The sequence below is a fragment of the Halogeometricum sp. CBA1124 genome (assembly GCF_009741955.1).
GTDB lineage: Archaea > Halobacteriota > Halobacteria > Halobacteriales > Haloferacaceae > Halogeometricum > Halogeometricum rufum.
On record NZ_WPCD01000005.1, the window covers coordinates 1 to 55206 of the forward strand.

59 protein-coding genes, 1 tRNA gene, 1 other RNA gene and 2 pseudogenes (1 of these 63 only partly in view) are annotated in these 55206 nt (G+C 57.8%); 25 read left to right on the plus strand and 38 right to left on the minus strand.

The window, feature by feature from the left end; genetic code table 11:
- The 5 genes and pseudogenes from GJ632_RS01260 to GJ632_RS01280 all read left to right on the plus strand — a co-directional run.
- Positions 1-1262, plus strand: a 1262-nt coding sequence (locus tag GJ632_RS01260; protein ID WP_191451782.1) for a type II/IV secretion system ATPase subunit, incomplete at its 5' end; no start/stop codon positions are given.
- A gap of 1 nt (position 1263) precedes the next feature.
- Positions 1264-3425, plus strand: a pseudogene (locus GJ632_RS01265) (type II secretion system F family protein).
- Between the two features lie 78 nt (positions 3426-3503).
- Positions 3504-4226, plus strand: a complete 723-nt coding sequence (locus tag GJ632_RS01270) for a class I SAM-dependent methyltransferase (protein WP_191451784.1) — start codon at positions 3504-3506, stop codon at positions 4224-4226.
- 103 nt (positions 4227-4329) lie between these two features.
- Positions 4330-5402: pseudogene (locus GJ632_RS01275) on the plus strand (NAD(P)/FAD-dependent oxidoreductase).
- A 207-nt stretch (positions 5403-5609) separates the two neighbouring features.
- Positions 5610-5680, plus strand: a tRNA-Gly gene (locus GJ632_RS01280).
- Between the two features lie 855 nt (positions 5681-6535).
- Here GJ632_RS01280 and GJ632_RS01285 read toward each other — a convergent pair.
- The 6 genes from GJ632_RS01285 to GJ632_RS01310 all read right to left on the minus strand — a co-directional run bounded on the left by GJ632_RS01285 (position 6536) and on the right by GJ632_RS01310 (position 9320).
- Positions 6536-6814, minus strand: a complete 279-nt coding sequence (locus GJ632_RS01285; RefSeq protein ID WP_191451788.1) for a hypothetical protein — start codon at positions 6812-6814, stop codon at positions 6536-6538.
- Positions 6815-6986: 172 nt separating this feature from the next.
- On the minus strand, positions 6987-7358 hold the full coding sequence (locus GJ632_RS01290) for a hypothetical protein (protein ID WP_191451789.1): 372 nt from the start codon (positions 7356-7358) through the stop codon (positions 6987-6989).
- Positions 7359-7499: 141 nt separating this feature from the next.
- Entirely contained in the window at positions 7500-7946 is a 447-nt protein-coding gene (locus tag GJ632_RS01295; RefSeq protein WP_191451791.1) for a hypothetical protein, read from the minus strand.
- A gap of 160 nt (positions 7947-8106) precedes the next feature.
- On the minus strand, positions 8107-8400 hold the full coding sequence (locus GJ632_RS01300; RefSeq protein ID WP_191451793.1) for a hypothetical protein: 294 nt from the start codon (positions 8398-8400) through the stop codon (positions 8107-8109).
- 169 nt (positions 8401-8569) lie between these two features.
- Positions 8570-8929 carry a hypothetical protein gene (locus tag GJ632_RS01305; protein ID WP_197427803.1) on the minus strand — a complete coding sequence of 120 codons (360 nt, stop codon included), beginning with the start codon at positions 8927-8929 and terminating at the stop codon, positions 8570-8572.
- A gap of 1 nt (position 8930) precedes the next feature.
- On the minus strand, positions 8931-9320 hold the full coding sequence (locus GJ632_RS01310) for a hypothetical protein (protein ID WP_191451797.1): 390 nt from the start codon (positions 9318-9320) through the stop codon (positions 8931-8933).
- Positions 9321-9506: 186 nt separating this feature from the next.
- On the opposite strand from GJ632_RS01310, the gene GJ632_RS01315 reads away from it, so the two are divergent.
- The 4 genes from GJ632_RS01315 (at position 9507) to GJ632_RS01330 (ending at position 13583) form a co-directional block, all read left to right on the plus strand.
- On the plus strand, positions 9507-9788 hold the full coding sequence (locus tag GJ632_RS01315) for a hypothetical protein (RefSeq protein ID WP_191451799.1): 282 nt from the start codon (positions 9507-9509) through the stop codon (positions 9786-9788).
- 131 nt (positions 9789-9919) lie between these two features.
- Complete coding sequence (locus GJ632_RS01320) at positions 9920-11536, plus strand: DNA methyltransferase (RefSeq protein WP_191451801.1); 1617 nt, start codon at positions 9920-9922, stop codon at positions 11534-11536.
- Between the two features lie 140 nt (positions 11537-11676).
- Positions 11677-12735 carry an Eco57I restriction-modification methylase domain-containing protein gene (locus GJ632_RS01325; protein ID WP_191451803.1) on the plus strand — a complete coding sequence of 353 codons (1059 nt, stop codon included), beginning with the start codon at positions 11677-11679 and terminating at the stop codon, positions 12733-12735.
- A 23-nt stretch (positions 12736-12758) separates the two neighbouring features.
- Positions 12759-13583, plus strand: a complete 825-nt coding sequence (locus tag GJ632_RS01330) for a TaqI-like C-terminal specificity domain-containing protein (RefSeq protein WP_197427804.1) — start codon at positions 12759-12761, stop codon at positions 13581-13583.
- Positions 13584-13774: 191 nt separating this feature from the next.
- Here the strand turns inward: GJ632_RS01330 and GJ632_RS01335 are convergent, their stop codons facing one another.
- Complete coding sequence (locus GJ632_RS01335) at positions 13775-17578, minus strand: helicase-related protein (protein ID WP_191451807.1); 3804 nt, start codon at positions 17576-17578, stop codon at positions 13775-13777.
- 193 nt (positions 17579-17771) lie between these two features.
- Between GJ632_RS01335 and GJ632_RS01340 the strand changes: the two genes are divergently transcribed.
- Positions 17772-18464: a hypothetical protein gene (locus GJ632_RS01340; RefSeq protein WP_191451810.1), complete on the plus strand. Its 693-nt coding sequence runs from the start codon at positions 17772-17774 to the stop codon at positions 18462-18464.
- Between the two features lie 242 nt (positions 18465-18706).
- Here the strand turns inward: GJ632_RS01340 and GJ632_RS01345 are convergent, their stop codons facing one another.
- Both GJ632_RS01345 and GJ632_RS01350 read right to left on the minus strand, forming a co-directional pair.
- On the minus strand, positions 18707-19396 hold the full coding sequence (locus GJ632_RS01345) for a ribonuclease H-like domain-containing protein (RefSeq protein ID WP_191451811.1): 690 nt from the start codon (positions 19394-19396) through the stop codon (positions 18707-18709).
- A 348-nt stretch (positions 19397-19744) separates the two neighbouring features.
- Positions 19745-20500 (minus strand): hypothetical protein, encoded by a 756-nt coding sequence (locus tag GJ632_RS01350; protein ID WP_191451813.1) that lies wholly within the window; start codon positions 20498-20500, stop codon positions 19745-19747.
- A 684-nt stretch (positions 20501-21184) separates the two neighbouring features.
- Here GJ632_RS01350 and GJ632_RS01355 point away from each other — a divergent pair.
- Positions 21185-22012, plus strand: coding sequence for a hypothetical protein (locus GJ632_RS01355; protein WP_191451815.1), 828 nt, complete (start codon positions 21185-21187; stop codon positions 22010-22012).
- Positions 22013-23208: 1196 nt separating this feature from the next.
- Here GJ632_RS01355 and GJ632_RS01360 read toward each other — a convergent pair.
- From GJ632_RS01360 to GJ632_RS01375, 4 genes are all read right to left on the minus strand, one after another.
- Positions 23209-23628, minus strand: coding sequence for a hypothetical protein (locus GJ632_RS01360; RefSeq protein WP_191451817.1), 420 nt, complete (start codon positions 23626-23628; stop codon positions 23209-23211).
- 415 nt (positions 23629-24043) lie between these two features.
- Positions 24044-24238, minus strand: coding sequence for a hypothetical protein (locus GJ632_RS01365; RefSeq protein WP_191451819.1), 195 nt, complete (start codon positions 24236-24238; stop codon positions 24044-24046).
- A gap of 192 nt (positions 24239-24430) precedes the next feature.
- Positions 24431-24709 carry a DUF433 domain-containing protein gene (locus GJ632_RS01370; RefSeq protein WP_191451821.1) on the minus strand — a complete coding sequence of 93 codons (279 nt, stop codon included), beginning with the start codon at positions 24707-24709 and terminating at the stop codon, positions 24431-24433.
- Positions 24710-25466: 757 nt separating this feature from the next.
- Complete coding sequence (locus tag GJ632_RS01375; RefSeq protein WP_191451823.1) at positions 25467-25649, minus strand: hypothetical protein; 183 nt, start codon at positions 25647-25649, stop codon at positions 25467-25469.
- A 440-nt stretch (positions 25650-26089) separates the two neighbouring features.
- Here GJ632_RS01375 and GJ632_RS01380 point away from each other — a divergent pair, with 440 nt between their 5' ends.
- Positions 26090-26635, plus strand: a complete 546-nt coding sequence (locus GJ632_RS01380) for a hypothetical protein (RefSeq protein ID WP_191451825.1) — start codon at positions 26090-26092, stop codon at positions 26633-26635.
- Between the two features lie 27 nt (positions 26636-26662).
- Here the strand turns inward: GJ632_RS01380 and GJ632_RS01385 are convergent, their stop codons facing one another.
- From GJ632_RS01385 to GJ632_RS01395, 4 genes are all read right to left on the minus strand, one after another.
- A complete protein-coding gene (locus GJ632_RS01385; protein WP_191451827.1) occupies positions 26663-26866 on the minus strand; it encodes a hypothetical protein in 204 nt (67 codons plus the stop codon).
- Between the two features lie 207 nt (positions 26867-27073).
- Positions 27074-27799 carry a recombinase family protein gene (locus GJ632_RS01390; protein WP_197427805.1) on the minus strand — a complete coding sequence of 242 codons (726 nt, stop codon included), beginning with the start codon at positions 27797-27799 and terminating at the stop codon, positions 27074-27076.
- Positions 27796-28071, minus strand: a complete 276-nt coding sequence (locus GJ632_RS21775) for a hypothetical protein (RefSeq protein ID WP_197427806.1) — start codon at positions 28069-28071, stop codon at positions 27796-27798. The genes GJ632_RS01390 and GJ632_RS21775 overlap by 4 nt, the downstream gene beginning before the upstream one ends.
- The gene (locus tag GJ632_RS01395; protein WP_191451831.1) at positions 28068-28265 is read right to left on the minus strand and encodes an AbrB/MazE/SpoVT family DNA-binding domain-containing protein; all 198 of its coding nucleotides are present in this window, start codon (positions 28263-28265) and stop codon (positions 28068-28070) included. Before GJ632_RS01395 ends, GJ632_RS21775 begins: the two co-directional genes overlap by 4 nt.
- A gap of 428 nt (positions 28266-28693) precedes the next feature.
- On the opposite strand from GJ632_RS01395, the gene GJ632_RS01400 reads away from it, so the two are divergent.
- The 4 genes from GJ632_RS01400 to GJ632_RS01415 all read left to right on the plus strand — a co-directional run bounded on the left by GJ632_RS01400 (position 28694) and on the right by GJ632_RS01415 (position 31106).
- The gene (locus GJ632_RS01400; RefSeq protein WP_191451833.1) at positions 28694-29092 is read left to right on the plus strand and encodes a hypothetical protein; all 399 of its coding nucleotides are present in this window, start codon (positions 28694-28696) and stop codon (positions 29090-29092) included.
- Between the two features lie 25 nt (positions 29093-29117).
- Positions 29118-29513: a hypothetical protein gene (locus tag GJ632_RS01405; RefSeq protein ID WP_191451835.1), complete on the plus strand. Its 396-nt coding sequence runs from the start codon at positions 29118-29120 to the stop codon at positions 29511-29513.
- Positions 29514-29740: 227 nt separating this feature from the next.
- The gene (locus tag GJ632_RS25700) at positions 29741-29899 is read left to right on the plus strand and encodes a DeoR family transcriptional regulator (protein ID WP_394351771.1); all 159 of its coding nucleotides are present in this window, start codon (positions 29741-29743) and stop codon (positions 29897-29899) included.
- A gap of 607 nt (positions 29900-30506) precedes the next feature.
- Entirely contained in the window at positions 30507-31106 is a 600-nt protein-coding gene (locus tag GJ632_RS01415) for a hypothetical protein (RefSeq protein ID WP_191451837.1), read from the plus strand.
- Here GJ632_RS01415 and GJ632_RS01420 read toward each other — a convergent pair.
- The 8 genes from GJ632_RS01420 to GJ632_RS01455 form a co-directional block, all read right to left on the minus strand.
- Positions 31103-31657, minus strand: coding sequence for an SLATT domain-containing protein (locus tag GJ632_RS01420; RefSeq protein ID WP_191451839.1), 555 nt, complete (start codon positions 31655-31657; stop codon positions 31103-31105). The two genes, GJ632_RS01415 and GJ632_RS01420, sit on opposite strands and share 4 nt — an antisense overlap.
- Before the next feature lie 232 nt (positions 31658-31889).
- The gene (locus GJ632_RS01425) at positions 31890-32447 is read right to left on the minus strand and encodes a hypothetical protein (protein WP_231751234.1); all 558 of its coding nucleotides are present in this window, start codon (positions 32445-32447) and stop codon (positions 31890-31892) included.
- A gap of 290 nt (positions 32448-32737) precedes the next feature.
- Positions 32738-33664, minus strand: a complete 927-nt coding sequence (locus GJ632_RS01430; protein WP_191451843.1) for a DUF433 domain-containing protein — start codon at positions 33662-33664, stop codon at positions 32738-32740.
- Positions 33665-34511: 847 nt separating this feature from the next.
- Positions 34512-35075, minus strand: coding sequence for a hypothetical protein (locus tag GJ632_RS01435; RefSeq protein ID WP_191451845.1), 564 nt, complete (start codon positions 35073-35075; stop codon positions 34512-34514).
- A 91-nt stretch (positions 35076-35166) separates the two neighbouring features.
- A complete protein-coding gene (locus GJ632_RS01440; RefSeq protein WP_191451847.1) occupies positions 35167-37032 on the minus strand; it encodes a DUF262 domain-containing protein in 1866 nt (621 codons plus the stop codon).
- Between the two features lie 416 nt (positions 37033-37448).
- Entirely contained in the window at positions 37449-38138 is a 690-nt protein-coding gene (locus GJ632_RS01445) for a GIY-YIG nuclease family protein (protein ID WP_191451848.1), read from the minus strand.
- A gap of 119 nt (positions 38139-38257) precedes the next feature.
- Positions 38258-38989 (minus strand): hypothetical protein, encoded by a 732-nt coding sequence (locus tag GJ632_RS01450; RefSeq protein ID WP_191451849.1) that lies wholly within the window; start codon positions 38987-38989, stop codon positions 38258-38260.
- The gene (locus tag GJ632_RS01455) at positions 38986-39417 is read right to left on the minus strand and encodes an HNH endonuclease (protein WP_191451850.1); all 432 of its coding nucleotides are present in this window, start codon (positions 39415-39417) and stop codon (positions 38986-38988) included. Before GJ632_RS01455 ends, GJ632_RS01450 begins: the two co-directional genes overlap by 4 nt.
- 407 nt (positions 39418-39824) lie before the next feature.
- Here GJ632_RS01455 and GJ632_RS01460 point away from each other — a divergent pair, with 407 nt between their 5' ends.
- Positions 39825-41006, plus strand: coding sequence for a hypothetical protein (locus GJ632_RS01460; RefSeq protein ID WP_197427807.1), 1182 nt, complete (start codon positions 39825-39827; stop codon positions 41004-41006).
- Positions 41007-41028: 22 nt separating this feature from the next.
- Here GJ632_RS01460 and GJ632_RS25705 read toward each other — a convergent pair whose 3' ends face one another.
- Together GJ632_RS25705 and GJ632_RS01470 are read right to left on the minus strand one after the other, a co-directional pair.
- Complete coding sequence (locus GJ632_RS25705; RefSeq protein ID WP_191451852.1) at positions 41029-41625, minus strand: restriction endonuclease; 597 nt, start codon at positions 41623-41625, stop codon at positions 41029-41031.
- A gap of 94 nt (positions 41626-41719) precedes the next feature.
- Positions 41720-42784: a site-specific integrase gene (locus GJ632_RS01470; RefSeq protein WP_231751235.1), complete on the minus strand. Its 1065-nt coding sequence runs from the start codon at positions 42782-42784 to the stop codon at positions 41720-41722.
- A gap of 494 nt (positions 42785-43278) precedes the next feature.
- On the opposite strand from GJ632_RS01470, the gene GJ632_RS01475 reads away from it, so the two are divergent.
- Together GJ632_RS01475 and GJ632_RS01480 are read left to right on the plus strand one after the other, a co-directional pair.
- Entirely contained in the window at positions 43279-43455 is a 177-nt protein-coding gene (locus GJ632_RS01475) for a XapX domain-containing protein (RefSeq protein WP_191451853.1), read from the plus strand.
- Between the two features lie 76 nt (positions 43456-43531).
- Positions 43532-44320 carry a winged helix-turn-helix domain-containing protein gene (locus GJ632_RS01480; protein ID WP_191451854.1) on the plus strand — a complete coding sequence of 263 codons (789 nt, stop codon included), beginning with the start codon at positions 43532-43534 and terminating at the stop codon, positions 44318-44320.
- A gap of 282 nt (positions 44321-44602) precedes the next feature.
- Here GJ632_RS01480 and gvpM read toward each other — a convergent pair whose 3' ends face one another.
- From gvpM to GJ632_RS01515, 7 genes are read right to left on the minus strand one after another with little or no spacing between them, the layout of a single operon-like run.
- Complete coding sequence (gene gvpM / locus GJ632_RS01485; RefSeq protein ID WP_191451855.1) at positions 44603-44851, minus strand: gas vesicle protein GvpM; 249 nt, start codon at positions 44849-44851, stop codon at positions 44603-44605.
- The gene (gene gvpL, locus GJ632_RS01490; protein ID WP_191451856.1) at positions 44841-45761 is read right to left on the minus strand and encodes a gas vesicle protein GvpL; all 921 of its coding nucleotides are present in this window, start codon (positions 45759-45761) and stop codon (positions 44841-44843) included. The genes gvpM and gvpL overlap by 11 nt, the downstream gene beginning before the upstream one ends.
- Positions 45758-46087: a gas vesicle protein GvpK gene (gvpK, locus tag GJ632_RS01495; RefSeq protein ID WP_191451857.1), complete on the minus strand. Its 330-nt coding sequence runs from the start codon at positions 46085-46087 to the stop codon at positions 45758-45760. Before gvpK ends, gvpL begins: the two co-directional genes overlap by 4 nt.
- Positions 46084-46581, minus strand: a complete 498-nt coding sequence (gene gvpJ / locus GJ632_RS25710) for a gas vesicle protein GvpJ (RefSeq protein ID WP_191451858.1) — start codon at positions 46579-46581, stop codon at positions 46084-46086. The genes gvpK and gvpJ overlap by 4 nt, the downstream gene beginning before the upstream one ends.
- A complete protein-coding gene (locus tag GJ632_RS01505) occupies positions 46574-47398 on the minus strand; it encodes a hypothetical protein (protein WP_191451859.1) in 825 nt (274 codons plus the stop codon). The genes gvpJ and GJ632_RS01505 overlap by 8 nt, the downstream gene beginning before the upstream one ends.
- Positions 47395-47646, minus strand: a complete 252-nt coding sequence (gvpG, locus tag GJ632_RS01510) for a gas vesicle protein GvpG (protein WP_089805788.1) — start codon at positions 47644-47646, stop codon at positions 47395-47397. Before gvpG ends, GJ632_RS01505 begins: the two co-directional genes overlap by 4 nt.
- Positions 47647-47648: 2 nt before the next feature.
- On the minus strand, positions 47649-48272 hold the full coding sequence (locus tag GJ632_RS01515; RefSeq protein ID WP_089805790.1) for a GvpL/GvpF family gas vesicle protein: 624 nt from the start codon (positions 48270-48272) through the stop codon (positions 47649-47651).
- 149 nt (positions 48273-48421) lie between these two features.
- Between GJ632_RS01515 and gvpA the strand changes: the two genes are divergently transcribed.
- The 3 genes from gvpA to GJ632_RS01530 all read left to right on the plus strand — a co-directional run bounded on the left by gvpA (position 48422) and on the right by GJ632_RS01530 (position 49657).
- On the plus strand, positions 48422-48700 hold the full coding sequence (gene gvpA / locus GJ632_RS01520; protein WP_089805792.1) for a gas vesicle protein GvpA: 279 nt from the start codon (positions 48422-48424) through the stop codon (positions 48698-48700).
- Between the two features lie 13 nt (positions 48701-48713).
- Entirely contained in the window at positions 48714-49298 is a 585-nt protein-coding gene (gvpO, locus tag GJ632_RS01525; protein WP_191451860.1) for a gas vesicle protein GvpO, halophile-type, read from the plus strand.
- Positions 49299-49390: 92 nt separating this feature from the next.
- Positions 49391-49657, plus strand: a complete 267-nt coding sequence (locus GJ632_RS01530) for a twin-arginine translocase TatA/TatE family subunit (protein WP_394351770.1) — start codon at positions 49391-49393, stop codon at positions 49655-49657.
- 78 nt (positions 49658-49735) lie between these two features.
- Here GJ632_RS01530 and GJ632_RS01535 read toward each other — a convergent pair whose 3' ends face one another.
- The 3 genes from GJ632_RS01535 to GJ632_RS01545 all read right to left on the minus strand — a co-directional run bounded on the left by GJ632_RS01535 (position 49736) and on the right by GJ632_RS01545 (position 52096).
- Positions 49736-51103 (minus strand): MFS transporter, encoded by a 1368-nt coding sequence (locus tag GJ632_RS01535; RefSeq protein WP_343160952.1) that lies wholly within the window; start codon positions 51101-51103, stop codon positions 49736-49738.
- Between the two features lie 146 nt (positions 51104-51249).
- Positions 51250-51560: signal recognition particle sRNA (gene ffs, locus GJ632_RS01540), an RNA gene on the minus strand.
- A gap of 119 nt (positions 51561-51679) precedes the next feature.
- A complete protein-coding gene (locus GJ632_RS01545; RefSeq protein ID WP_089805796.1) occupies positions 51680-52096 on the minus strand; it encodes a hypothetical protein in 417 nt (138 codons plus the stop codon).
- Between the two features lie 112 nt (positions 52097-52208).
- Between GJ632_RS01545 and GJ632_RS01550 the strand changes: the two genes are divergently transcribed.
- The 3 genes from GJ632_RS01550 (at position 52209) to GJ632_RS01560 (ending at position 55095) form a co-directional block, all read left to right on the plus strand.
- A complete protein-coding gene (locus tag GJ632_RS01550) occupies positions 52209-53363 on the plus strand; it encodes a 3-ketoacyl-CoA thiolase (protein ID WP_089805798.1) in 1155 nt (384 codons plus the stop codon).
- The gene (locus GJ632_RS01555; RefSeq protein ID WP_191451861.1) at positions 53360-53740 is read left to right on the plus strand and encodes an OB-fold domain-containing protein; all 381 of its coding nucleotides are present in this window, start codon (positions 53360-53362) and stop codon (positions 53738-53740) included. Before GJ632_RS01550 ends, GJ632_RS01555 begins: the two co-directional genes overlap by 4 nt.
- Before the next feature lie 107 nt (positions 53741-53847).
- Positions 53848-55095, plus strand: a complete 1248-nt coding sequence (locus GJ632_RS01560; protein WP_089805803.1) for a magnesium transporter — start codon at positions 53848-53850, stop codon at positions 55093-55095.
- A gap of 102 nt (positions 55096-55197) precedes the next feature.
- Here GJ632_RS01560 and GJ632_RS01565 read toward each other — a convergent pair whose 3' ends face one another.
- Positions 55198-55206, minus strand: the final stretch of a protein-coding gene (locus GJ632_RS01565; protein ID WP_191451862.1) for a hypothetical protein. 921 nt of this gene lie beyond the right edge of the window; only the last 9 of its 930 coding nucleotides appear in the window; its start codon lies beyond the right edge, outside the window; the stop codon is at positions 55198-55200.

Here is a 55206-nt window from a genome sequence, read left to right on the forward strand (position 1 = left end):
ACATCTCCTGCGACGGCTACGACCTCCCCATCTTCGCGTACCACGACGACTACACCGACATCGAGACGAACGTCTCCTTCGGCGAGGAGCAGTTGGACAACTTCGTCGTCCGACTGGCTCAACGGTCGGGCCGGCACATCAGCGTCGGCGACCCCGTCGTCGGGACGACGCTCCCGGACGGGTCGCGGGCCGAACTCGCCCTCGGCGAGGAGGTGACGCCCCACGGGTCGGCGTTCACCATCCGGATGTACGCCGACGACCCGTTCACGCCCGTGGACCTCGTGGAGTACGGGACGTTCTCCATCGAGCAGATGGCGTACCTGTGGCTCTGCATCGAACACAACAAGAGCCTCATCTTCGCGGGCGGGACGGCGTCGGGCAAGACCACCTCGATGAACGCGGTGTCGATGTTCGTGCCGCCGCGGTCGAAGGTGCTCACCATCGAAGACACCCGCGAACTCTCGCTGCACCACGACAACTGGCTCTCCTCGGTCACGCGGAGTCGGATGCACGAGGGGACGGACATCGACATGTACGACCTCCTGCGCTCCGCGCTCCGACACCGCCCCGAGTTCATCGTCGTCGGCGAGGTGCGCGGCGAGGAGGCCGTGACGCTGTTTCAGGCGATGAACACGGGTCACACGACGTTCTCGACGATGCACGCCGACAGCATCGAGACGGTCATCAACCGTCTGGAGAACGAACCCATCAACGTCCCCCGCGCGATGGTGCAGTCGCTGGACCTGCTCTGCGTCCAGACGCTCACTCGGTCGGGCGGCGAACGGGTCCGACGCTCCCGCTCCATCGGCGAAATCGGCGGCATCGACCAGCGGACCGGCGAACTCGACTACTCGCGGGCGTTCTCGTGGGACGCGGAGACGGACACGTTCGAACAGCGTAACTCGTCGCTGCTGGCGGAGATTCAGGGCGAACGCGGGTGGACGCGCGCGGAACTCAACCGGGAGGTGCGACGGCGCGAGCGGTTCCTCTGGTACCTGCTCGAACTCGACATCTCCGACTACCGGCAGTTCACCGCCCTCGTCAACGAGTACTACGCCGACCCGGACCGCGTGATGGACCGTCTCGCGGCCGACGCCGACGCGGCGGCACCGCCCGAACACGAGGAACGGGACGGCCTGACCGTCGGCGCGGGCCCCGGAGCGCAGGCCGCCGACCGCGCGGCGTCCGAGGCGTCGGCAGACGACCCCGCGGCGACGGACCTGCCGTCCGACGAGGGCACCGACGACGGGCCGGCGAGGTAACATGGTCGTCGGCTTCCTCCCCCTCGGACTCGCCCTCGCGCTCTGTCTCCCGGTGGTGCTGTCGCCGGTGAGTCGCCACGCTGACCTGCTCGTCACCCGCGTCTCGCTCCCGTTGTTCGGGCGGTACGTGACGACCGGGTCGCGGCGGCGGCGGCAGGAGTCCTCGCTCCGGGCGGCGTTCGTCGGCGTGAGTCACCGCGTGTACGCCTCGAAGACGCTCCTGATGGCCGCCGTGTTCGGCGTCGCGGGGAGCGTCTTCGGCGTCTACCTCGCCGCAGTCGTCGTCCAGACGTTCGCCATCTCGGCGGCGGCGCTCCGAGAACTGCTGCCGGGTCCGCTCGGGTTCGTCGCGAACGTCGCGGCGATGCCCGCCCTGACGGTGTTCGAACTGTTCGGGCTCCTCCTCGTCTCCGGGGCCACAGTCGGCGCGGCGTCGGCCGTCGGGACGTACCTCGTTCGCTGGAAGTACCTCGACCAACGGGCGCGCGCCCGTCGCATCCAGATAGACGCGACGCTCCCGCAGACCATCGCCTTCGTCTACGCGCTCTCCCGGTCGGGGATGCCGTTCCAGAAGGTGCTGGCGACGCTGACGGAGAACCAGCACGTGTACGGCGAGGCGGCCCGCGAGTTCGGCGTCGCCGTCCGCGACGTGCGAGGGTTCGGGACGGACCTGCCGACCGCGCTCCAGCGGATGGGCGAACGGACGCCGAGTCAGCGACTCGACGACTTCACCGAGAACCTCACGAGCGTCCTCGCCAGCGGGCAGAGCCTCTCGACGTTCCTCCGCGAGCAGTACGACCGGTTCCAGACCGAGTCCGAGGCCCAGCAGCGACAGTACCTCGAACTGCTGGCGACGTTCGCCGAGGTGTACGTCACCGTCCTCGTCGCCGGGCCGCTCTTTTTCATCACCATCCTCGTCGTCGTCGGGTTGGTCATCCAGGACACGCTTCCCCTCCTCCGACTCGTGACGTACGTCGCCATTCCGCTGGCGAGCGTCGGGTTCGTCGTCTACGTGGACAGCGTCACCGAGTCGCTCCGGGGGCCGGGGCGCTCCGGGTCCGCGGCCGACGCCACCGACGCGTCGGCGGCGGCCGACGCCGCGACGACGGCGGCGGACCTCGACGCCGACGCCGGGGTGGTCAGCGCGGACGGCGGCGTCGTCGCGGACGACCCCTGGCGGGCGAACCGGGAGCGACTGGCCGTCTACGACCGCGTCTCGTCGGCGACTCGGGTGCTCGCCCGACCGGGACGGAGCATGCTCGAGAACCCGCTCTACACGCTGGGCGTGACCGTTCCACTCGGTCTCGTCTGGCTCGTCGCGACGCTGGACGGCGGGGCGGCGGTCGAGGCGCTCCGCGCCGCTCTGCTCCCGGGCGCGAGGGTGACTGGACGGAGTTCGCCGCCGTCGTCGACGGCGCCGTGGTCGAACTGACGTTGCTCGTCGCGTTCGGCGTCACCGTCGCGTACGAGGTTCGGAAGCGCCGACTGAAGGCGATACAGCGCGAGATGCCCGACTTCCTCGACCGGATGGCGAGCGTCAACGAGGCGGGCGTCACCGTCGTACAGAGCCTCGAACGACTCGCGCGCAGCGACCTCGGACCCATCAGCGAGGAACTCCGGCGGACGTGGCGCGACGTGCAGTGGGGCGCCTCGCTCCGAGAGGCGCTCCACGGGTTCGAGCGACGGGCGCAGGCGCCGATGGTCTCCCGAGCGGTGACGCTCGTGACGAACGCCGTCGCCGCCAGCGGCGACATCTCGCCCGTCCTCCGCATCGCCGCGAACGAGGCCCAGGACAGCCGTCGGCTGGTCCGCGAGCGCAGACAGGAGATGCTGACGTACCTCGTCGTCATCTACATCTCCTTCGTCGTCTTCCTCGGCATCGTCGTCGCCCTGACGCTCGCGTTCATCCCGGCCGTCGAGGCGGCGAGTCAGTCCTCGGCCATCGGGAGCGGCGAGGTGCGCGGCGTCTCGACGGGCGTGTTCTCCGGGCTCAGCACCGTCGACACCGCCGCCTACGAACTGCTGTTCTTCCACACCGCCTCGATTCAGGCGGTCTGTTCGGGTCTCGTCGCCGGGCAACTCGGCGAGGGTCGGGTGTTCGACGGACTGAAACACGCCGTCGTCCTCCTCGCCGCCTCGTACGCGCTGTTCGCGTTTCTCTGAGCGCGCGCCCCGGTCGCTCGGCCCCGTCGCGCCGGCTCGATTCGTGGCGGCTTTGTAGGCGGCCCGTCTTCGTGGCGCATGGCCCGCGACGACCGGCCGCCACTCGACGACGCGGAGACGCCCCGCGCGACGTACGACCGCATCGCCGAACACTTCTCGTCGACGCGGGAGTATCCGTGGCCCGAAGTCGAGTCGTTCCTCGACGACTACGCCGCGGCGGCGAGCGAGGCGGCCAGTGCGGACGCGGGGGAACCGGCGCGGGGACTCGACGTCGGGTGTGGCAACGGCCGGCACGCCGAGGCGATGGCCGACCACGTCCCCCGCGTCGTCGGCCTCGACGCGAGTCGCGGACTCCTCGAACAGGCCCGCGAACGGTCTGCCGAACGCGGGTTCGACGCGGCGTTGGTGCAGGGGGACGCGTCGTCGCTCCCCCTGTGCGACGACAGCGTCGCCGTCGCCGTCTACGTGGCGACGCTACACCACCTCCGCCCTCGGACGGCGCGCGTGGCGAGCCTGTCCGAACTCGCGCGCGTCCTCGCGCCGGGCGGCCGCGCACTCGTCAGCGCGTGGTCCGTCGAACACGACCGGTTCGACGCCGACGAGGGGTTCGACACCACCGTCGACTGGACGCTCCCCGGCGGCGAACGCGTCCCGCGCTACTACCACATCTACGACACCGACGAGTTCGCCGCCGACCTCGAGGCGTCGGCGCTCTCCGTCGTCGAGTCGTTCGTCTCCAGCGGCAACTGCTACGCCGTCGTCGGCCCGGCCGACGAGACGGCGGCGGGCGACGCGTCGTAGCTCGCTGCCCGAACCGTGTTGCGTGTTACCACGAGACGGCTGGTCGGTTCCGCCGCACTCGGGCTTTGCGTTTATGAATGCGCGGCGGTAACAGACGGGCAAGATGACTGAGATCGGCGACGCGGAGGAGTACGAAGTCGTAGTCGTGGGCGGCGGTCCGGCCGGCCTGCAGACGGCGCTCTACACGGCCCGACTGGGTCACGACACGGCGGTCGTCGACCGCGGCGGCGGCCGCGCGGCGATGATGGTGGACACGCACAACGTCATCGGCGTCACCGAGGACGTCTCCGGCAACGAGTTCCTCCGGACCGCACAGGAGCAGGTGGAGGAGTACGGTGCGGACGTCCACCGTGACCTCGTGACGGAGGCGACCCGTCTGGACGACGGCCGGTTCCACCTCGTCGGCAACGACGGCGAGTTCGTCGCCGACCGGGTCGTGTTCGGCGTTGGCTTCAACGACGAACGGCCGAAGCCGCCGCTTCCGCGGACGGGCAAGGGCCTGCACTACTGCCTGCACTGCGACGCCTACATGTTCATCGACCGGCCGGTGTTCGTGATGGGTACCGGCGAGGCCGCCGCCCACGTGGCGATGATCATGCTCAACTTCACCGACGACGTGGACGTCCTCCTCCGCGGCGAGCAACGCGAGTGGAGCGACGAGACGGACGAGCGACTCCGCGCACACCCCGTCGACGTGGTCGAAGAGGAGATTACGGGCATGCGGAAGTCCGACGACGGGTGGCTGGAGGCGTTCGAGTTCGACGACGGCACCGTCCGCAACTACCGCGGCGGCTTCCCGATGTACGGGTCGAACTACAACACCAACCTCGCCGAGCAACTCGGCTGCGAAATCAACGACGACGGTACCGTCGCCGTCGCCGAGGACGGCGAGACGAGCGTCGAGGGCGTCTACGCCGTCGGCGACATCACGCCCGGTCACAACCAGATTCCCGTCGCCATGGGGAAGGGCGCGCAGGCGGGCATCGCCATCCACTACGAACTGCGCGAGTTCCCGCGGAGTCTGGAGGAGGTGCGCGAGAACGGCCCCGTCGGCGCGGACGAGGTGCCCGGACTGGCGCCCGCATCCGCGCCGCCGCCGAGGAGTTCGAGGAGGCGCGCGCGCCGCCCATCGAGTCGGCGTCGCCCGAAGCCGAACCGACGGCCGACGACGACTGACCTCGCGGGTCCAAAGAGTAACACCCTTATTCCGGCGTCGAAAAGAGAGGAGTGAACGTCGTTCGACTCCGTCTTCGGCGGGGTGAGCGCCGATGTCTCCATCGAACGAAGCGAGGTGGTGGCTCGGCGCGCGAGTGAACGACGTGAACGACGCGCGCCGGTGTCGAAGCGGACGGAATCCGCTGATGCTCGGTGCGAACGAAGTGAGCGCCGGTGGTCTAGTGGCAGGACCTGAGCCTTCCAAGCTCATGGCCCGGGTTCAAATCCCGGCCGGCGCATTCCCTTCTATGATGAACCGGAGTCACAACTTTTTGCCAGACGGCGGCGGTGTCGGGGCTCCGATTCGGGAACCGGCGGTGTGATTTCATCATAGGTTATGATGGGGGTTCGTCCTGTCGTGCGATCGGCGTAGATCTCTATTCACGGAAAGCGACAATAAGTGCTCTTCTCCGGTCGAATATCTCCCGGTGATTCGAGTGACTCACGAGCGAAAGCGACGATCTGCTGTATATCGGGCCGCAGTCTGGCGACCCAGATCCTACGACGCTCGTCGCGATCAGAAGTCGAGCATCTTATGATCGAAGTCCGCGCGCATTCGTAGCTCCTCGCCCATTAGATACAACTTCTCCTCATGGCGACAGAACTGTTCTAGCGCGTAGAATATCCCGCTTTGATAGTTATTTGCTCGTTCGATTTTTAATACGGTGAGTGCGCTTTGAAGTTCCTGATACTCAGAATTAGCCTCGCTAACTAACTCTCGGGTCGATTGTGTTTGGTACTTCTCTCGTAAGTTCCTCTCCTCAATTGGGGACAATACTCTCTCCATCACTTCTCACCTGATTCGAGGATTCCCGTGTAGCGAGGCGTACCAAACGGTTCTTGGATCAACCATCCAATACCATCGCAGGTCTCGCAACGATACTTCTCGTGGAGGACCTCTGATGGACTTTCTTGCATGAAGCCATCTTGGACAACTAGGAAACCGTAGTCTTTGCAACTCTTGCATCTCATATTGTATCTTCTATCGAAGTCGATTTTACGTGGGACTCACCACGCTCCGTTTCGATGTTGTCTCTGACATCCGGCGGAGGGCCGCTCGGCAGGGGGATCACTTTCCCACTACTGGGGGTTGATCAGTCGATGTAGTAGGCTGGAATCGCGACGACGACTTCACGGAGATTCACTCCGTTGTGGAGAACGCATCGATAGAAGCCGCCCTCTTTTCTGAGCAAGCCATCTGCAGGACTGAACTCGTACTCCCACCAGCTGTCGTGTTCGAGTTCGTAGGTGGTCGCGGTTGTAAGGTCGATATAGCCCGACCCCTGCGTCACCCAGAGTAGGTCGGCACCTCGTCCTTTGTCATGGTGGAACAAGTCCGAATGGTAGCTGACACAGTGGTCGTTGATGACCATCGATGACGAGTCGAAGGTGTCACTTCTCACTTCCACCACCTCGCTTCGAGTTCGTGTGTGGAGAACACACCTCGACAGCCATCCTTACAGACGTAGCTGTTAGGAGGGAGACTATCCGATGACTCATACACAGGTGTCTCACCGCAGTACGGGCAGTCGATTCCAGTGACATTCACTCTGAACCACCCGTGCTCTCTTCGAGAATCGTGTTCAGTCCTTCTTCTATTGACGTAGCTTCGAATCCGCCAGCTTCGGAGGCGTCGAACGCCTCCGCCACGTAGAGCGGCAGAGACCCGAGTGTACTCGGCCCGAACGGATCGAATTCATAATCGAACTGGAATCGTTCGTCGTCAATACGAACCGATCCGATTGAGCGATACTCTGCGTAGCGACTGGACTCTGATCCGAGAGCCGCTTCGCGACCGTGTGCGGTCACTAAGAGATAGCGACTCCTCAACATTTCCGCATTCACTCTGAGGAGCTGTGCTCCCTCTGCTATCATCTGTTCGGCAAGTTCACTGAGTTTTGGTATTTCTTCGTCCATTTGTGGAGGGTCGTTTGGTCAGCGGAGACCGGCCCGCTCCCCGTTTCGGCTCTGGCCAAAGAGCCCGTAGGCGGAGGATGCTCGTCAGGAGGCTTTACGTCCGTAGACGCAGGCTACCCCGACAGGGGGAGTGGTATTGGGCTATCCGACTATCTCACAGTACCCCCGGGCACACGCGACTGCTTCTTTGAGCGTGGTTTTAGCAATCGGAACCACACCTAATTTCAGCAGAGTTTTTTGAGCGGGCTCAGGTCTCCACTCTCGGATAGTCTCTTCCGTTATTCCATCCTCACGCACGTCCATAACCGCCATCTTGACATCGTGTCCCTGCAGAAGGAAGGGGACGACGTAGTGCGCAGAGGTGAGGGAGGGCGCAACCCCAACTACCGTCTTTCGAGCGGGTTCTGTCTCCTCCTCGGTCGTTACGACGGCAAGGAGTGAAGGATATTCCTTGAAGTCGATCACGGAGTACGTCCATCCGTCAAACTCGTGGGCGAGACTGGAGAGCTGTTCGTCGAGTTCCTCGACGTTGGCGTGTTTAATGCTGTCAGCGATTCCGTCCATCTCTTCGATTGCGGTGATTATCATGGTGGGCTGTCTTGTCAGCGGGGACCACCGCTGAGTCGTTTCGACGCTTGCCAGAGCGTCCAAGGCGCGTTTTCGCGCTCGTCAGGGGACTTTACACTTGTCGTGTTGGCTATCCCGACGACAGATGTTGTGCTGGGCGGAGGTACCAGCAGACTCACTCCTACAGGAGGTCGTAGTCGCTGTCTCTCTCTTTGCTTGTCTTGCTTAGCTTGTCGATGAGTTCGGCGACACGCGTCGGCTGGTTGTATTGGAGTCCATCCTTTCGGCGGCGCTGAATGGAAAGGATGACTTCCGCTAGGTCGTTCCGGCACTGGTGAAGCGCCGCCGCCTCATCGGGGTAGACAGTATCCACCTCATCACAGAGCATCCCTTTTGCAGTGCCAAGAGCGGCCACGCTGAGGGACACCAGATATTCGATGTCGTTCAGGTACTCTTCGAACTCTTCGTCGGTCATCGGCGAGTTGATGTCGTCTTTCATCGTTGGAGGGCCAATTTGTTCAGCGGGGACCTACCCGCTTCCCGTTTCGACGTGGGCCGATTCACGTCCGTAGGCGGAGAGCCGCTCATCAGGAGGTTTCGCGTCCAAAGACACAGGCTACCTCGACGGGGGAGGTTATCGTAGGTCAGAGGTAAACGGTGACCGTCTTGAGCGACCCCGTATGGATTTCCTCTACTACAGACTCAACCGTGAGCGCAGAGTGACGAGCGAGAACTCTCGTCCATTCCTCGACTGCGTATTCGTCGTCAGGATCCGTTGCAAACCGAATGTGGTCCTTCCCGAAGTCAAGACCTGCATGGGCCGTCAGATGACCTATTACGGCCTTGAGCAGATTTGCCCGGGCGTCTCTACTCTCCAACTTGGCGTACTCTTGCCTGAACTTCTTGGCGTATTCCTGACGCGAGGTGAGGGAATTCGGCCCTAATCTCAACTCGGGAGGGAGCGTTGAGCCTTCAGAGACTGGGACGTAGTTTTCGTAGCTCATCTTACTCATCCTCTGACCGAATCAGCGCGCTGTTGCAAACCATCCGAACGTAGTCGATAGCGGCGTCCAGTCCCGACAACGGCGGTTTATCGTACTCTCTGTTTTCGCACGACATCCACGCGATGTGATGGGTGGGTTTGTATTCTCCATCGACTCTCCTCCCGGAGAATCCGATGACCTCGTAACGGGAATCTGACTCGGCTCGGATGGTGATACGATGGACCAGCCCTGTATCTGGTCCTTCTCTCAACGATTCATCTGTCAGTCCGACGGCTGGAAGGCCGGTCACTTCCGACCATTCGGTCGGGAGCGCCTTCCAGTCGTCAAGGTCTCGAACGACCTTGGAAATCGCCTCCTGCATCTCGCGGTGGATTTTATCTGTTTCTGTCATGCCTGTTATCGAAGCCCGAGATATGGGTCACCATTTTATTGATTACTTTACCACATTTGCTGACTTCTGTATTTCTATCTGAAGGGGTTGGATGATATATAGGTTCCTATTTTCTCGCAGATAGGTCACCGTCACCACCGCTATCACACCAAAAGTGGTAAGCACATCAGCGATAACGACACAAGTATGAGTGATTCAAACCAGACACTTCGGGATCGCGTTTGGAATGATGTATTAATAACAGTTAGCAAGCAAGGGTCGTTCAAAATGGGTGATCTTGGGTTTTCCGAGAGTCAGCGGCATACCGTTCGAAGGGTGCTCAAAGCTATGGAGGAGCAAGACTGGCTTCATCGAGAGAACAATCGCATGAAGACGTGGCATCCGGGAGATACTGCAAAGGAGTACGTTAAATTCAGCGAGAGAGTGAGACTCGAAATGCAGTTGGAGGAAATGGAATCCGAGTCGTAGCCGAGAAGGAACTCACAGAGACCGCGACTATCTATAGTTAGATTTTTATCATTCCCAGAGTACGACACGTCTATGTATCTCTTCGATAGCCTGCAGAAGTGTGAGGGCCGCTACTTTCTGGATGATTGGCTATGACGACTCAGCAAATCATCGCCAAAGACATCGAAAAGTGGGATTCACTCGATGACATCGCTACCTCACTTGAGAAGCGCGGGCTCAAACGGCACCCGGATCTCGGCGACGATGGGCGCATCGTACTTGAACTCGCCGACGGGGAATTCATCGAACTGGTTGAGGCGGGCGCAGGCAAGATCGCGACCGACTACAAACCCGGGAGCGTAACCCGACACACCAATCTCGTATCAACAGACGATTACGAGACGTTCACGTTCATCACTCGGCAACGGGACTGGAACGCGCACGGACGTATCAAGTACCAGCAGTTCTCTTTCGACAAGGAACAGTTCCGAAGCGAAACGGGTGAGAAGAACACTGTCCTGCAGAAGCTCAACGAGATTGAGTACGGCAAGTCGGCGGCGGTGATGGACGACCTCTACGACACCCGACAAATCGTCAAGGAGTTTTACGAGCAGTTTGAGTCCCTACGGACCGACTTTGTGAAAGAAGTTAGCGGAATTCCTGATGACCGGAGTGACGCCAAAGAGCGGTACGTGCAGGTTCTGCTCGACCGGATGATATTCCTCTACTTCATTCAGGAGAAGAACCTGCTTGACTACGACGCCAAGTACCTCCACGACCACCACGAGCGCGTCGTTAACGAGGGTGGTGATGTGTACGATGATTTCTACGACCCGCTGTTCTTCGATATGCTAGCGAAGGGTAAGAATGACCCCGAGTTCGGTAAGCTTCCGTACCTGAACGGTGGTCTGTTTTCGAAGAACCCCATCGAAAAGGAGTTCGAGGAGGCGAAGCTGGGCGCAGACGCCGAGAAGACAAATGCACTGTTCGGACGGATTCTCGACTTCCTCTCAGACTGGAACTGGAACGTAGACGAACGCCTTGACATCGTTGACCCGAAAAACCTCTCTCCGGCGGTATTGGGTCACATCTTTGAACAAACGGTTAACCAGAAAGAGATGGGCGCGTACTACACGCCCGAAGAGGTGACGGGGTTCATGGCGCGGCGAGCAATCCACCCATATCTGTTGGATCAGCTGAACGACGCGGAGGGGACAAACTACGAATCTATCGACGAGATATTTTCTCTGGAGGCGGCTAGTTCAGTAGGTGGTGAAAGTGCGACAGTCGCTGATGGAGGGGAATTGGCACACGAGATTGATACCGGAGCCATCGAGCAGAGTCATGTAGAGACACTATACTTTGAGATTCTGAGACAGACACATGTTCTTGACCCAGCAGTCGGGAGTGGTGCTTTCCTGCTAGCGGCACAAGGAGTATTGCTTGACGTGTATCTACAGTGTATTGAATATTTCATCTCGAAGGAAAGAGATGAGCCATGGGAACTGACGAGTCGGATAAGAGATGAGATCGATACGATTCAAGATTCAAACGGGAGCGAGACACTCTATGCCAAACGCCAAACCATTCTAAACAACCTCTACGGCGTGGACATCGATGATGGCGCAGTAGAGATTTGTAAGCTACGACTATGGTTGTCGATGGTTGCTGACATCGAGGATGAGCCGCGAGAAGTCCAGCCTTACCGAATATTGATTTCAACATTCGGTCGGGGGATTCTCTTATTGGATTCGATAGCACAGAGGTAGTTGTAGATGGACAGCAACTTCTCATCGCTGAGCTTCTGAAAGAAGATCTGAAAGAATATAGGGACAATATTCGTAAGTACAAGTCCAACGAAACAGACGTATCAAAAGTTCGCGGCGATCTAAATACTCTTCATGATGAAATGCAAGCACGACTCGATGATTGGTTCGCCGGACTACCAGATGTGTCCGTCGAGGATGATATATCGGGACCGGCCGAGTTGGAATCTATCATTTCCTCATCACACGATAATATCAAACTCAAGCTAAAGTTTGCTGGCCCAATTGACGATGATCTCGATGAGCGACTTAATAATTTAGGCTTTCGCACGTGGAAGAAGTCTGCGAATTTAGAAATGGGCAACAACGATGTTTTAGCAAGGAGACACGAGCAGATTTTTGACGTCGTTCCTGAGCAAAAACTCACTCGCTCATTTGTAGAGAGAGGTCTTGTCAAGGAAGATATTGAACAACTTAACCCCTTCCACTGGGTGATGGAGTTCCCGAGCGCGTACGTTGACGTGGAAGATGATGGATCAATCACGCATCGGAGTGATCCCGGCTTTGATGTCGTGTTGGAGAACCCACCATACGTCCGAGTGCAAACGATGGGCTCTCTTAAGAAAGACATATACAAAGATCGACACGAAACGATTACTGGAAAGTGCGACCTGTATATTCCATTTATTGAGCGTTCCTTTGAGTTGCTTTCCGAGAGGGGACGTACCGGCATCATCACCTCTAATCTGTTTATGAAGACTGAGTATGGGGAATTGCTTCGTCAGCACTTACCGGAGAATTATGGACTGGAGCAAATATTTGACTTCACCGCATACTCCGTGTTTGATGATGTGACAATTTATAGTACAATACTCTTCGGAAGCCGAGATGTTGGCATTCCAATTGACTGCGTTTCGATTCGGTCTGAAGAGGCTGTGCAGGAGGTCAAGTCTACGGCATTTGATTGGGATCACTCTGAAGATATTATTGAGTTCACGCTTACGGCGGATTCTCTTGATTCCGAGAGATGGCTACTTCTTTCCGAAGAAGAGCGAACGGCGTGGGAGAAGATACAGAAGCAAGGTGATGTAACGTTGGGTAATGAAAACTTCTTTACTGTAGGTACGCCGTTAAAAAACGGCTCAAAAAGTCGCTATTGCAAGCAGATATACTGGGAGAGTCAGGCAACAGATTCGAGATAGAGAATAATCGCATCAACGGGTCGGTGAAGTCTGGTATCTGGAGGCGAATTATTACTTCAGATGACATACGCCGATGGAATGTTTCTACGCCAAAAGAGGCGGCCTTCTTCCCGTATGACACATCGAATGGAGACTACGAGCTAATCAGCGAAGAGAAGTTCGAGTCAGAGTATGGGGACACGTACGAACTCTTAGTAGAGCATCAGGGCGACCTTCTCGATAGGAAAGACTCTCGAAGAACGTGGCGGCAACTCGGTCGGCCTTGGTACTCACTCTTTCGGACTGGAACTCCCGATTACTTTGAGAAGGACAAAATTGTAACCGATGTTGTGGTGAGCGACCCTCACTTCTGCATCGACACTAATGGGTACCTCTTCGAGAACGGGTTCATACTTGGGATAACTCCTCTTGAGACCGACCCATACTATCTGACTGGTCTGCTGAACACGGACGCGATATTTGCGTATCTAAAGCCCATCAGTCCGCCAAAGAACAGCGGATATATCGAACTATTCGTCGATCAATTGGAGCAAGTTCCTGTCCACCTCCCGGAAATCCGCGCCGATCTTTGTGCGGACATCGAGAACGTATTAGCAAAGCATGAAGAGAAGTTCAAACAGTTGCGTCAATCAATCCAGACAGATGGCGTGAATGAGGTAGTTGACTCTTCGGAGAAATCTGAGTTAATCACAGCGAATCTCATCCGAGAGATTTCAAAGAAGATTGTAGAGGAATACGATTCCCTCTCAAGTGAAGAAATTGAGCAACTTGAACAGCTCAATAACGTTCTCGTTGGAGAATTATATGATCTCACAGAGGGAGAACTACGATCTCTATCCCAGATCTAGGTTTCGAGATGTCAGCATCATCTTCTGTCCTTTCTTAAGAGGATAAATCGCACAGGGACTTCGCTTCCACTCTCTGGAGTGTTATCAAAAAGACATCCATTTTGTAAATAATGAATAGTCACACACATTTATGGACGAACTTCTCATCCCGTAGTAGGAAGTTGGGCCGTACGGAACGGTGCTACCTACTGCTAATTGACTCCCATTACGCCCCAACAGAGCAGTCGTGCGTGAACGTCATCGGCTTTCACCAGCGTGTCTTGATACTCGGTTGATTCGCCAATCACCTCCTCAAGGAACTGCTCAACCTCGTCGAATAACTCTTCAACCGGCCACGCCATGAGGCGGTCGTATTCGGAGTGGTTGCGGAACCGCTCTCGAAGGAGTCGGTCCTCGTCCGTATTCTGAAGTTTAACGTCCGTAAGCCGATTTCGGAGCTGTTCAGCGCGCTGGCTAACTGTTTCAATCTCACCAATCGGCTCGCTCAAAGCTCCTGAAGAATTGTCGCGCAGATGCTGGAGATATTGGATAAGTGTCTCCTGTTCTTTCGAGAACGAGTCCCCTTGCTCGAATTCGCCTCTTTTTTGAGTTGTTCGAATCGACGAGAGTCGGTCGTTCAAGTGGTTCTCGATGGCTTCACGTTCGTCAAGCAACTCGCTCACGTCGCCTGAGAGTGGTTCACCATCGTCCTTTGGCGAAATCTTGAGCATCCGCACCGAGGGTTCTCTCACCTCGTTATCGCCGAACGGGAGATAATAAAATGCTCGTCGGGTGCGCCCGAGAGGTGCATCAGATCCGTCGTCAAACCACATATGCGCGAGAGCGAATACCCCGGGTCGCGGTCCACTTGCTGACCGGGAGACGTGAGTATAGTGAAACTCTCGGTTACCGGGTAGTTCGTCAAAGTATTCCTCTGCGTACTCGAAGTCGTCCATATCAAGGCCATAATCGATATTCAACTCTTGTTTGAGTAGATACCGCTCGAACGCCTCATCCTCGTTACTTCCGGCGTTGCGGAGAAGAGGGTTCGTGGAGGTGTCATCCAGTTCGTTGTAGTCGTCGACCTCACGAGATTTTCGCAGAGACTTCTCGATCTCCTCGACTTCTAGCTCCCCGATAGTCTTCTGAGTCTCGACGCCCGCCCGTTCGAGAATCTGGTCTTCGTTCGGGTCAAGGATGTTATTTTCCTTGCCGACGATGAGAGCGATGTCGTTAATTTTCGCCTGCAGACGCTTGAGAAGTTTGATGGCCGCCTCGATGTCGCCGTCGGGATAGAAGTTGTGGACGTGCTTGTCTGCCGTCGAACCGATGCGGTCGATGCGCCCGACGCGCTGAACGATGCGCATCGGATTCCACGGGAGGTCATAGTTCACGACTCGATGAATGTCCTGCAGATTCACCCCCTCACTCAGCGTGTCGGTTGCGACGACATAGGTGAGTTCGTTCTCCCCGGACTCCGAGAGTGTCTCCTGATACCCTGCCGCATCGGGTGCAAATCGCCGTACTATGTCCTGCTTATTGTCGTCACCACCCTTGACCACGGCGCTGTTGTCGCTCGTCAGCGGTGAGTTCTGGTTGTCGCGGAGCGTGCGGTAGACGTAATCGGCGGTCGCACGGTATTGGGTGAAGATGAGAACTTTCCCTTCGTTGTTCTGGAGAACCTTAGCGAGTTCGTCGATCTTCGGATCGCGGAACTCGCGGAGGCGGAACACCGCTTCGTAGAAGTCACGCGTGAATTCGTCGGCTTCACTCAGGTCACTCCGAGGATACAGGAGTGGGTTCTGCTCGTCCTCCGAAAGCTCCGGCAGTACGCCAGCGTGGTGGTCGTGGAGCCACTGACGGACTGTGACCGACTGGTCACTCACGTCGCCGCCATGCTTGGCCACGTCGCCTATGAACAGTTGGAGAAAGTACGCGAGGAGGGTGAGGTCCTCGCGGATGTATGTCTTGACCTCGGCCACCGTCGCATCTGCGAGTTCGTCTTGCTCAGTGGCGTCCCCACCATCTGCGCGGACTGCCTCAGTATCGAAGCCGAACTCTTCGAGTGTTTGCTCGATGTCCTCGGCGGTTTCCTCGTCCTCGACGAAATCTTCGAGCGTGACCGCCTCTTCACCGTCTTGTACCGCCCGCAACTTGTCGATCTTCTCTTCCTCAGGGAGACTCTCCAGTAGGCCGAGGAGCGTGCGCTCGCTTTCGTGGAGTGTCTGGACAGACTGGACGAATGCGTACGTTGACGACTCCAACCTCTTCAGCAGGTTGAGCTTGTAGAGTGCTTTGAGCGTACTGCCAGCCTGCGGGTTCTTGATAGTGATGTGGGGAAGGTGGAGCGCGTCCATCACGTCCGGCAGGTAATTGTAGATGGGTTGGTAGGCGTCCGGGAGTGAGTACTGCTCCTTGTGAACCTCGGGCGGTTTGAAACTCATTTCGAGGTCCTCGTCATCGAGGATTTTGTCCTTGACGTGCTTGCGCGTCCGCAGGACCATCACCTCGTTCAAAATGTTCGAAATTTCTTCGGACTTCTGTTGGAGTTGACTGGTGAGGTTCTGCTGTTCTTCGTCGCTGACTTCCTCCTTTCCAGCGGCGGTTTTCTTCCGTTCAGCAGACAACTCGATGTAGTCGCCGAACGCACCGAAGTTGTAGCCGGACTTGTTTCGAATCTCGTCCTCTCCTGTGAACAGACTGATGAGGTTCTTGAGGTCGGTCGCGGAATTGTTGATGGGCGTCGCAGTCAGCATAATCATCGTCTTTCCGCGAAGCAGACGCAGGTTGGCGTGGCGACGAGTCCCCTTATAATCATCCTCGTGGTCGGGTTGGGGTCGCCACTTCCCGTGATTGCGGAAGCGGTGGGCTTCGTCGATGAGGACAACCTCGAACTCATCGCGGAGATCCTGTACCTCCTCGTGTTCGAGGTTCTGGAACTTGCTGATGCTCATCACTTCGAGATGGGTACCGTCCACCTCCAGCCCGAAGTACGGCTTTCCCTCTTCGTCTGTGTCGTCCTGTAGGAGTGTCATCCACTGGTCGGTAAGATTCGCTGGGACGAGGAGGAGACAGCGGTCTCCCTGCTGACGGTAATCGTACAGCAACTCGCCTCCGATGAAGGACTTGCCGAGCCCGACCGAATCGGAGATGATACAGCCGTTGTACTGCGCGAGCTTCTCCCGGGCACTCTCGTACCCGATGGTTTGGAAGTAATATAGCGGACTATCACGCGTTCCAACGTTCCCTCCCAGTGTGTCGTAGGCGAGGAGCTTGTACAGTTCGAAAGGTTCGAGGTAGGTTCCCAGCTCTTCGCTCGTTTCGTCGTTTTCTTTCTCCTCTTGTTGGTCTTTCCAGTCCTGATAGCGTCCGCTGTTCTCGATGACCTTGACGACTTCTTCGCTGAACTCCTCGGCGTTTGCCCACTGGTTGTCGTACCAGCGTTCGAAGGCCTCTGCGTCGCCACGCTCTTGGCTGGTGAGATTGAGTTCGATGTTGTTTCGATGCCCTGTCTGAGAGAAGTTTGACGACCCCACTACAGTAGCTGTTGCACGCTTATCTTCGTCTCCCTCACGTGCGGCTGGATCGTCTGAAGCGGCTCGGAAGCTCGCCCCCTTTGCGTGGAAGTAGCCCTGCTCCGGGGCACGAACGCGGACGTCAACAAGTCCGTCTGCGATGAAATCACGAAGTCGGTCGAGACGGTCTAGTTGGGCGTTGTTCAGATTCGTGATGTCATTTTTTAGCTCGGTCTTGAACTTGTCTCGCAAGTTCTGCCCCTCTTCGATTTCGCCTGCTGTTCTCTGATCCGTCTGTCGTCCCATTAGAATTCGCAAGGGCGCGGACTCTAGTTCATCTGGGTCAGCCAGATTATCGAGATCGTCTTTGTACAGGTCGAACCCAGATAGGTAGAAGTAGCCAGTTGCGATACGAACCTCTTCGCACTCTCGAATAATCTTCCTGTAGACGTCTTCGAGTTTGGAGTCGGTGTTATCAACAAGCGGGTCGAGGGCGAGCATCTCTTGTCGGGTCACAGGAGGGATTGGACTGTTAATGTTTCTTAAAATTGAGTAGCGTCTCTCGGCCCGGTTCGGCTTGGCGTGTTGAGATTCATTCGAGAATAGCTAGCAAACTGGCAATCGTGTCACGGGGAACGTAACCCGGGATCAAAACTGGAAGAAGCCTTATAAATATCTCGTCCTGACTGAGAGTATGGTCTCCGAAACCGAACACTCCAACAACCAGTCACTAATGAACAACCTCCGCACCACTGTTGAGCTTGTTCTTGGGAGTGTTGAGACTCCGATCCCACACTTCGAACTAAGTGACCTCACCGTTTGCGACCACAATCAGGGAGTAATCGTGTTTCCTACTGCGTCTAACGGATTCATCGACGTCAGTCAACAGGCGGCTCTCACCGAAGCGGATATTCGCTGGGAGTTCGCGATGGATGATAAACTTCCGAACAACGAGGATCAAAATCGAATCATAGTGACTGGCGCTGGTGATAGTAATTGCAGTTCCAGTAAGGCCGAGACACCTCGTCCGGTTACCGATGAAGCTACGCTCAACAACCTTCTCTGTCGGCACTTCGCTGGTAGACACGAAATCCTGTTTTACACTGCCTATGACACACAAATAGAGTTTCAAAAAGAGATTGACCTTGCTTCTGAATCAATTGAGGTGATAGGAGAAGGTGAGGATTATGTGGTTATTGCAGGCAACGAACCCTTGAACGGGATTGTGAGAAAGTTCAGTACCGGCACATGGACAGACGAGACTACCTGCGCAATCACGAGATCTATTCAGCTCCTTCACAACGACCTCGCTGAACAAATCATCGACGAAGACGATCTCTGGAACGCTCACGACCCATTTGACGTGGCGATCGTATTCATGGAATAAGCAATCTACCCTGTTCAACCAGATGTAACTGGTAGTCGAATATCGATGTATTGTTTACAGTTGCGGGCCTGTTCTCTGAAGAACTTGAGTTGTAACTACTCGTGGTAGCTCAAGCTTGTCTGGTAGATACGTCTGAATTGTAAGATGACGGAGTTGTTGAGGATGCGTTGGAATGGGTCTCCGCCAACTGAACCCACGAAATTGCCCATATTGAATGCTCGCATCTTCGTTGGGCCTTCTCGTCACCAGCGTCTACTGCACGGTGGCCCGAGATTCTTCAGCTTGAAGTCCGACGCCGGGACATAGCGTTGCATCCAGTCCGCGAGTTGCTGAGTACGGTCGATGTCCGCGACGTTGTGGAGAACGAGCGACTCCCAATCCCCATCATAGTCCGCCGTAACTGCTTCGCTGGAGTCCTCATAGGGGTCGCAGTGGTCGCCGCCGATGAGCGCGTCGTACGCGCCGCACAGGTCCCCAATTTCGGTAGGACTGTCCTTGCTATCCACTGTCGTGTTCACACGCTTCTGGACGATAGGCATCAGGTCCGCGTAGGGAATGTCGTCGAACGGCCACGGCACCTCGTTGAACCCGCATCTGGTTCGCAAGAACGATAGGTCGAACCCACCCCGCCACGTCTCTCCGTTGAACGCGACCAACATCCGATTCTTGCCGCGAATGCGCTCATTAGCCTCATCGCGCAGTCGGGTCAGTAATTCCTCCTCACCGTCACAGACGTGGAGACTTATCGCATCAAGCCCGCTCTCCTCCCGCACGCGCTCTTCCAGCCGGTCAGAAACAGTTCGTCCGTTAGAATTCAGGAGTATGAGTGCTCCCAGCGGAAGCCGGAGACCAGCGACTGTAATCTCGTCGCGCATCAGGAGTCCTTGAGTCTCGATGTCGAACGCGATTGGTTCAAGCGGTTCCTTTGCCATGCTCGGGTGGACGAAACCCGGGAGAATAGGTGCTCCCTGTACAGCGGAAGTGATAGATTTTCAATATTTGGTTAACTCATTCGGTGGGCGGTGCGAACATCTGACCACACTAGGTTGAGTGGAAGTGAAACAAGGGGTAACCGGGAAATTAGAGTTCACTCCACGTCCTCTTCAAGCGCGGCACCCGCGTTTGCGTTGCCCCACACGTACTTGTCCACTTCCTAGTTGCCTGCATCACGTGGAACTCCTCTGCACTCACCTGATATTCTCGCTCGGGCCCACTCGCTATCTTCCTACATTCCCGAACCAGATTATCCAAGAAAAGTAGTCAGGACGACGTTCGCCCATCTACAATTCGGTCATCCACTCCTTGGTGAACACGAATACCGGAAAGGTCGTGTCGGGCTTTTTCGCAGTGGACTTCACGTCGGGATACGGTACGAATGCAACACGTCCGATACCGTTTGGCTCCGGCTTGTCGTACTTGAACGTACGTCTGAATGCTCCGGCCTGAAAGAGTGTTTCCAGTTTCACGTTCTCGCCGTACGTACCCACCTCAAAGGGGAGGAGACAACGACTGTCTGCGACATCGAAGTACTGGCCGCTTGCTTGGTACTCTCGACCGACTACGTAATCACGCCCGAGATCTTCCGCGACGTGCCAGCAGACGACCGCCATCATATGCTGGTGTGTCGAACTTCCAGTATTGTCCCACTCCGCGCTCTTAATCTCGTGTTCGAGACGCTCGATTTCTCGCCTCTGAGCCCGTCGCTTATCTATCTCGTAGCGGTACACATTCAGGAGTCCCTCTCGAACATACTCCTCGAATCGATTAACGAGAGATTCTGGACCACCAAGAGCCGGTCTGACGCCCTTGACACCGACTTCCTGCCAGTACTCCTCCAGTGAAGCCAGTCCCGTATCCATCGTTCTCCCACGCCACGACTCTCGGATGAGGTCTGATGAGACGTTTAGATGAAGCTTCGCCTGTTCACCCATTCGCCACGTTGCGGCCCGAGGACTCTCCCGTGCAAGCCAACCCATCGACTCCATCTCACGGAGGACGCGGCGGACAGTATATCGCTCCCCCTTCTCGAAGGGCAAGTCACTAATACGGAATTTGCCGGTCTTTCGTAACTGTTTCAGACTGGCATCCCATACATATCCTCTGCTCATGTGATATGGTCCCTCTGGACACGATAATACGGTAGAGGATAATGGGTGCTCCTATTTTCCACTGTGAGGGTAGTTGACCAAAAGTGGTGTACTGTTCATCGTGGGAGAGGGGACTGGGAGGCGTAATTCGCTCTTATTCCCCCTCAGATATGCGGAGGTAGAAACTTGATTTGCGTGGCAGGGAGCGGTAATGGGGTCTAGAAGGGGGCGTTCTGAATGAGGTGTGTCCCAGCGCGTTGCGGGCAACCCGGGCGACCATCTACGTGCGTGCGTGGACAGGTGTGTTCAGTGAGACGGCACCTCCCAGTCCACTTAGAGAAGTCCTACTCAGGGTAGCATCAGGACGGGTTGCGCCGCCTATCGGAGGCCCCGCTCACTCCCGGGTGCTTGACTAGAACTGATGAACTCTTTTCTTTTTCGAAAACTCAGAATCCACAAGAGTTCTATCGGCGGTTGGCCCCATCCTGTCGAAAGCCCGTGGAAATGAACAGGACGAGGAAGTGAGTGAAGACGGGCTATTGACAGATGGTATAGAACCGTGTAATCGGGCGGCTTGTGTGTGTCAGGCGTATGTTAATACCAATAGGGTTCCCCGACGTAGACGGTTACGTGATGGCGACGACAACCGAGCCAGTACGCTCGCTCGACAAACTGGACAAGCGTATCCTCCTCGCACTTGACGAAGACCTGCTCTCGGCCAAGGGCATCTGCGACGCATGGGCGTTACCCGAGTCCGATGAGGCGCGGGTCCGCTACCGTATCCGTGAACGTCTCGGTTGCGGTGACGATGCGCTCGTTTGTGTCTATAGGGCCGAGAAGCTCCCCGGTGGTATCAGCGACCGACACATCTACTCGCTCACGGACGCAGGCGCGGGGCTCGTAAAGAGTAATCGCGAAGAACTCACGACGCCGGAGAGCATCGACGAGCTTCGCGAGGACCTTGACCGTGTAGACGATACTGCACGAGCGGCGGGCGAGGACGCGGATGAAGCTATGGACGTTGCCACCGCCCAGCGTGAGCGCATCAACAAACTCCAAGCTGAGAAGTGTACCATCAACGACCGCTCGAAGGAGAACCGCTCACGCGTGCAAGACCTCGAACGCGAGGTGTTCGCGATTGACTGGGACGATTCTCTGAGCGAGCGTATCGGGGTCGTCGAGGAGGCCTCCATTAACCGGGCGAGCGACATCGAAGACCAGATTGAACGTCGCGAGCGGCAGTACCGGAGTGACTTCGCGAAGCGTTCCGACCTCCGTGACGTGCAGAGTACCGCCCAGCGCGCGTCGAACGTCTCCCAGAACGCGTCGGAGCGTATCAACGAACTCAAAGAAGCACTCGAAGCGGAGCGGGCACGCGTTAATGAACTTGAACGTAGGCTAGCCGCCATCGAACGGGCCTCGGACAAGCCCGGGGGCATCATGCGGTACTTCTACGACTAGGTTCTGAGGGATTTCTTTCTCCCGGGCTCCCGAAGACTAAGAGGTGGCACTGGGTACATACCTCGACCGCCGAGCAGAACGACCAGTCGGTTGCGGCCTGAACGAATCCACCTCTTTTCTACCCCACGTGTTGCGACCTCCGAAGGTTATATTTCACAGCCTACAGAGCGGTTCTGTGACTCCCTTTAGAGCATCCTGTTTCCGAGGCAGAATTGACCTACTCCCAGCGACTACACTGCCGAACGAAATCTAACAAAGTTGGTAGGTGCGGGGAGGGTGTTTTTGTTAGGTGATGGGGGAGAAGGAGAGAGACCGGAGACAAGTTTATATATTCGTTCATCTAATTCAGTAATAACGATACATCGATTCCCATGAAGCCCTCTATTTGCCGCCTCCGTTAGCCGAGAGTCTATCGTCGTAAACCGTAATTCGTACCTCCACACCGACAATCGGAGCCATTCTGCACCTAACAACTTTGTTAGTTTTGCGGGGGTATCGGAAGAGTCCCTCGAAAAGTGAGTAATATGGAGTTAGAGGCCCTGAATCGTTGTTCTGTCTCCGATTTGCGTCTGGCTGGACTAACAATTAGTTGTTGGGTCTGGATAGTGGTTCTCGGAGGTCATCTTCCCCCCTCGTGAAAGGTGGTGGTTGAGTATGCCCAGCAAGAAAAGCAGTCTGAACGGGGTGTGTCGTCCGGGCTCTTGTACAGGGGGCACTCTTTGCATAAGACGCATATCGGTTGATAGAGTCTACGGGATGGCCGGGGTCGGAATACGTATCGGATTAAGCAAACTCAGGCGACGTTGAGGACGTGTCGCCCCAGCCCCGGCGGTTCCTACCTCCATTAGGTACTCGTCCAAGCTCCCAACCGTGTGTTACCGCCTACTGGTGCAGTAAGTGCTACAAATTGTAGCAATATTGACGCCGCTCGCTAACAAGCTTGAGACAGGTGAGCGGAGAAGCCTGCAACAGAAGATCTACCATCTACTGGGTCGAACTCAATACGGTATGGTTGGTCGGAGTTGAGGCAGACCATCGCGGGATCGTCCGCCCTTCTCCGACTCCTTTCACCATTCAGCGGTTCCGGTTTCGCTCATGCTCAGGGTTTCCGAGGGGCTCCAATACCCCTGCCCACCTCGGACAAATCCACAGAAGCTGAGAGGGTTTGACATTCACGTAGTTTTGGAAGAACAGAGTTACCGCGTTGGAATCAGTTTCAGACGGGACGACGTGCGTTTCGCTCGGTTCCTGATGGCCGCCGCCTCTCCAAGTAAACGGTCAACCTCATCCTCTGTCTGTTCTATCGTCTCAGCTATCTCCTGCATCGTCATCTCCTCATGTTCGTACATCAGGTGGGCTCTGACCATCAAGAGCGCGTGGTCACGGCTCGCACCCCGGTCGTTCCCACGAACGTTGGTGTTGAAGAATGTATCCTCTAAAGCAGTCTCCGTGTCGGTCAGCCGTACCGATGCACCCTCTTCGTTCGTACCCTTGAGAGTTACCGTCTGTCGTGCACGGTCGATTTTGTCGTTTACGCGATACTTGTACGTCCACGCCGTGCTCTCGGCCACGTCAAGGGCGTCTGCGACGCCTCCGGCGACATCCCGTCGTGCCACAAGACGTACGCCCGCGCCTCCTTGTTACTTAGAAACGTCTCATCAGCAATCAGGTATGAGCTGTCCATACGAAAGTTAGGAAGAGCAGGTATTAAGGTTTTGCTACAATTTGTAGCAATCCAGTACACCGCGTCGCATCCGTACCAGCGACGTGATTTCCAGATGGCGACTCGTCCCACGCAATTCACTGTTGTGGTGGATGGTTGAACCGTCTACCGTTGAGAGTCTACTCCACGTCATCGTACTCCGCTTCCCAGCCCTGCTCGCATCTTCTACATGCACACGTGTGGCCAGTCTTCTCGCAAGGGTGGGTATAGGAGAGTTCTGACTGGGGGTGTGTCCCGGGTTGATGCTCGCGGCTCACGTCGGGCGCACTGTGCACGGGGAGTAGGCGCGTGGGTTTGATGAACGAGGATCAGGCGTTATAGGAACGCTCGCACGGGACATCAAACATCTGGAATACTAACAGTCCGAGAGTTATCGACATTATCCCAAGCGTCGCGACCGTCACAAGTCTGCCGGTCAGAAGACCGACCATCGACGCGATACTCAGAACGACCGTGAGGGTGGCCGTGACGACGATAAGTGCCCGGGTTGTCTCACTCGTCATCCCTTCGCCCCTCGCCGCCGCTGAACAACCAGTACAAGCTGATGAAGCCCACGACTACGGCCCCGACCAGCACAATAGGAGTCATCACCTCCGAGCGGACCCCGACGGAGAGGGCGACGAGCCCTCCGCACGTTGTCCCAACTGCCACGACCACATACAGTGTGTCGAGACTGCTGGTTTGGGGAGCAGGCATCAGAGTTCGTCGGCGTCCTGATTCTTCTTGATGAATTCATCTATCGGTGGTGTCTCAACCTCGCTGTCTTCCTCCATCTCCCGCATCCGCTCAGCGTGGCGGTAATAGTACGCGAGCGCCTCATGCACGTCTGCGAGTGAGATACCATACTCACTCGCGACCTCGGCGGGTTCCAGTCCTTCCCGGGCGTACGCCGCGTACACCTCTTGGACGGTCACATCCGTGCCGTCGGTGTGCGGTTGGCCGTTTCGTACGTTGGCGTCGGAGACGATGGTCATTCGTTATCCTCTGAGTCCCGTCCGAACTTCAGCACGTCTCGAAGGGCCTCCTTGGTCGCCGTATTGCCGTTTGCGATGTTGTCGATACCTCGGAGGACTCCCTCGGGGACGAGGAGCGCTTCACCATCATCGTCGGTACACGTCGAGCCCTCAAAAGAGCGCCGCGCGGTCAATCGTCAGCTGGGGCGACCCGGAGGTCGGAGAATGGTCTGAGTAAGAGGGTAGTCTACAGGTCCTATGCCTGCTGGATGTCTGTGATGACTTGCTGGCGGTCGTTCCGGTGGCAGGCCGCACGCTGTAAAAGTCCAAGCAGACGATGTGCGAACTGGGATTGAGGTCATAGTGAATGTTGTACCCTCGGTGCGGCCCCATCGTGATGACAACGCGCCACTGGTCGTCGATGGCATCTTCGATGTTGGTCGCAACTTCCAGTTCACCCGGACGAACGCAGTGTCTTCGATCTCTCAGATGTCGTCGAGATTGATGGGATCCGGTACGTCGAGCGTCCCGCTCTCCGTGGCGGGGATGGGCCCCAGCCGAACTAACGTCGCCCGGGCTGACTCGGCGTTGGATCGAGCACCCATTTTGCTCCTGTTGAACACTTGATGAACTACGCGTTGGACCACTACTTCCGCTCACACGGGCCCGGATAACCTGTATTGTTACCTCGAATCGGAGGTATTTGCGTTCTGGAGGCGCGCAAAGGTCCCTTCGACTCCCAGATATGGTCATATCGGGTGTGGTCAGCTTGATCAGTTCAAAATAGCTCCCACAAGTTGAACATCGGCCCGGCGATATGGTACCCTTCGTCGTCGCGCTCGATGATGTCAAGCCGTTCGAGTTCGGCCATCGTCTCCGGCGGAATCTCGTGCTCGTGTCGCGAGACGCGTTCACCCCGGGCGAGTCGAGCGTAGAACTCGTCGTACTTGTCTAAGTCCATACAGAGACAACGAGAAGCGAGTGCAACGGTGTTACCTCGAATCATAGTGAACGTCGCACACACTAGGTACCGCTCCGACGTTCGGATGTTCTGAATGCTCACTGTTTCAAGGGAGCGAGCGACGGTCAAACGCTCGCCAGCCCCCGAACGATACTGGAGGGCCCGATGCCCATGCCGCCGGGGAGAAGCGAACTCCCCGTGATGCGAACCAGCGCAGTTAATGGCGTTCCTCCGCGAGCAAGTCTACGAACAGACGACGATATTCGGGGTCTTCGATTTGATCCAGCGGTCCGATTGTAGACCACCACGTCTGCCCCGGGGTGAGTCCCACCGGAGGAGACCGGCGTGTGAGTTAGCCCGGACATCGAAGACGACTGCGAAGAGTAGCTTATCGCATCGGAGGGGAAATATTGAGTATCGTGTCCGTGATGACGAGATAGATGCTCCTGCAGATTGTGGCGATTGTTGCAAGCGCGTTTGCCGCTCTCTTCGCGTATCTCTCGTGGAGGGATTCTGTCCTCACAGATGCGTACAAACGTGAGGAACACTTGCGCAATCGACTTGCAGATCCGCCACTGGGTTTCGTCACCGACCATTACTTCATCCAAGTCTATCGAATCCGTTCTAAAGAGCGCGAAGGGTGGCTTTACGGTTTGAAGAAGTACTCTCCGATTGGAGTCGTTGAGGGCCAGACACAGGTCACTCTTTTGTTCAATTTCGGCGAGGGATTAGGGCGAACGATATTCGACCACGAGGGATACGCCGAGTATCTGGAGGACATCGGAATCACATATCTGCATTCAACGGATACGGGAGAAATTATCGGTGGAGAGGACTCATCATCCACGCTCACACTGATTATCGATTCCATAGATCCGATGGATGTCGAAGACATCCTGACCCAGTACCGAGTTGCTTTGACAGACTTCCACGACTCCGAAGGAGAAGGGCGTCAGGAGCAGGAAGCGGCTCGTGAGACGGAGTAGTCACCGTCGCTGAAAGTAGCTGTGGACTCAGCGGAGAATATCGAACTCGTCGAGATCGTCTCTGGACCGAGCTTTGTCCTGCACATCGGAGTGTACGTGGACGAGTTCGTTAATGAGGTTGTCGCCCTCGGAACCGTCGGGGAAATGGAGAAGTCGTTCTGCAACTGGGGATGTCACGGGCGATGCCCGCGAGCAGGCCGTCATCAACGTGGAAAGGTTCAGCGTCATCATCGACGACGAAATTGGGTATGAATATTCTCGCTCCTTAATTCGGCCCGAAAGAGAGTACGTTTCGTGAGCTATCTGGTGGATAAGTGGGGTCGAACGACGCGACGTAGCAGTCCACGCACAGCCAGTTCAACTGGCATCGCTGGGGCGGGTCAAGGAATTTAGTCATCCTGCAGTCGTCGCACGGACGCCAGACGGGTCATTCAAGCCTCATACTTCGACGGATGCTTCATCTGTATCCCGGGGAATCCATCGCTCGTCCGACTCGATGGCGCGGTACACGTGCTCGTTGTCGAGAATGCGTTTGATACGAGCGAGGTCGCACCCGGTAGCGTCTCGAATCTGACGATACGAGTGTTCGTCGTAGTCGCCGTGCCCGTAGCGTCGGTCAAGAACGTCGATGGCCGTGTCGAACTCGTCCCCGGTGACGAGCGCAGTCTTGTCGTCCGAGTACTTGGTGCCGTACTTCGGCGCACCGTGGTAGTAGCCAGCTTCGATCTTCTTCTTAATCGCCCGTGTGAGTCGCTCAGATTCTGCACCCTTGCCTTTGTCATCGGAGAGCGCGCTGAATACCTCCATCAGCATGTTGTCGGGCAGGGCGGGGTCTACGAATCCACGGTGGTACGTATGGAACTCCATACCCCACTTGTTGTTGATGTCTCCGAATACGTCGATGCGTTCCAGCGAATCCCGACCGAGGCGGGAGCCGTGGGCGACAACCAGCACGTCGAACTCGCCGTTCTCCGCGTCGGTCAGCATCTTCCGATACTTCTCCCGGGAGTCATCCCATCCAGACGAGTACGGCCCTTCGTTGTACACGTGGTCGAGTTCGAGCCTGTCGTGCCCCTCACAGTACTCCTTGATGTCATCGATTTGGTTCTGGATGGAGGTCTCACTGTTGCGGGAGAGTCGGACGTATCCACGAGCACGCTTCATCGTGCGCTCATCACCTCGAAGATTCCGTCTCGGTTTACTTCGAGTTCGGTGATGACATCCACGTCGTCCGAGAACGACCATAGCGTGTCGGATGACTCGATACCGGTTTCCATCTTCATCAGATTGCGCAGGTCAACGCGCGGATCTACCGTGATGGTGAGTGGCCAGCCCACGCCGTCGAGATTCTTCGTCCGCCAGTCCACGCCGCACCCCGGGCAGTAGTTCGGCTGGTCGTCGCCCGAGTATTCGTGGTCGCACTCGCCGCATCTCATTCGTTATCCCGAGCGACTACGCTCACGCGGAGGCTGTCGGCGCTGTTCACCTCCCAGCTCAGTTCAGCCCCGGAGAGACCCATCGCCTCGACGAGTGCCTTCGGAACGGTCGTTCGGTACTGGGTTACCTCCCGGGTAGACCCATCGTCGTTCTTGACCTCGTAGGAGGTCTCAGTAACGGTTGATTTTGGCATACCGTGATTAGTACTACACGTTGCACTACTATATGTGCTCCTAGGGGGTGTTTCGACTTTCGAGATACCCGAAACGGATATGTCCGGTTCGACCGGGTTTGCATATAGATGCGACATTAGTTTCGGCGGATGGACCCGACTGTGCGTCAGCTTAACGGGGGTGCCACTGTCAGAGCCAGAGAACCGATAACAGAGAGACTAACCAGTGTATGGTACGTGACTTAGACGAGATGTTCGGCCTGATGGATGAGTCGCGTCTGTTGTCGGTAGAGTGTAATTGTTTAATTTATAACAGATTTTGGCAGATTGGCAAGTAAATCTCAACAGGAGTATTTTGGCATAGTATATATACCGTCGGATTGCCAAACCAATTCGAGCTCGATTCTCTGAATTATATTTATATACTCCCATCGCATCAATTGGCATGAATGGACGAAACAGATCAGAGTTCGTTGGAAAGCCTCCTCGTTGATGAAAACGCCCTGAACGAGGAACTATTAACTGACATCCTAAGGGAGTATATACGAATCGGACAGCAGAGCGGTGAGATAATACCGAAATCCGAATTTCAGTCCCTCACGACAAAGGAAAAGACTGTTGTCGTTCTGCTAGCGCAACGGGCACTCGCACAACTCGACATGGCCGAGTCTGAATGGCTGAAGCCCTCAGAAATCAGCGATATTGGACGGATGAAAGACGGTACTGTTCGACCGATCCTCAAGAAGTTGAAGGGGGACCTGTTGGAAAATGAAGATGGGAAATATCGCGTCCCGAGCTACAGCTTTGAGGCCGCCCGGTCGCTCGTGAATGGAGCGCGCGATGAGTGAGAATGAGGCGTCCCTTCGGGACGAGATGGAAGCCCTCTCTGAGCAGGTTGAACAATTGACCAAGCGAGTTTCCGAAATAGAGCGACGAATCGATGGCAAGGAAGAACTCTCATACACAGGGAGTCTTCGGGCGTTTGTTGAATCGTTTGAACCGGAAAGCCACACTCAACGTGCGTTGGTTATCGCATACTACACCGAACAGTTCTCTGAACGTGAGAACTTCACTATCGACGATATTAAGGATGGGTACCGCGAATGTCGAGTGAAGCCACCCGCGAATATGAGCGACGTTCTGGCGGGCATGGGCGAAAATGATTGGCTCTTGCGCGATGGAAAGCAAAACGGAAAACAGCTCTGGCGTCTTACCTCAACCGCACAAAGTCTAGTGCGGGAACGAACTACAGATGGCACTCAAGGATAAAATACGGGAGCAGTTAGTTCCGAAAGAGGAGACAATCCTCGAATCAAACCTCAGTCGTGTTGAGGCTCTTCTCCAAATCCACCAAGACGGAACTATCCACATAGCAGATGAGTACCGGGACGCGAATGCCGAAGTTCGTATGCTAATCTACCTTATCGGCCAACGGTTTGCGTTGGAAGGGGGATTAACTGAGACGGACACTGTCGAAACAGATTTTTTTTTATAACCTGTTTGACCGAAGCGATCGGACGGTTCGTAACGACCTGCAGAAACTCCGCAAAGCGGGACTGGCTACAAAAGAGGGACAAAGTAAACACCGTATCGTCGTGGAGAATCTCCCGACCGCGTTGGACACCATCGAGAATTCGTCTGTGAGCGGCGACTAATCAACGAAGTATCCTCCTCACATGAGTTAACCCTTGAAGGCGTGCGGGCGTCAGGAAGTAGGTCATTATCGGACATGTCGGACAACCCGGGCTATCCGAACAGTGTCCGGTTCGTGGGACGTATCTGACGCCCGGGTAACAGACAATATAGGCGACCCCGATACTTCGTGCATGGACGGGAGCGGCCACTTGGAAATCGGGTTCGGCGGAGATACTGGTGTGTCGGTACACTCAACAGAAGACGAACTGCGGCTCGTCATCAAGTCCACGGGCGACCACGAGACGTCGATGTCGGCGGTACTCGACCCTGACACCGCGCGAGACCTCGGAGACGAACTCGTCTATCGTGCCAACCGACTTGATAGTCGGTCTGATTTAACGAGCGAGGATGAAGCGACCACCAAGGACGCCCACGTGAAGTCGAACACAGTCAAACCGTGGCGGTACTCTCTCTTACGAGTGCTCCGTAGTTGGTTCGGCGGTGGTAACTAATCACCGTCATCCGCGTTGATGTCGCAGGGAGCTGTACACGCGTATGGGCGGGAGTGACTCTTCTAGGGTGAATATTTTAAATAGTTTCAGACATATCTTGAGACGACTGTCCCCCATGCAACAACTGGTTCGTAGTGGTGCATCACCATCTTACCTCCTATCCGGGTGTCGTCGGAAGAGGAACTGGATATGTTGGGCCAAGCATCGGAATCCTAATATCCGCAAAAAGGTTCCGTTGGACCTCTCTGAATGGAACGAAACCAGCCGTGAATACGGTTCGGGGGATTACAGCAACAAGTCGAATTGGATGTCTTTCGACGAAGCATTCGAGCGAAGCCGAGAAGATAATTCGATTTCAGGATTCGGCTTCGTAATGATGCGAACTCCCTACTGCTATATCGATATTGACAACTGCGTCAACCCTCAGTCACTTGAAATTGACGACGAAGTGTCTTCACTCATAGATGAGGTAAACTCCTACACGGAGATCTCGTCAAGCAACACCGGCCTGCATATCATCGGGCGAGGAAAGGCCTCATCTTATGGATGGGCTCCCGATCATTTGGACATCGAAATCGGGGTGTTCGACGGGAGTTGGGTTGATGTAACACTCCAGCACGTATCATCCACACCGAGAGAAACTAACAATATCCACCACGTGATTAACGAACTCTGCGAGCGGTACGACATCGAGACGCACGGCGGGTGGGACTAATCAGATTTCAGAATAGCGTTCACTTCTTCCGTATCAGATTCCGCCGTCGCTTGGACTTCTTCCTCGGATAGGCGGTTGTACCAGAAGTTTGTGGTTCTCGGTGACAACTGGTTTATTTGGTCTCGTGTTCGGGCAAGCTCTCGGAAACGTTCTCTCTTCTCGGCAACTGTAGTGGTGTCGTCATGCATCTCCACGTCGATGAAGCTCTTGAAGTCTTCGTAGAGGGCGTGGTGCCTGTCTCCGGCGCTGAAATGCTTTTGAGACTTCACTCCAAGTTTCAGTACAGCCTGCGACCACGAACCGATGGCGACTAAGAACGCGATTGTGATGAGGACCTGCTGAGAGACTGCATCCCATAGAAGGGCTACTACGATGGCGGCAGTGCCGCCAGCCACGAGAAGGTTCATCGCGATTCCAGCCTTTTCGTAGGCTTCGGCCATCTTATAATGCGTTTTGAACGTGTACCGGAGGCCGTTCATCATCTCAGCGCACCGCTCTCGCATCGCATCCGCATTCGGGGGTTCGTTTCTGTTTACAGTTGAACCCGACATACTTTAGAAGCTGTTCTACAGGGTAATGGTCTTTGGGACGGTGGTTGAAAGGCTTGTAATCGGTGTATTATCTGCTATAGTTCAGTAGTTATCTAGTAGTTTTAGTAGAATTATCACCTCGTATGGGCGAGTCGGGACTCATTCAGTCGTCAGTATCGAATCCTAGGCAGTTATCAGACGCACCAGATAACCCGGGCTACCCGCACAGGCGAACGATGGCCGACCTGCGGAGCTACTCCGCTTCTGTGTCGTAGTCAACGCCAAGTAGGTCTCGAAAGTGGTTCTCCAAGTCGGCCCGCATCTCGGGAATCTCCTCTTCGGTCAGCGACTTCCAGTTCTCTTGCCACTCCTTGATGTCTTCCGACCCACTGTTCGGCGCACTCGGGTCGTGTATCTTGCGAACTGAGAAGTCGTGGAACATATCTCGATACTCGTTCAAGAGCGATTCCATCGTCTCGCAGACTTCCGGCGGGAAGTAGATTTTATGTTCCTTGTAGTACTGCCGGAACGTCTCCCCCGACTCGGCGGCCTGCTTGATTTTCTCTTCCGAGGAGGCATCACTTCGGATACCTGCTGGGTCAACGAGTGACCGCATATCCTCGTCGAATTCGGTCAACCGGGCGTAGAACGTACTGATAACTTCACCACGCATCTCATGAAGGCCCGAGAATCGTATGGACTCCTTGTTCAGTTCGCTCTGGAACGCCTGTAGTTCCTTGTCGAAGTATTGACGAATTGCCTGTTTACCGAGATAGCCGACTAGACCGGCGACGATGGTGAGCGCGCCCAAATCTCGAAGAAGAGTATCCCACGGCATTTGAACTGTACTGGTGACATATGATACAAAAAACCAAGTCACCCACTAGCCAACGACTCGGGCGTAGGGGTTACTTGATGGCGGCAACGAAAGAAGAGAATACGGATTTGAACGACTGTGTAGAACCGATGACCGAGGACGCCCATGTGCGGCGTACCTCGGTCAGGCCGTGGCGGTTCTCGCTCTCTCGGGTGCTCCGCCGTTGGTTCGACAACGGTGGCTAATCATCGTCATTTGGATTGATTCGCAGGGAGCCATATGCCCTATTCGAGGTCGTCAGTATCCTGCTCTTCGTCGTCGAAATGGCGGAACATTCTGTCGAGTTGGTCAAGGCTAGTGAGATGGTGCCGAAAAGTCTCGTGAGGTTCTATAGCATCCTCTGCCGCGCTAAGTGCGAGCGCAACCCTCGCAAACGCAAGATTCCGTCGCGTGGCCTGCCAGTTTTGGAGCGTCTCCCTGCCAAGTAGCTGGTCTTGTAGTGCCGCATCCTCGGGTGTATCCGCGCCAGTTTCCTCGCGATATTCACGAATCCGCTCCTGCATCTCCGAGACGCGGGCGACGAGCGTGTCGGCATCGACTCTATCGCGGATGGCGCGGGCCTGTTCCAACACCAGTGACTCTAGTGACCTCCGATACATCGTGCCGCGTTCTGAGTCGTCGGTCTCCTCGACGAATCCATCCTCCGTAAGATGAAGCAGGTGCTTGTGTGCTGTCTCCTCGCTGGTTCGCGCACGGTCAGAGATGTATCCAACCGACTCAGGCACGTACGTGTGCTCAATCACGCTCCGCACGCGCTCTTCGGGCGTCGTCTCATCTATCCACTCGTCTTCGACGCGCTCGTTCACATCAGAATCATCTCCCCCAAAAAGGGACTCGCCCGCATCGGTCGGCGTCGTTCCCTTCCAGTTCTCACGGCCCGAAGTTGCCGCCTCCAATCCGTGATTGCCCGGGTGCTCATCTGGGGATTCGTTGCTGTCGTCGTCTCGGTATTGCCGCATCTTTAGAGCGTGATCGTAATAGTAAGCAAGTGCTTCGTAGACGCGTGGGAGAGCGACTTCATATTTGTTAGCAATCCCTGCGGGCTTCATTCCCTCTCGGGCGAATGCGTTGTAGATTTCGATGACACTCACCGACGAACCATCGATATGGGGTTGGCCGTCGCAGACGTCCTCCGTCGAGACGATGGTCATATTTTCCTTTCGGTGTCAGTTCTCAAAAGAGCGCCGCGCTCAGTCGTCCGGCGAGTGCGCCCGTGGTCGGTCGCCGTTGTCTGTCCGCGCAGGTCAACCTGCTGTCGCAGTCGCACGTCGGCGTCTACAACTCGACGGCGCGTTTGCCCATCACAGCCACTTTCGACGACCGCGTTAGCAAGATGGCTTCACTTCGAAGTCGGCGGTATCTTGTTTGTCACCACACCGATCCTTCGCTCAGAAATTGAACCGAAGGAGGGCTCATTATTCAAATCAGAGATTCTTCATTTGGGAGCGTAAGCTGTAGCCGCCAATTTGCGGATCCGATTGACAGGATTAAATTAATATACTTTTGATACGTCATTCGTAATATACAGGATTTCCCTAAGAGGACCCAATATGCCGAACCACTTGGAAAACTGCAGTCGAGGGTTCAGATCGTTCGATAAGAACATAAGAGCCTACGACATAGTTGATTGTCCTAGTCTGCCGGGTGTACCATACACTGCACAGGAACTATCTGTTGAAACTATGGATGGGTGGTTCTACCGATTCAAACGGCTATCTAAAGAAGAAAGGTGGTCATTTCTGAGAAAGGCCCACCCGGATGGATCAACCTGTTCTTGCACGGTGGTCCCACATAGCATAAGACACTCTCTTGAGTCGCAAGCTCAGTATCAGTTCTCTGGTGTTCACTGGGCGTACGTAGAAGCAGATGATGGCTAAGGTTGATCGTTCGAATTGCTTTTTTAGCGGCCAGTTCTTTGTCAAATAAGGCGATTTGAAGATTTGGACTGTACCTAGTGAATTAAAGAAAAATCGTTATCAGAACAGATGGTTCCGTTTCTCACCGAAGGTGTTCGAGTATCTGAAGAAAGCGGAACGCTGGCTCGCCGTATCCTTTTTTATCTGCTCTTGCTAACTCTCGAAGTTCGTTAATTCGGTCAGTGTACGACTCGTTGATGACTAGTTCAATTTCTGCTCCGCTCTTATCCTTGAAGTCATTAGATAGCTCATCAAGACCAGATGTCAGGAGTCCCCGGGGGACGACAGGTGACCATAACTGGAACACATACTCGTCAGCATCATCAAAGACCCGCGTCACATAGTCGTAGTCAGAGTTGAACTTCCGCCAGAGTTTCTCCAACGTGTATTGGTAGTCACTGTTCCCGTATTCGTCCCAACGGTCTGTTGAGGGGGTTCCCGGGTAGAGTGTTCCGTGGAGATGAGTGATAACCTCACAAGCGTAGATGGTTTGCTTCATTCCGCGTGAATCAATAGCTACCACATCAATCTCCATCTGCTCACCTTCCTCTTTGGATCGTTGATTGTAACTTACGATCTCACAGTCAGTTACGAGTTTATGATAAGCACCGACGAGAAGTTCCCCAAGTTGCGCTTCCGACACCATGCCCCCTACTCCACGCGAGTCATATAATAATTCACGAATTATCGGATGAGTGTTTTGACTAGTGAACGGAGATTGGAGAGTGATTACGACATCAAAGAAGTGGAAGTTCCTTCCCGATTCGCTCCTTCATATGTTCCATTCGATGCTCTACGAAGTCGGGGTAGTTCTGGTACTCGTGGAGTCTTTTGTCCTTTGGTACTTGATGCTGTTCGAAGTACTGCTCTCTGTTAGAGTACGATTCAACCTTCCCGTCATCGATACGCTCCAGCCAGTTGATGAGGTCGCGATCACTCTTCGATTGGTTCTCTCTTGGACCGAGGAGTTGCAGGTTGGCGATGTGGTCTCGATTCTCTTTGAACCAGTCGATTCGCTCGGGTGCTACATTTCTCTCACGAAGGAAGGCCTCATCCCCCAGTTTTCCTCTCGGGAAGATGTGATCCACTTCGTATTTTCTGTGACCCGCTCGACGCCCTTCATAGAAGTGCGTAAGAAGGACGTTCCGCCGTGAGCCAGAGCGATAATCCACCTCGTCGAGCAACTCATCGAGAACATCGCGATCTAACTCAACAACCGCACCGCTTCCACGGAGATCGTTCAGAATTTCTATCGCCGGGAAGGAATCTCCGTTTGATTCCTTGATGTGTGCTCTGGCCGTTTTCAGAACCCTCTCTGATCCGATGTTCCCGAATACGCCATTTAGGACTGTAGTTGCGAGCCAATAGTGGACAGCCTGACGACCAGAGGGTGTAGTAGAGACATCCTTGAGGTATAGATACTGAATGATAGGTGAGATGACGTTCTTACTGGACAGTGCCCCATTATGGAACCCCAAGCTCGAAGAGAGTTTGAACGCGTCCCGTATTGCCTGTTCGAATTGCTCATCGTGGAAGACCGCTTCTGCTTCGCGAAGGTCGTCACCGTCGTATCTGCCATTCTTGCGGAACGCTGGGCGTTCACCGGAAAACAAGAGGAGTGTCCGAAGCAGGAAATTCTTCCCGAAGCTGAATCCCAGCTGAGAGAGTTCGGTGTCCTCAGATAGCGTCTTAGTGAACTGTTCGATCTGCTTTTTCGCATCTGTCGGCCCCCCTTCGTGATCTACCTTCTGCCAGTATCCCGTCAATAGGGCCAGTAATATGTCTACTCCACTCAACACCTTTCCACCCTTATTTCGTCGGATGAACAGCTCCCTCGCGCTCTTTTCGTCGGTAAGCGTCTGTTCGTAGAGAATCGCTTCTCTCTGGTTCACTCCCCACCAGAGCCGCTCTATATTTTCCTTGACCAGTGTCTGTTCATCGTCACTCATGCCCTTCGATACTCCCGAGAAGCCCTCGCGCAGGAGGACATCTTTTCCAAGGAACGAATCCTCCGAGAGCCCCTCAGAGTCATCTACTAGCCGATTGACTGGGAACCAATATCTGTCCCCCGCTTCGCTCAGGCCCCCTGTCTTCCTAAAGTCGAATCCGTAAACCAAGTCCCGGTCATGCTCGCTACTCTGATTACCTGACAGTAGGTCGAAGTACAATTCCCGTTGGTTCCATGCCCCGCGATTGCTCACCCACCCACCGTGCTTCCGGGTTGTGAAGCTCCCAGTCAGGCTAATATAAAAGGAGGTTAGCCGCTGTTGACCATCGAGGACTAACGAATACGACTCTGGGAGTTCATCAAAGCCGAATCGTTGGCTGTATCGTTGAATGTGGTCCTCGAAGGAGAATGAGCGTGAATCCACGTAGTGCTGAATGAACGAATACGCCGGCTCTCTCCGTGGCTCGTCTCTCTCGTCATTCCAAACTAGCAACGAGCCAAGCGGTAATCCTCTAAGTAGAGAGTCCCAGAGCATCTTGATTTGGTTCTGGCTCCAGCAGTAATCCCGTTGAAGGCATGGGATGTACAACGATCTGTTCAGTCGTGGGAGCATCTCGCGAACTGTCTTCGTTTTCGCGGGTTGCTCTTCAATCATAATACACGTCAGTTGCGGAGAGACTACAAAGCGATTTGGGGATTCAGTTCAGCGACTGACGAGGACCTTCTTAGTCGGAAGACTAACGCGGCTTTGACCGAGACAGGTCGTTTCCTTTCTTGGACCTGAGTTGAGCGTGATTTGAGGATATAGCCTGTTCCTAGGGAGTTGAAGAAACTCACCACCTACAACGGAGGTGTCTGTCACTCACCAAAGATGTTTGAATATAGGGCAGGATGATAGGAATGAGGTGTTGGTCTTCGGTTAGAGCCCGCCGTCTGAGATTTGAGCTGACATTCGACACAGAGATTGTGAGGCTCCTTCACCTGACATAGTACGTCGGGACCTACTGAATATCAGCTATATACATCAATTCCAATACACAAATGTCTCTATATCGTAGATATTCACCCGATCTACGGGTGTACCGTTTTGTGTATCTGATGTACAGGGGCCTCTGTTAGGTATTCGGCCCACTGTTTTTCCATTTTCTCACGTTCTGCTTGCTTCTCATCAATCACACTCCCCATGCGGTCTATTCGGTGTTTCTTTTGTATTGACCTTGATTTAGAGAGAGTAAGTCCGTCTAAACTCATCACAAATGATAAGAGACCTTGGACGTGCTTTAGCCTTTTTGACACTTCTGTGTAGTAATCTGAGTCTGAGTCGAAGAGAAGGAGTGACCCTCTAATTTGTGTAATCTCTTCCTCTAGAGATTCAATTACCGAGAGACGTAGATTCTGTGAATATTCTACTCTTTCAATTACGCATTTGACTATTGATTCAGCCGTTAGCTTCGACCCACCACCATCGCGATGTTCAAAGACTCGGTTCTCAAAATCTTCTGTCTGACCGACATACAGGACTCTTTTTGCTGAGTGCGCAAGGAACCTCCAAACTGGGATCCCCTTGTCTTCCCCATTCACTGACCCATCTATCACATTTGAATAATAATTTGGGTGCTGAATTATTTCTGGGTGGAGTTCCTCTATTGGATACAATTGATCAGAGAACAATACCATCGGTTCCCGGAATGATGGTAGCTCCCAGTTGGGTTCACACTCCAGCGCATATATTGTGTACGTGCAGGAATCTTCCTTAACCAAGATTTAGTAAACCCCACTCTTTTCTCGCTTGAGCCCAATTCATGCTTTTCTATCATATTATCTCCATTACTAATGTATGTTCGGGAATGGTGGTGAGTTCAATACGTAGGGTAGAACCATTAGTCCGAGCTACTCCTATAGCTCGATTCATACTCGGCGTGGACATCGAGAATCCGCCGAACACTCGGGTCAAATCCTCTTCCCCGAGGTTCCGCGTGCTGTCGAAGCGATTCTCGGACTGACTCCCGGGTTACTTCTCTATCAGCCAGCAGAAGTTCGACCCACGCGCGAGTCTCGTCCACTCTGAGGGAGTGCCCTGTTGCGGTGATGCAATCGTATGCAGAACGAGCGTCGTCCGTCTGTGGGAATTCACGTTGTAGTTCCGCTATCGCTGAGAACGAGAGTCTTGCCTCCTCGTAATCACGGTCGGGGAACATGTCATAGATTCGCTCTGAGCGTTGAACCTGCTCTCGACTGGCCCCTTCGACATCTATCCTCTCGGCGATCTCCCTGTAGGAGTAGCCGTACATGGTCCGCGCCCTACGGAAGAGCCGTCCCCATTCCCATTTTTGATCAACCCCTGTGTAATCCTCCTTGATTTCTCGGATGTAGCGTTCCAGTCGCTTAAGAGAGATGTCTTCGGACGTCAGCTTGAACGGCGAGTCGGGAACCTCCAGCGTAGATGTAGGTCGGCGTTTGAGCGTTCTATGATGGCTACATCGAACCTGTTTGGGGCCAACATCCGAGACGCTACAGTTGACGAGTAGGGCGTCGTCTTCGCTTCCTTCAACGACAACGCGCCGTCCATCTATTAGCCATGTCTCTCTGTCTCGGAGCCCCCCGATCGTCAATCGATCCCCCGCGTGATGGGGTCGAAGCCGAATAACTTCCGATGGACCTGCACGAAGCGTATCTCCGGTTCGAGATCTTCTGTGCTGGGCTGGACGAGAGATCGGTCACTGAACTGGTGGAAGGATTCGTAGCCATGAGTCGAACTGGCGTCCGCGACGATGATGCTGTAGTCGTCTCGTAAACTGAGCCACCCGGAGTCGAATCCCCAGTGACAGCGACGACAGAGGAGTAAACCGTTGGTCTCTCGATCCGGCCCGCCGTGTTGAGCTGGATGTATGTGAGCGGCCTCGGCTTCGGGGTTTCCAAAGGGAGACTCACGTTTCTGCCCACAGACGGCACAGCGACTTGAGTAGAGATCGTGGAGGTTTTGCTTCGTCTCGGGAGAGAACCCGCCGGAATAACTACCAACCGCCCAGTCCCCGGTCATAGCTCTGCGTTCGAGCAGGGCCAGTTAATGACTGGTGTTCAAAGCCGGACAAGTACGGTCTCAATCGGAACCGATCCGAGTAGTCCGTTTCTTGATCACTCTCTGTTGACCTTCCTCATTTTCATGTATTTGATGTGTCCCGGACTCCCCGAAAAGTATAAGAAATATAGACATTATTTGTAGAAAGAAATAGATGGAACGGAGACGATTTCTCGGGGGGGATATGCGGTGTAACCAGCATAGTTTCGCTCGCCGGATGTACGAGTGCGGCTCTCGATCAAGAAGTATCTACACTAGGGCAGACACCAACTCCTGAGCCAGAAGACAACCTTCCAACTGTCGAATGGAGTGAATCGTGGCTTGGGGGAGATAGATACGCACTCTCTGTGAACGGAAATCTTCGCGATGTGAGCCGTATAGTCTTCAAACTCAACGGCAGTACTGAAATCGCTAGTATTGATGGATCGCCCGGGCAGTCGTACGAAAAGGAGATCGCGGGACCAGAGAGTTCACGCGGACCGATCTCTCTTGGGGATATGGTTTGGGCAGTTGTCCCAAGTGACCCTGTGGACAAACAAATCGATCTGTTCTCGATTGGATCACAGGAACAGCCCTCGATACCATTCCACTTGCAGGGCCTATCCGCCGGGACAGTCCCTAACATAGAGAACAGTGACCTACTGGAACGGAGTTTTGAGCAGGAGGTCGATGGACGGAAGACCGTCTTCACCACAAAGGTTCCCGATGTCCTCTATCAATACTACCAGAATCGGAAACGCACGTTGGATTGGGGAGGATACGTTTCCGATGGATACGACGACCCATATATCGACTCGATCGTCAAGGGTTTGCGAGAGTTCGGAGAGCGAAATGGGCACTCTGATAGCGAGCTGTTGAATCACGCCGTTGCTTTGGTTCAACAGATGGAATACACGCAGGACAAAGTGGCAACAGGGTACAACGAGTATCCGAAGTACCCGATCGAAACGTTAGTGGACAGAGGTGGCGACTGCGAAGATAGTTGCATCTTGCTTGCTCAGCTTCTGAAGAAGCTGGGGTACGATACAGTCCTCCTCGTAATCCGTGATGCGCAACATATGGCGCTCGGTGTCGCCGGGGACAATTCACTCAGCGGCTCATACTACGAACACGGTGGAAGGCGGTACTACTACTTGGAGACTACCGCTGGAGGTTGGAAGGTCGGGCAGGTGCCTCAGTCGGTACGCAACTCGAATGGGAAAGCAGAGATTCACGAGGTGAATAGCCGACCAGTCCTCGCGCACAAATGGGCTACACAGGTCTCCCCTGAGGGCGGTGTGACTGTAGAGGTCGGATTAAGAAATGTCGGTGATGCGCCAGCGACCACGGCAGAAGTAGAGACTATATTCGAGACACCAGACAGACAGGTTGTCTCCTCGAAGAAGAAATCTTCGCCGGAGGTGGGAGTTGATTCATATGGCGAGGTTTCCCTGCAACTGGTGCCACCTGATACGAAGGAACTGCATGGCCGGGTTCGTATCTTCCTCGATGGAGAGTTGCACGACGAAAGCGTGAGTGAATTCCGAAAGCCAACTAAATTAGGACAGTAATCTGTATAAAAGCTAATTCGCCTCACTTCTGTTCTTGTACCGTCTGTGGAGATAGTATCCGATGATTCCTATCACAGCTATTACTCCGATTATAGCGATGTGCTTGCGAGTAACCTTTGACGCGACTTTCCTTGCGGTCTTTTTTAGCTACAGAGGCAGTAGTCCGAGCAAGCCGCCTACTTAGAGATTTTATTCCAGATCCTATATGACGAAGAACATACCGACCATGTTTGGCGATGTATTGTCTGGTACGGTCTAAGGCTCGGAGAGTTCTCTTGTCTGTGATTTTGACTCCATAATCTCCTGCCAGCTTTTCCGCACCTGCAGTGAAGCCATTTGTAGAATGGACTGCCACGTCTACATCATTTTGTAAGCCGTGGTCAACCATCCGTTTCACCTCGTGTGAACTGACGGGACGTTTCCAGTGCTTTACCTCGGCGTGGAGGTCTCGACCTTTCCCTCTACAGACGAAATCCTTTCCACCATCCCGAGTTGCAGGTGTGACATCGCATCGATCATACCCGAAATTTGATTCGTAGAATTTCGAGACTTCATGTTCTTTCTTGCGGGCCGCTTTTCGCTTATTAGTAGACCTATTCGTGAGATCCGTGATGCCCATATCCGCAGTATATGATAATTCTTCTACTTATAGATATACAAGAATAGCTTGTTGAGAGGGTAGTTTTCAGATATAGAAAGTCGCTGTTGAGTTCTCAGATGTTCTCGAAGAAGTCCCTCCGCTGTTCCATCTTTTCGACGTCGGTCATTTGGTTGTAGTGCTTGTCGAGGACATCGGCAGAGACATCGGCTCGACCGCTTACTGCTGGGACCGGGACCTCACTCCTGAGCGCGTGTGTGAGACTTGACCGACGTATATCGTGTGTACTGATCGACGAGGGGCAGAGATGGGCTGTATCGTGTCGTTGGGTTGCTTCACACGTCTCGGGATCTCGACCGTGAGGGCAGTCGTTCCCGATAGCGCAGGGGCGAGACCACTGGTAGATGTACTTTTGGAGCGTCTGACCGTGGGCACGGCCATAGTTCGTTGTGAGAAGTGGGTGACGGCCATGTTCATCGGTCACGTCAGGGCGCTGGTCGGAGAGCCAGTCCTCGATGACCGTCATGAGTGCAGTAGAGATCGAGACTGGTCGCTCGCCTTCGTACTTGTTCTTCAGAGGTGTGTCCGTCTCGGGACGATGGCGCACGTCGAGGTACTGTTCGTCGGGATAGAAGTCGTCCACATCGAGCGCACGGCCTCCACCACGTCGCATCGATGTATGCCAGTAGAGTTCCCACGTTACGTGCGGGAGCGTCGCGTACTCGTACTTTCGGAGATACTCTAGTATCGCCTCGGCGGTGTCGCTGTCGATGTGGGTTTCGCGTTCGTTCTCGCCGCGCTGAAGCGATGGAGACTGGACCTTGTCGGGGAGTTCCGGGTGGACAGCATCGATTCCCGTCGCCCAGCGGAGAAACACGCGGAGCGTGTCCATGTAGCTCTTGAGCGTGACGTTCTTGATGCTCTTAGAGCGCCGAATTTTGTAGCGATTTGTGTCGCGCCCAGTTAGATCGTTGAGATTATCGATGTCGTTTTCCGCGCACCATTCGAGGAAGAGTTTCAGGCGTCCTCGATGAGTGCGATGAGTCTGTTTCGAGAGTTCACTCTCGCGGTCGGCCAGATATAGCTCGACTGCGGTGTCAGGTTCTATTGGTTCGAGTTGGGGTTCCATTTGTATCGTGTGTTTGGCTTTCTGCTGGTCGTAGTGCGTGCTGAGCGCCAATTTCACACGATAGGACCCCTGAGCCTCGTTTATGGCCCGGGCGACAGCCCGCGAAGCGGTCTGTCGTCAGACGGCAAGTGTGGCACAAAGTGACACACTTGACGGCGTGGTTCAAATCCCGGCCGGCGCATCTTCTCGCTGAATCACGGCGCGGAGCTCTGTCTCCGCGCGACTCGATTCGAGAGTGATGCGGGACAGAGGGGTTTGAACTAGACGAGTCGCAGCCCGCGCAGCGAAGCGAGCAGGAACGTCTCGGCGTAGTTCGCAATCCCGGCCGGCGCAGTAATGTCTCGAGTGTCGTAAAAACGCAGAATCGCCGCGCCGCTGCTTCGAGCGTCCGAGGAAGAGCGCCCGACGTTCGGCGACCGGTGAACGTACGCTCGAACACCAAATTCTAGAGTCAGTACCGGATTATTGCAGGTAATCTGTCTCGGCTGCACGTTCGTTCGGCGACGGTCGTCATTCATTTACTTCACGAGCATCTGGGTGAAAACATGGAGTGGCTCAAAGCAGCGGTCGTCGCTCTCCTCGCAGGGTCGTGTATCGGCGCCGTCCTGTCGCTTGCGGAACTCCCGAGTCCGGCACCGAAGGAGTCGCTCGGCGTGGTCGCCGGTGCGTTCACCCTCTGCGGGATGTACCTCGGTCACGCCGCGACGAACGCGTACTTCTGAACCGCCCCGCCCCGGGTTCGCCGGACTGGTCGATCTGCCGATAGTTCAATGTAACAGTAGTTCGACACGGTTCTCGATGGAGCAGGAGTTCTCGGCGGACGCGTTCGACGGCCTGCAGTTCGTCTCGCAGTCGCCGGTGAGAATCACGTTCTTGCTGGAGCTTTCCGAAAACGGCCCGATGAGTCGGTGTGACCTCCGCGAGACGGTCGACGCGTCTCGTACCACCGTCTCGCGGAACCTCGACGCACTCGTAGAGCGCGGGTGGGTCGACGAGGCGGGAGCGACGTACCGGGTGACGCCCGGCGGCGAACTCCGGGCGTCGGCGCTCGAATCGTACCTCTCGACGGCCGAGGCGGCCGACCGACTGGAACCGTTCTTCCGGTGGTTCCCGATGGACGGCGTCGAGGTGGAGTGGGAGTGGTTCCTCGACGCGGCCGTCTATCCCTCGACGTCCGCGGACCCCTACGCTCCCGTCGACAGACACGCCGAGCGGTTGGAGACGGCGGAGCGACTGCACGCCCTCCTCCCGCAGGTCGGACTCCGACCGATGCAGTCCATCGGGCGAGAGCGCGACGACTTCGAACACGAACTGGTCGTCTCCCCGTCCGTCGCGGAGACGCTTCGGAGCGAACGGAAGTACGTCGAGGAACGGGCCGCCCTCGACGAACGCGGGCGAGTGTCGTTCTACGTGAGCGAGGAGCCGATTCGAACCTACGTCGGCCTGTTCGAGGACGACGTGCAGATCGGCGTCAGCGACGGGGACGGCGTCCCGCGCGCACTGGTGGAGACGGACGACGAACGCGTCCGTCGGTGGGCGCGCGAGACGTACGACCGTCACCGGAGCGACGCCGAACTCCTCTGCTGACGGCGCGGGACCGCGTTCGACCCCTGCAGCGCGTGCACGGCGTGCACAGCGTTCGACGAATACACTGACACGGGCACGACCGAAACTCTCGGTCGGGGGGAGCAAAGCGACCGATGCGCTCGGTCGCGCAGCACACTCGCACCCGTACGTCGGACTCGCTGGGGTGCCTGAGTCGACGTGCGGAGCGACTGACTGCGACGAAGCGGGTGCCTCACTCGACGAATGGGGCGTCTCGGTCCCGACGGCGACTCCCGACGGGCGGCGGCTTCGGGGCCGCGCCCGTCAGGAGTCCCGGTTCGCTCTCGTTTCTGACCGCCGCCGTTCCTCGCGGAGGCGTTCGTCCCACTCGTCGAACAGGCCGTAGTCCCGCATCGTCGTCATCCCGGCGAGTGCCGCGCGGAGTTTGATGCCGACGAGCGGGATGTCGGCCACGCTGACGACGACGTCGGCGTCGAGGACGGCACCCTCTTCGAGGAGGACGTCCACGAGGTCGACGACCGCGTCGTCGTCCGTTGGCGGGTCAGGCTCCATCGTGGGAGTCCGGAGTCGTCGCGTGAGACGGTTCGTCGGACTCGTCGTCCCCGGTCGGGGCGCACGCGTCCGGGGCGAACGTGTACGGCGGCCACGGACCCGTGTACCGGACGGACGCACCGTCCTCGTCGGCTATCGTGTCGAGGAAGTCGCCGACGGCGTCGCGTTCGTCCTCGTCCGCGAGGACGGCGAAGCGCGCCGTCGGGGCCGACGACGACTCGGTCAGGGGCGTCTGCGGCGCGTCGCCGAGTTCCTCCGCCTGGTCGGTCGTCCGTTCGAGTTCCGCGGCGAGTTCGGCCGTTCGCCGTCGCCGGCGCTCCGCGGCGAGTTTCGACACCCGGCGCTCGTACTGTTTCTCGAGGAGGAACGCGGTGCCGTCGCTGGCGTCGGACAGCCGTTCGTTCAGGTCGGCGAGTTCCTCGTCCTCGTCGGCGAGTGCCTCCGCGAGGGCGTCGCGGTCCCACTCGACTTCGACGCGGTACTCCCACCGGCCGGACAGGTCGGCGAGCGCTTCGGTGAGAGCGTCCGCGTTCGCCGAGAGCCACGTCCGAATCGTCTCGTCGTCGCCGCGGACGACGGTGTCGAACCGGAACGGCACGGGCGTTCCGAACGCCTCACCGGCCGCTTCGACGGCCGCCTGATGGTCGTACAGCCACTCGCGCACCTCTCCGGGCGCGTCGGACTCGTACGGTTCGGCTCGGTCGTGGACGACGGCCGAGAGCGACTCGGTCGAGACGACGGCGAGGTCGGCACCGGCCACGCCGTCGGCGTCGAAGGCCGCCGCCGCGTCGTCGTCGCGGGGGACGACGCAGTAGACGTAGCGACCGGTGTCGTCGCCGGTGATGGTATCGCTGTCGGTGATGGTGTCGTCGCCGTCGTCTGTCCGCCGGCGCTCTCCGGCGTCGTTCATCGCTGCTCACCTCGCTCGTCCACGGCCGTCTCTCCCCGTTCGTCCCGCTCGACCTGCCGAATCGCGTCGGTGACGAGCGAATCGAGGTCGCCGCGGAGTTGGTCCACCTGCTCGTCCACCTCTTGGTCCTCTTTCAGACGTTCCAGGTCTGCCTCGAGGGCGGCGAGGTGGCTCCCGAGCCGTTCGACCTCCCCGTCGGAGAGTCGCCCGGACTCCATCCGCCTGACGGCCTCGCGTTCGAGCGCGTCGACCAGTATCTCGACGACGGCGACGACGACGGCGGTGAGACCGTTCGCGCCGCTCTCGTCCACCTCGACGGTCGTCATTCGTCTCCCTCCTCGTCCTGCGCCCGTGGCGTCGATTTCTCGCTCGATTGAGTCGACTCGGACTCGTCCCCAGAGGACTCGGCTGCGTCGTCGTCCTTCGACGCGTCACCGTCCTCCGACGCGTCGTCGTTCCCGCCGGTCGTCCCGTCGCTCTCGCCGGGTGCTTCCTCGCTCCCGTCGGACGCCTCGTCGGCTTCGGAGTAGCCGCCGGTGGGCGACAGTTCCGGGTTCGCCGCCGGCGTCACCTGCCGGTTCCGACGGCGTTCGCTCGCCGCCTCGACGGCCTCCATGTCGGTGCCGGACGGGAACTCCAGCCCGTACTGGGACGCCGTCTCGAACGACGCGATGGCCGCCCGGAGCTTGATGCCCAGCAACTCCGTCTCGCCGACGGAGACGACGATGTCGGCGTTGATGACGACCCCCTTGTCGAGGAGCAGTTCGACCACGTCGGCGAGGCTGTCGGAGTCGCGCCCCGGTTGGACCGGGTCAGGCATCGTCACCCTCGTACTCGTCGAACCGGCTCCCGTAGACGCGCGTTCGGTTCGGCGCGGAGGAGTACTTCGTCTCCCGTGGGACCGTCGAGTACTTCACGTCGACGGAACTCCGCGTCCCCGTCGAGGCCAGCGTCGAGGCGGCCGTCGGGTTCCGCGAACTCGGCTGCTCGGCCGATTCGGTGCGCCGTTCGTTCTCCTCGCGCATGCGAGCGAGTTGGTGGTGGACTTCGATCAGTCCCCGCCGGAACTGTTCGACGCTGTCTGCGAGTTGGGACTGAATCGCCGTTTCGTAGGCTTGGTCGGGTACGTTCACGTCGTCGTCACCTGTCTCGAGCGTCTGCTCCGCGTCGAAGTCGACGTCGAAGTCGTCGTCGTCGGTCAGGTCCGAGACGAGGCCGTCGTCGTCTCCGTCCCCGTCGTCGTCGCCGACGTCGTCCACCGCGTCTTCGAGTTCGCGCTTGTTGCGCCACGCGTCGCGAACGTCGACGGACCTCCAGAGTTCGGCGAGGTCGACGACGGCGAGGAGTTTCCGGAGTCGAATCGCCTCGTCGGGGTCGCCGTTTACGACCGCTTCGGGGAGGTTCTCCTCGACGACGAGTTCGTCCAACTCGTCTTCGTCTATCGCCGCGGGGAGTTCCGAGAGGTCCATCGTCTCCAGCAGTTCTATCGCCTCCTCGGCCACGGTCTGGATGTCGGCTATCAGTTCCTCCAGGTCGGTGTCCGGGTCGTCCCCGGCGAGGTAGTCGAGGGCGTCCTCGCTCGTCCGGAGCGAATCCACGACCAGCGCCGAGACGGCGTCGTCGGAGTCGTCGCTCATCGCTGCACGACCACCTTGTCGCTGAGGCGTTCGCGGGCGCGTTCGGCCGCCTCCAGTTCGGCTTCGAGTTCGGCCCGCCGACGTTCGTACTCCTCGTCGGACAGTTCGCCCAGTTCGTACAGCAGTTGGTTCTCCTTGATGTCGCTCCGGACGGATTCGGGGTCGTACATCTCCTGGACGGCCAGCGAGTGCAGGACGTCCACGACGTTTCGGAACGGCCAGAGGAAGATATCGTCGAGGAGGAACATCGTCACTGGGCCTCTATCTCGATGTCGACGAAGTTGTACGGCGCCCACGGACCCGTGTAGTCGACCGTCACGTCGGGATACTGGTCTTCGAGGTCGGCGACGGCGTCGCCGAACGCGTCCCGTTCGTCGGCGTCGACGAGGTACGAGCGGTTGAACAGGAGGCGGTCAGAGTAGAGGTCGTTCTCCGCCTCGCTCTCGCTCACCGCGGTCAGTTGGCCGGAGACGTCGTCAGCGACGGTCTCTCGGTCGAGCGTCGAGTCCTCGTCGACGACGAGTTTCACACCCAGTTCGACGGAGTCGTCGACGTCCATGAGCGCTTTGCGGAAGGCGCGCCGGCCGCCGCGCATGACGCTCTTCAGCGTCCGTGCGCTCTTGAACGTCATCCCGAACTGCATCGGGACGACCGCCCGGCCGTCGCCCTCGGTCATCACCGCTCTGAGCACCTCGTCGTGTGCCCGCGAGTTCTCGTCCGTCTGCTCGACGTCCATGTCGTCGATCGGGGTCACGACCGCCGAGAGCGACCGGTACGTCACGGTCTCGACCGGACTCTCACCCTCGACGCCCTCCATCTCCAACTCGAAGTCCTCCGCGTCGACGACGCCGTACACGTACAACTGAGTGCTCATAATGAGGGTTGACGGACGATTCGACCGAGATAATTGTATAGCTTGTGGCTCTTCGAACAAACTTCCGAACGTATAGAATCGACTGAAATTAATTTTTTATTTCTCGATGGCCGAATGATTAAATAACGTCTCCCAACGACTCGGTTACGATGCCAGCAGATAGTCCGGATGGCTCTAGTTTGGCGGACGTACTGGACAGAATCCTCGACAAGGGTATCGTCATCGACATTTGGGCGCGCGTGTCGGTGGTCGGTATCGAGATACTGACCGTCGAGGCACGAATCGTGGCCGCCTCTGTCGACACCTTCCTGACCTACGCGTCAGAGATGGCGAAGATAGAGAAGGCCAGTCAGGGGGACCTCGAAGATCTCAAGGAGATCGAGATCGGGACCGCGAACCCCCGCCTGACCGAGCAGAACCCCTCGTAACTGAGGTCACACCGTGTCCGACCAGTGTAGGGCCGTCACGGACGACGGCGAGCGATGTTCGCGGCCGGCCGAGGAGGACGGCTTCTGTCACCAGCACGGTCCCGAAAACGCGACGGTGGACGAAGCAGAGGCCGACGCCGACGCCGAGGCCGAGTCGACTGCAGACGAGGAAGACGAATCGGAGGGCACCACGATGGACGAGACCGACGATACGCGAACCGACGGCGACGACGAGCAGCGAGAACGGGACGAAGACGACCAGTCGGCGGAAGCGGAGGAGCGACCGGCGGACGCGGACGCCCGAGAGAGCGAGTCGGACGACGACGGCGACGACAAAGCCGACATCGTGGCCGTCCGCAACACGGTACAGCAGGACGTCCCCGCCCTCATCGACCGCGAACTGGACGGCGTCACGAGCGTCGTCCGGGACGAGGACGGCTGGATGGCGACGGTCGAGATGGTCGAGCGACACTCCGTCCCCGACACGCAGGACATCCTCGGCCACTACGAGGTGTCGCTGAACGGGGCCGCCGACATCGACGGCTACCGGCGCATCGAGACGTATCGGCGCGCCGAGGGCCGGCCGTACGAGGGGTAACCCTCCGTACGCCCTTCTCCGGACGTTCGACACCCCGTACTTGCAGTTGCCTGAGTGACAAGTTGATAACGACCGGCGGCGTACGAGTGGCGATGACGCTCACGCTCGTTCCGTTGTTCCCCGGCGTCCCCGGCGGACCCGAACTGTTCATCGTCCTCCTCATCGTCGTCCTCCTGTTCGGCGCGAACAAACTGCCCCAACTGGCCCGTTCGAGCGGACAGGCGATGGGCGAGTTCCGCCGCGGCCGCGAGGAGATAGAGTCCGAACTCCGGAGCGCCGCGACCGGCGAATCAGGCGACGAGACGTCGATGGAACCCGACGGAGAGGCCGACGAACCCGACGGCACGCCGGCCGCCTGACCCGGCGCGGTCCGCTTCGACCGCCGCGCTTCTCTCGACGCCTCTCGACGCGGAGTCACGACGCCGTCGTCGGGGCCGTCAGTCGCCGCCGACCGGGTTCGGAGCGGTCACGTCGGCGGTCCGATAGTACGTCACGAGGAAGACGCCGGTGGCGACGACGATGAACGCCGCCGCCGTGAGGAAGGCGGCCGTCGTCGAGACGAAGTCCTTGATGGTGCCGACGAGGACCGGGCCGGCGACCTGTCCGACCTTCCACGAGATAGAGCGCAACGACATGCTCGACGCCACGGAGTCGAACCGCTCGCCCTCCTCGACGAACAGCGCCATGCTCGCGGGGAGGCGGATGCTGTCGGCGACGCCGAGGATGCCGTACGCGGCGAACAGCGCGAAGAACGCGCCGCCGAGCGCCTGCGACCGGCCGAAGGCGTGAAACTGGAGGGGGTCGACGACGCCCTCGAAGTAGAACGACAGGGGGATGAGCGCCGTCCCGACGCCGTAGAGGGCGGCGCCGGCGGCGACGAACAGGTGTCTCGACCCGAGCCTGTCGGTCAGGTCGCCCATGTACCCCTGCGCGAGCGTCTTCGTCAACTTCCCGCCGGCCAGAATCCAGCCGATGGCGAACTCGTTGATGCCGAACTCGACCTTGGCGACGATGGGCAGGAAGATGATGACAGCCATCTTGCCGACGCTGAACGCGAGGCGGAAGAAGACCAGCGACCGAACCATCGGGCGCTTCAGCAGGGCGCGGAGCGTCTCGGTTCCCGTGGCCTCCTCGGGGTCCTTCTGACCGCCGGGGTTGTCGCGGAGGTATCGCCAGACGAGGAGGAACGCCCCGATAGTGACCGCGCTGAGTACCGTGTAGACGACGTGCGTCTGGTAGGCGTACAGGAGGTAGCCGCCGACCACGTCGCCGGCGAGGCTGGAGAAGGCGGCGACCTGATTGTACGTCCCCAGCCACCGACCGCTGGCGTCCTCGGGGCTAATCTCGCCGACCACGGTCGACCCCGTTATCCAGAGGAGGCTCGCGCCCAACCCCTGTAGCATCCGCACGAGAACGACGTGGGTGGAACTCTGGACGAACGTGAACGCGACGAAGACGGCGACGTTGACCGCGAGGCCGGCGAGGAGGTAGCGCTTGGCGTTGCCGGTGTCGATCTTGCGGCCGAGGGGGAGGACGATGAGCAGTTGCACCACGGCGAACGCCGTGCCGAACAGGCCCTCGACGAACCCGGTGGTTCCGAACTGCTCGGCGTAGAGTGCGAGGGCGATGAGGATGGTCGAGTACGCCTGACTGCGCGCGAACGCCGTCCCCGCGAGTGCGGCGAACTCTCGGTCTCTGAGGAGTCCGAGCGACCCCCCCGTCCCTCGACACCATCGGTATTCGAATCGAAACGACGTGGCCGGTGTTAAATCACAGCATCTGGGAAGCCTGTGCGGGGTTCTCACAGCGGTGAGATGCCGTCTCACGGGCTGTCGATGGGAATCCGACCACCGAGTCGGATGCGACGCCGATGCGGATTCGACGAACGGCGGCGCTACGGGAGCAGAACGACGAACGGTGAGGGAACTACGGGAGCAGAATGCGGTATGAATGGTGGACGACGGGGTTGCCCGGCGTTCCGGTGCGGGGAATCCCGGTTGCCTCCTCCACCCCGCGATCCGTCGAGCGACATACGTCCGGTGATCCGCTGCTCGCTTCCGCGCCTGGCGGAGTGTCACCGACGAACCGCGTTCAACCGACCCTGCGGCCGGCTTCCACGGACCGCTGTCCCCGACGGACGAGGCTTCTACGTTGGCTCCCGGGGCCCGCACCGGTCTGACCGGACGCGCCCGGGTTCGGTCCCCGCTGAAGGCCAAAGTCGCGGGCGAGGGGCAGGGCCTAGCTGCCCGACCTAGTCCACTCGGAAGAACGCCACCGGTGCATAAGGGACTTTCGACTCGCACCGCCCCGAAACCGGACGACGGCAACGCGGTCACGACTCGAACGGAGGCCTCCGGCACCGACGCCGGTTCGCGGGCGGTTCACGAGAGGGTGTCGCGGGCGTAGCCCGCGGCGGCGACGGGGACGACGGCGGCGAGGACGAGGACGGCCCAGCGGTGGTTCTCGATCCACGCGTACTGCGCGGGGAAACTGAACAGTAGCGTCTCGTCGATGGAGAACGCCCACGTCGCGGCGAACGCGACCATCGCCACCCCGAGGACGAGGGTCAGGCCCGCGACGGTGGCCGGTTCGGTCCGTTCCTGTATCCCCGCGAGGAAGACGACGACGCCGACGAAGCCGAGAAACCCGACGACTGAGACGCCGATGGGTCCCGCGGCGTAGTAGTCGGCGACGCCGACTTGGGTCTCCGCGATGAGGAGGGCCGGCGCGAAGACGACGACTGCGAGGAGGAGTGACGCGACGGTCCCGACGGTCGGCGCGACGGTGTCGTTCGGCATACCGGGCCTCCGTCCCCGCGCGGCGTAAAAGGTTCGAGATACGTCGCCGTGGGCCGCCGGTCGAGGCTCCCGGAAGGGAAACCGGTAAGCCGACGGCTCCGAGTCCGTGTGTATGGAAAGCGTAGCAGTCATCGGCGCGTCGATGACCCAGTTCGGGCAACGCGACGCGTGGATACGCGAGTTGCTCGCCGAGGCCGGGCAGGCGTGCCTCGACGACGCCGGCGTGTCGCCGGACGCCATCGACCACCTGTACGTCTCGAACATGGCCAGCGGGGAGTTCGAGGGGCAGACGGGCGTCCCGAACGCGTTGGCGCACGACCTCTCGGCGCTCCCGGCGTACACCGCCAGAATCGACCAGACGTCGTCCTCGGGCGGCGCGGGCATCTACGCCGCGTGGCAGTCCGTCGCCTCCGGCGCCTCCGAGATGACGCTCCTCGTCGGCGGCGAGAAGATGACCCACCGGTCGACGTCCGAGGCGACGGACGTCATCGCGTCGCTGACGCACCCCGTCGAGTACAAACACGGCGTGACGCTCCCCTCCTTCGCCGGGTTGACGGCGCGCCTCTACCTCGACGAGTACGACGCGCCGCGCGAATCGCTCGGGAAGGTCGCCGTCAAGAACCACCGGAACGGCGTCGACAACCCCCACGCGCAGTTCCGCAAGGAGGTGGACCTCGACACGGTCCTCGAATCGCCACTCGTCGCGGACCCCCTCCGCCTGTACGACTTCTGCCCCATCACCGACGGGTCGGCGGCGCTCATGTTCTGTCCCGAGTCGGTCGCTCGCGAGTACGCCGACGAGTACGTCGTCGTCTCCGGCATCGGCGGCGCGACGGACACGCACGTCGTCCACGAACGCGCGGACCCGACGACGATGGGCGGCGTCGTCCACTCCTCCGAACAGGCGTACGAGATGGCCGACGTCGACCCCGACGACGTGGACGTGGCCGAACTGCACGACATGTTCACCATCCTCGAGTTCCTCCAGTCCGAAGACCTCGGCTTCTTCGAGAAGGGCGAGGGCTGGAAGGCCGTCGAGGAGGGCGTCACCGACCGCGACGGCGCGTTGCCCATCAACACCTCGGGCGGTCTGAAGTCGAAGGGGCATCCCCTCGGCGCGTCCGGCGTGGCACAGGCCTACGAGATATACGCGCAGTTGATGGGCGAGGCCGGCGCGCGGCAGGTCGAGGCCGAGACCGGACTCGCCTGCAACGTCGGCGGGTTCGGCAACTGCGTCACGACGACAGTCATGGAGGCACGACGATGACCGACGACAGCGACGGACACGAGATGGAGGCGTACCGCTACCCCGACGGCAGCATCACGTACCCCGGTCACCTCCTCGGCCCCGGCGGCGAGGAGGCCGTCGGCACCGTGGACCTCAGCGACTACACCGCCGAGATAGTGACGTGGACCACTTCGACGGCCCCGCCGCCGGGCGTCCGCGAACCGAACCACCTCGCCATCGTGGAGTTCGACGTCGACGGCGAACCCGTCCGCGCCATCGGCCAACTCACGACCGGCGACGTGGACATCGGCGACGAGGTGCGACCGGTGTACGCCGACGAACTCCGCGACCCGGACGCCGGCATCCGCGAACCCGAGAGTCAGGACTGGGACGGCTTCCGATTCGAACCGGTGTGACCGTCTTCGGGGGAGTCTGACCGGCCCCGGGAGGCGAGGACGGCCATCGAGAGACCCAAAACAGTTTCCGACGAGGAACCGTCCCCATAGATGGTAGCGTTCGAACCATGACGACGGAGACCGAAGGTGTCCAGCAGGCAATCGCCGCGTCGGCGTCCCCCGCCGCGGAGTTCGCCGACCTCTCGCGCCGCAGACAGGTGGAGGTGTTCTTCTCGCTCCCGGAGACGGTCCAACAGTCGCTCCTGACCGACATGGACGTCCGTCAGGTTCGACGGTTCGTGCGGCGACTCGACCCCGACGAGGGGGCCGACGTCCTCGGACTCGTCGACGAGGAGACGCGGACGGAGGTGCTGCGGCGACTCGACGAGGACCGCCGGGACGCGCTGTCGTACCTCCTGGAGTTCGACCCGGAGACGGCCGCGGGCCTGATGCACCTCGACTACGTCACCGTGGACGTCGAGCGGAGTCTCGCGGACGCCGCGCGCCGCGTCGAACGGTTCGAGGAGCGGAACGACGACGTCCCGACGATATTCGTCGTCGACGACGAGGAGTTCGTGGGCGAGCTCCCCGGTCAGGCGTTGGCGCTGGCGGGTGACAAGTCCGAACGCCTCCGCGACCACGTCGAAGAGACGCCCGTGGTGACGTACGATACCCCCGATACCGAGGTGGTCGACGTGTTCCGACGCGCGCCGGAACGCTCCGTCGCCGTGCTGGACGACGACAGGACCATCCTCGGCGTCATCTACGCGGGCGACCTCCTGCGCGTCATCGAGGAGGAGGCGAGCGAGACGCTGTACGAGTTCACCGGCGTGCAGGAGGAAGAGAGCATCCTCGACGGACCGCTCACCAAGGTCCGGTATCGGTACAAGTGGCTCATCATCAACCTCGGGACGGCGTTCCTCGCCGCCGCCGCCGTCGGCGTGTTCGAGGACACCATCGCCGCCTTCACCCTCCTCGCGGTGTACATGCCCGTCGTCGCCGGGATGGGGGGCAACGCCGGCACGCAGTCGATGGCGGTGACCGTCCGGGGCATCGCACTCGGTCAGATATCGTTGCCGACGGGCCGGCGCGCCGTCGTCAACGAAGCCGTCGCGGGGGCCGCCAACGGACTCATCACGGGCGTCCTCGTCGCAGTCATCGCGACGGTGTTCAATCAGAGCCCGCTGTTGGGTCTCGTCCTCGGCGTCTCGATGGTGCTGAACCTCGTCATCGCGGGGTTCTTCGGGACCATCATCCCGCTCGTCCTCGACCGAGTCGGCAAGGACCCGGCGACGTCCGCGACCATCTTCATCACCACCGCGACGGACGTCCTCGGCTTCTTCATCTTCCTCGGACTGGCGCAGAACGTCCTCTGAGGGCCAGCGCGTCCGTTGACGGCGTCGTCTCGGGACCGAACCGCGGCCCCGCGCCGGGGCCGGCCTCCAGTCCGCTCCGGGGTCGTCCCGGTCGTCGCGGCGTCAGGCCCC

Excerpts from the sequence above, each read along its gene's own strand:
- GJ632_RS01505 (WP_191451859.1), bottom strand. The coding sequence starts at position 47,398 with ATGAGCGACGACTCCGACGACGCCGTCTCGGCGCTGGTCGTGGATTCG.
- GJ632_RS01400 (WP_191451833.1), top strand. The coding sequence starts at position 28,694 with ATGGACGAAACAGATCAGAGTTCGTTGGAAAGCCTCCTCGTTGATGAA.
- GJ632_RS01475 (WP_191451853.1), top strand. The coding sequence starts at position 43,279 with ATGGAGTGGCTCAAAGCAGCGGTCGTCGCTCTCCTCGCAGGGTCGTGT.
- GJ632_RS01300 (WP_191451793.1), bottom strand. The coding sequence starts at position 8,400 with ATGACCGACGAAGAGTTCGAAGAGTACCTGAACGACATCGAATATCTG.
- GJ632_RS01380 (WP_191451825.1), top strand. The coding sequence starts at position 26,090 with ATGCTCCTGCAGATTGTGGCGATTGTTGCAAGCGCGTTTGCCGCTCTC.
- gvpL (WP_191451856.1), bottom strand. The coding sequence starts at position 45,761 with ATGAACGACGCCGGAGAGCGCCGGCGGACAGACGACGGCGACGACACC.
- gvpJ (WP_191451858.1), bottom strand. The coding sequence starts at position 46,581 with ATGCCTGACCCGGTCCAACCGGGGCGCGACTCCGACAGCCTCGCCGAC.
- gvpA (WP_089805792.1), top strand. The coding sequence starts at position 48,422 with ATGCCAGCAGATAGTCCGGATGGCTCTAGTTTGGCGGACGTACTGGAC.
- GJ632_RS01480 (WP_191451854.1), top strand. The coding sequence starts at position 43,532 with ATGGAGCAGGAGTTCTCGGCGGACGCGTTCGACGGCCTGCAGTTCGTC.
- GJ632_RS01305 (WP_197427803.1), bottom strand. The coding sequence starts at position 8,929 with ATGAGCTACGAAAACTACGTCCCAGTCTCTGAAGGCTCAACGCTCCCT.
- gvpM (WP_191451855.1), bottom strand. The coding sequence starts at position 44,851 with ATGGAGCCTGACCCGCCAACGGACGACGACGCGGTCGTCGACCTCGTG.
- GJ632_RS25705 (WP_191451852.1), bottom strand. The coding sequence starts at position 41,625 with ATGGGCATCACGGATCTCACGAATAGGTCTACTAATAAGCGAAAAGCG.
- gvpK (WP_191451857.1), bottom strand. The coding sequence starts at position 46,087 with ATGACGACCGTCGAGGTGGACGAGAGCGGCGCGAACGGTCTCACCGCC.
- GJ632_RS01395 (WP_191451831.1), bottom strand. The coding sequence starts at position 28,265 with ATGCCAAAATCAACCGTTACTGAGACCTCCTACGAGGTCAAGAACGAC.
- GJ632_RS01430 (WP_191451843.1), bottom strand. The coding sequence starts at position 33,664 with ATGACCATCGTCTCGACGGAGGACGTCTGCGACGGCCAACCCCATATC.
- GJ632_RS01390 (WP_197427805.1), bottom strand. The coding sequence starts at position 27,799 with ATGAAGCGTGCTCGTGGATACGTCCGACTCTCCCGCAACAGTGAGACC.
- GJ632_RS01370 (WP_191451821.1), bottom strand. The coding sequence starts at position 24,709 with ATGACCATCGTCTCCGACGCCAACGTACGAAACGGCCAACCGCACACC.
- GJ632_RS01455 (WP_191451850.1), bottom strand. The coding sequence starts at position 39,417 with ATGACCGGGGACTGGGCGGTTGGTAGTTATTCCGGCGGGTTCTCTCCC.
- GJ632_RS01335 (WP_191451807.1), bottom strand. The coding sequence starts at position 17,578 with ATGCTCGCCCTCGACCCGCTTGTTGATAACACCGACTCCAAACTCGAA.
- GJ632_RS01270 (WP_191451784.1), top strand. The coding sequence starts at position 3,504 with ATGGCCCGCGACGACCGGCCGCCACTCGACGACGCGGAGACGCCCCGC.
- GJ632_RS01320 (WP_191451801.1), top strand. The coding sequence starts at position 9,920 with ATGACGACTCAGCAAATCATCGCCAAAGACATCGAAAAGTGGGATTCA.
- GJ632_RS01530 (WP_394351770.1), top strand. The coding sequence starts at position 49,391 with ATGACGCTCACGCTCGTTCCGTTGTTCCCCGGCGTCCCCGGCGGACCC.
- GJ632_RS01435 (WP_191451845.1), bottom strand. The coding sequence starts at position 35,075 with ATGGTGTCGGAAGCGCAACTTGGGGAACTTCTCGTCGGTGCTTATCAT.
- GJ632_RS01420 (WP_191451839.1), bottom strand. The coding sequence starts at position 31,657 with ATGTCGGGTTCAACTGTAAACAGAAACGAACCCCCGAATGCGGATGCG.
- GJ632_RS01315 (WP_191451799.1), top strand. The coding sequence starts at position 9,507 with ATGAGTGATTCAAACCAGACACTTCGGGATCGCGTTTGGAATGATGTA.
- GJ632_RS01440 (WP_191451847.1), bottom strand. The coding sequence starts at position 37,032 with ATGATTGAAGAGCAACCCGCGAAAACGAAGACAGTTCGCGAGATGCTC.
- GJ632_RS01325 (WP_191451803.1), top strand. The coding sequence starts at position 11,677 with ATGCAAGCACGACTCGATGATTGGTTCGCCGGACTACCAGATGTGTCC.
- GJ632_RS01555 (WP_191451861.1), top strand. The coding sequence starts at position 53,360 with ATGACCGACGACAGCGACGGACACGAGATGGAGGCGTACCGCTACCCC.
- GJ632_RS01545 (WP_089805796.1), bottom strand. The coding sequence starts at position 52,096 with ATGCCGAACGACACCGTCGCGCCGACCGTCGGGACCGTCGCGTCACTC.
- GJ632_RS01310 (WP_191451797.1), bottom strand. The coding sequence starts at position 9,320 with ATGACAGAAACAGATAAAATCCACCGCGAGATGCAGGAGGCGATTTCC.
- GJ632_RS01415 (WP_191451837.1), top strand. The coding sequence starts at position 30,507 with ATGCAACAACTGGTTCGTAGTGGTGCATCACCATCTTACCTCCTATCC.
- GJ632_RS01285 (WP_191451788.1), bottom strand. The coding sequence starts at position 6,814 with ATGGTCATCAACGACCACTGTGTCAGCTACCATTCGGACTTGTTCCAC.
- GJ632_RS01290 (WP_191451789.1), bottom strand. The coding sequence starts at position 7,358 with ATGGACGAAGAAATACCAAAACTCAGTGAACTTGCCGAACAGATGATA.
- GJ632_RS01355 (WP_191451815.1), top strand. The coding sequence starts at position 21,185 with ATGGCGACGACAACCGAGCCAGTACGCTCGCTCGACAAACTGGACAAG.
- GJ632_RS01515 (WP_089805790.1), bottom strand. The coding sequence starts at position 48,272 with ATGAGCACTCAGTTGTACGTGTACGGCGTCGTCGACGCGGAGGACTTC.
- GJ632_RS01340 (WP_191451810.1), top strand. The coding sequence starts at position 17,772 with ATGGTCTCCGAAACCGAACACTCCAACAACCAGTCACTAATGAACAAC.
- GJ632_RS21775 (WP_197427806.1), bottom strand. The coding sequence starts at position 28,071 with ATGAGATGCGGCGAGTGCGACCACGAATACTCGGGCGACGACCAGCCG.
- gvpG (WP_089805788.1), bottom strand. The coding sequence starts at position 47,646 with ATGTTCCTCCTCGACGATATCTTCCTCTGGCCGTTCCGAAACGTCGTG.
- GJ632_RS01560 (WP_089805803.1), top strand. The coding sequence starts at position 53,848 with ATGACGACGGAGACCGAAGGTGTCCAGCAGGCAATCGCCGCGTCGGCG.
- GJ632_RS01550 (WP_089805798.1), top strand. The coding sequence starts at position 52,209 with ATGGAAAGCGTAGCAGTCATCGGCGCGTCGATGACCCAGTTCGGGCAA.
- GJ632_RS01345 (WP_191451811.1), bottom strand. The coding sequence starts at position 19,396 with ATGGCAAAGGAACCGCTTGAACCAATCGCGTTCGACATCGAGACTCAA.
- GJ632_RS01385 (WP_191451827.1), bottom strand. The coding sequence starts at position 26,866 with ATGATGACGCTGAACCTTTCCACGTTGATGACGGCCTGCTCGCGGGCA.
- GJ632_RS01295 (WP_191451791.1), bottom strand. The coding sequence starts at position 7,946 with ATGATAATCACCGCAATCGAAGAGATGGACGGAATCGCTGACAGCATT.
- GJ632_RS01365 (WP_191451819.1), bottom strand. The coding sequence starts at position 24,238 with ATGACGAGTGAGACAACCCGGGCACTTATCGTCGTCACGGCCACCCTC.
- GJ632_RS01375 (WP_191451823.1), bottom strand. The coding sequence starts at position 25,649 with ATGGACTTAGACAAGTACGACGAGTTCTACGCTCGACTCGCCCGGGGT.
- GJ632_RS01405 (WP_191451835.1), top strand. The coding sequence starts at position 29,118 with ATGGAAGCCCTCTCTGAGCAGGTTGAACAATTGACCAAGCGAGTTTCC.